At 68.8% G+C, this 56,475-nt stretch carries 59 protein-coding genes (2 of these 59 cut by a window edge); 32 read left to right on the forward strand and 27 right to left on the reverse strand.

The annotated features are described in order from the left end of the window. Positions 1–231, reverse strand: partial view of an NAD(P)/FAD-dependent oxidoreductase gene (locus tag HQ325_RS07845; RefSeq protein ID WP_222627849.1) — the 5' portion only. The gene continues 1,371 nt to the left of window position 1, outside the view; 231 of the gene's 1,602 nt are visible here — the first part of the coding sequence; its start codon is at positions 229–231; the stop codon falls past the left edge of the window. After that, complete coding sequence (locus HQ325_RS07850; RefSeq protein ID WP_222627851.1) at positions 228–668, reverse strand: SRPBCC domain-containing protein; 441 nt, start codon at positions 666–668, stop codon at positions 228–230. The genes HQ325_RS07845 and HQ325_RS07850 overlap by 4 nt, the downstream gene beginning before the upstream one ends. Before the next feature lie 156 nt (positions 669–824). Here HQ325_RS07850 and HQ325_RS07855 point away from each other — a divergent pair, with 156 nt between their 5' ends. Further along, a complete protein-coding gene (locus HQ325_RS07855; protein WP_204866693.1) occupies positions 825–1,592 on the forward strand; it encodes an isoprenyl transferase in 768 nt (255 codons plus the stop codon). 30 nt (positions 1,593–1,622) lie between these two features. Here the strand turns inward: HQ325_RS07855 and coaA are convergent, their stop codons facing one another. Next, positions 1,623–2,555 (reverse strand): type I pantothenate kinase, encoded by a 933-nt coding sequence (gene coaA / locus HQ325_RS07860; protein ID WP_222627853.1) that lies wholly within the window; start codon positions 2,553–2,555, stop codon positions 1,623–1,625. A 78-nt stretch (positions 2,556–2,633) separates the two neighbouring features. On the opposite strand from coaA, the gene HQ325_RS07865 reads away from it, so the two are divergent. The 3 genes from HQ325_RS07865 to HQ325_RS07875 are packed head-to-tail and all read left to right on the forward strand — an operon-like array spanning position 2,634 to position 5,965. Further along, entirely contained in the window at positions 2,634–3,827 is a 1,194-nt protein-coding gene (locus HQ325_RS07865; protein ID WP_222627855.1) for a DUF885 domain-containing protein, read from the forward strand. A 23-nt stretch (positions 3,828–3,850) separates the two neighbouring features. Continuing rightward, entirely contained in the window at positions 3,851–5,155 is a 1,305-nt protein-coding gene (glyA, locus tag HQ325_RS07870; RefSeq protein WP_222627857.1) for a serine hydroxymethyltransferase, read from the forward strand. A gap of 6 nt (positions 5,156–5,161) precedes the next feature. Continuing rightward, positions 5,162–5,965, forward strand: a complete 804-nt coding sequence (locus HQ325_RS07875) for a carbon-nitrogen hydrolase family protein (protein ID WP_222627859.1) — start codon at positions 5,162–5,164, stop codon at positions 5,963–5,965. On the opposite strand, the gene HQ325_RS07880 is transcribed toward HQ325_RS07875, so the two are convergent. Beyond that, positions 5,952–6,776, reverse strand: coding sequence for an alpha/beta hydrolase (locus HQ325_RS07880; RefSeq protein WP_261777749.1), 825 nt, complete (start codon positions 6,774–6,776; stop codon positions 5,952–5,954). The genes HQ325_RS07875 and HQ325_RS07880 overlap by 14 nt on opposite strands. A 304-nt stretch (positions 6,777–7,080) precedes the next feature. Between HQ325_RS07880 and HQ325_RS07885 the strand changes: the two genes are divergently transcribed. Together HQ325_RS07885 and HQ325_RS07890 are read left to right on the forward strand one after the other, a co-directional pair. After that, entirely contained in the window at positions 7,081–8,397 is a 1,317-nt protein-coding gene (locus HQ325_RS07885) for a PhoH family protein (protein ID WP_222627861.1), read from the forward strand. Between the two features lie 146 nt (positions 8,398–8,543). Continuing rightward, on the forward strand, positions 8,544–9,410 hold the full coding sequence (locus HQ325_RS07890) for an acyl-ACP desaturase (protein WP_222627863.1): 867 nt from the start codon (positions 8,544–8,546) through the stop codon (positions 9,408–9,410). On the opposite strand, the gene HQ325_RS07895 is transcribed toward HQ325_RS07890, so the two are convergent. The 3 genes from HQ325_RS07895 to glpX form a co-directional block, all read right to left on the reverse strand. Further along, a complete protein-coding gene (locus HQ325_RS07895; protein ID WP_222627866.1) occupies positions 9,411–9,821 on the reverse strand; it encodes a hypothetical protein in 411 nt (136 codons plus the stop codon). 71 nt (positions 9,822–9,892) lie between these two features. Continuing rightward, positions 9,893–11,293, reverse strand: coding sequence for a class II fumarate hydratase (locus HQ325_RS07900; RefSeq protein ID WP_222627868.1), 1,401 nt, complete (start codon positions 11,291–11,293; stop codon positions 9,893–9,895). A 44-nt stretch (positions 11,294–11,337) separates the two neighbouring features. Continuing rightward, the gene (gene glpX, locus HQ325_RS07905) at positions 11,338–12,378 is read right to left on the reverse strand and encodes a class II fructose-bisphosphatase (protein WP_027503924.1); all 1,041 of its coding nucleotides are present in this window, start codon (positions 12,376–12,378) and stop codon (positions 11,338–11,340) included. Positions 12,379–12,571: 193 nt separating this feature from the next. Here glpX and HQ325_RS07910 point away from each other — a divergent pair, with 193 nt between their 5' ends. After that, positions 12,572–13,144: a DUF4245 domain-containing protein gene (locus HQ325_RS07910; RefSeq protein WP_222627870.1), complete on the forward strand. Its 573-nt coding sequence runs from the start codon at positions 12,572–12,574 to the stop codon at positions 13,142–13,144. A 9-nt stretch (positions 13,145–13,153) separates the two neighbouring features. On the opposite strand, the gene HQ325_RS07915 is transcribed toward HQ325_RS07910, so the two are convergent. Genes HQ325_RS07915 through HQ325_RS07925 form a run of 3 tightly spaced genes read right to left on the reverse strand, consistent with a single transcriptional unit; the run spans position 13,154 to position 15,281 of the window. After that, the gene (locus HQ325_RS07915; RefSeq protein WP_027503922.1) at positions 13,154–13,363 is read right to left on the reverse strand and encodes an exodeoxyribonuclease VII small subunit; all 210 of its coding nucleotides are present in this window, start codon (positions 13,361–13,363) and stop codon (positions 13,154–13,156) included. Positions 13,364–13,402: 39 nt separating this feature from the next. Next, positions 13,403–14,644, reverse strand: a complete 1,242-nt coding sequence (xseA, locus tag HQ325_RS07920) for an exodeoxyribonuclease VII large subunit (RefSeq protein ID WP_222627872.1) — start codon at positions 14,642–14,644, stop codon at positions 13,403–13,405. A gap of 13 nt (positions 14,645–14,657) precedes the next feature. Then, the gene (locus tag HQ325_RS07925) at positions 14,658–15,281 is read right to left on the reverse strand and encodes a lipid droplet-associated protein (RefSeq protein WP_222627874.1); all 624 of its coding nucleotides are present in this window, start codon (positions 15,279–15,281) and stop codon (positions 14,658–14,660) included. 87 nt (positions 15,282–15,368) lie between these two features. On the opposite strand from HQ325_RS07925, the gene HQ325_RS07930 reads away from it, so the two are divergent. Beyond that, the gene (locus HQ325_RS07930) at positions 15,369–16,415 is read left to right on the forward strand and encodes a 4-hydroxy-3-methylbut-2-enyl diphosphate reductase (RefSeq protein WP_222627876.1); all 1,047 of its coding nucleotides are present in this window, start codon (positions 15,369–15,371) and stop codon (positions 16,413–16,415) included. A gap of 19 nt (positions 16,416–16,434) precedes the next feature. Here the strand turns inward: HQ325_RS07930 and HQ325_RS07935 are convergent, their stop codons facing one another. Together HQ325_RS07935 and HQ325_RS07940 are read right to left on the reverse strand one after the other, a co-directional pair. After that, positions 16,435–17,298 (reverse strand): DUF6542 domain-containing protein, encoded by an 864-nt coding sequence (locus HQ325_RS07935; protein ID WP_222627878.1) that lies wholly within the window; start codon positions 17,296–17,298, stop codon positions 16,435–16,437. Between the two features lie 20 nt (positions 17,299–17,318). Beyond that, entirely contained in the window at positions 17,319–18,497 is a 1,179-nt protein-coding gene (locus HQ325_RS07940; RefSeq protein WP_222627880.1) for a DNA recombination protein RmuC, read from the reverse strand. A gap of 79 nt (positions 18,498–18,576) precedes the next feature. Between HQ325_RS07940 and HQ325_RS07945 the strand changes: the two genes are divergently transcribed. Together HQ325_RS07945 and HQ325_RS07950 are read left to right on the forward strand one after the other, a co-directional pair. Further along, entirely contained in the window at positions 18,577–19,761 is a 1,185-nt protein-coding gene (locus HQ325_RS07945; RefSeq protein ID WP_222627883.1) for an exonuclease SbcCD subunit D, read from the forward strand. After that, on the forward strand, positions 19,758–22,739 hold the full coding sequence (locus HQ325_RS07950) for an AAA family ATPase (RefSeq protein WP_222627884.1): 2,982 nt from the start codon (positions 19,758–19,760) through the stop codon (positions 22,737–22,739). Before HQ325_RS07945 ends, HQ325_RS07950 begins: the two co-directional genes overlap by 4 nt. A gap of 4 nt (positions 22,740–22,743) precedes the next feature. Here the strand turns inward: HQ325_RS07950 and HQ325_RS07955 are convergent, their stop codons facing one another. The 4 genes from HQ325_RS07955 to HQ325_RS07970 form a co-directional block, all read right to left on the reverse strand. Then, on the reverse strand, positions 22,744–24,039 hold the full coding sequence (locus tag HQ325_RS07955; RefSeq protein ID WP_308014300.1) for an AI-2E family transporter: 1,296 nt from the start codon (positions 24,037–24,039) through the stop codon (positions 22,744–22,746). Between the two features lie 98 nt (positions 24,040–24,137). Further along, on the reverse strand, positions 24,138–25,034 hold the full coding sequence (locus tag HQ325_RS07960) for an AlkA N-terminal domain-containing protein (RefSeq protein ID WP_308014301.1): 897 nt from the start codon (positions 25,032–25,034) through the stop codon (positions 24,138–24,140). A 12-nt stretch (positions 25,035–25,046) separates the two neighbouring features. After that, on the reverse strand, positions 25,047–25,226 hold the full coding sequence (locus HQ325_RS07965) for a YbdD/YjiX family protein (protein WP_042573677.1): 180 nt from the start codon (positions 25,224–25,226) through the stop codon (positions 25,047–25,049). Between the two features lie 13 nt (positions 25,227–25,239). Further along, complete coding sequence (locus HQ325_RS07970; protein ID WP_222627888.1) at positions 25,240–27,513, reverse strand: carbon starvation CstA family protein; 2,274 nt, start codon at positions 27,511–27,513, stop codon at positions 25,240–25,242. A 199-nt stretch (positions 27,514–27,712) separates the two neighbouring features. Here HQ325_RS07970 and HQ325_RS07975 point away from each other — a divergent pair, with 199 nt between their 5' ends. From HQ325_RS07975 to HQ325_RS07985, 3 genes are all read left to right on the forward strand, one after another. Further along, positions 27,713–28,144 (forward strand): CD225/dispanin family protein, encoded by a 432-nt coding sequence (locus HQ325_RS07975; RefSeq protein WP_308014302.1) that lies wholly within the window; start codon positions 27,713–27,715, stop codon positions 28,142–28,144. Positions 28,145–28,181: 37 nt separating this feature from the next. Next, the gene (gene ychF, locus HQ325_RS07980; RefSeq protein ID WP_222627892.1) at positions 28,182–29,261 is read left to right on the forward strand and encodes a redox-regulated ATPase YchF; all 1,080 of its coding nucleotides are present in this window, start codon (positions 28,182–28,184) and stop codon (positions 29,259–29,261) included. Between the two features lie 198 nt (positions 29,262–29,459). Then, positions 29,460–30,377: a hypothetical protein gene (locus HQ325_RS07985; RefSeq protein ID WP_222627894.1), complete on the forward strand. Its 918-nt coding sequence runs from the start codon at positions 29,460–29,462 to the stop codon at positions 30,375–30,377. 301 nt (positions 30,378–30,678) lie between these two features. On the opposite strand, the gene HQ325_RS07990 is transcribed toward HQ325_RS07985, so the two are convergent. Then, entirely contained in the window at positions 30,679–31,698 is a 1,020-nt protein-coding gene (locus HQ325_RS07990; protein ID WP_222627896.1) for an LLM class flavin-dependent oxidoreductase, read from the reverse strand. A 71-nt stretch (positions 31,699–31,769) separates the two neighbouring features. Between HQ325_RS07990 and HQ325_RS07995 the strand changes: the two genes are divergently transcribed. After that, positions 31,770–32,204 (forward strand): VOC family protein, encoded by a 435-nt coding sequence (locus HQ325_RS07995; RefSeq protein ID WP_222627898.1) that lies wholly within the window; start codon positions 31,770–31,772, stop codon positions 32,202–32,204. Positions 32,205–32,211: 7 nt separating this feature from the next. Here HQ325_RS07995 and HQ325_RS08000 read toward each other — a convergent pair whose 3' ends face one another. After that, on the reverse strand, positions 32,212–33,714 hold the full coding sequence (locus HQ325_RS08000; protein ID WP_222627900.1) for a DUF222 domain-containing protein: 1,503 nt from the start codon (positions 33,712–33,714) through the stop codon (positions 32,212–32,214). Between the two features lie 60 nt (positions 33,715–33,774). On the opposite strand from HQ325_RS08000, the gene HQ325_RS08005 reads away from it, so the two are divergent. Continuing rightward, a complete protein-coding gene (locus HQ325_RS08005) occupies positions 33,775–34,128 on the forward strand; it encodes a VOC family protein (RefSeq protein WP_222627902.1) in 354 nt (117 codons plus the stop codon). 182 nt (positions 34,129–34,310) lie between these two features. Here HQ325_RS08005 and HQ325_RS08010 read toward each other — a convergent pair whose 3' ends face one another. Then, positions 34,311–35,276 carry an SDR family NAD(P)-dependent oxidoreductase gene (locus tag HQ325_RS08010; protein ID WP_308014303.1) on the reverse strand — a complete coding sequence of 322 codons (966 nt, stop codon included), beginning with the start codon at positions 35,274–35,276 and terminating at the stop codon, positions 34,311–34,313. A gap of 8 nt (positions 35,277–35,284) precedes the next feature. Continuing rightward, positions 35,285–35,479 (reverse strand): antitoxin, encoded by a 195-nt coding sequence (locus tag HQ325_RS08015; RefSeq protein ID WP_037183861.1) that lies wholly within the window; start codon positions 35,477–35,479, stop codon positions 35,285–35,287. Between the two features lie 73 nt (positions 35,480–35,552). On the opposite strand from HQ325_RS08015, the gene HQ325_RS08020 reads away from it, so the two are divergent. Then, on the forward strand, positions 35,553–37,463 hold the full coding sequence (locus HQ325_RS08020) for an alpha-amylase family protein (protein WP_222627906.1): 1,911 nt from the start codon (positions 35,553–35,555) through the stop codon (positions 37,461–37,463). Here HQ325_RS08020 and HQ325_RS08025 read toward each other — a convergent pair. After that, on the reverse strand, positions 37,460–38,626 hold the full coding sequence (locus HQ325_RS08025; protein WP_222627908.1) for a lipase family protein: 1,167 nt from the start codon (positions 38,624–38,626) through the stop codon (positions 37,460–37,462). The two genes, HQ325_RS08020 and HQ325_RS08025, sit on opposite strands and share 4 nt — an antisense overlap. A 108-nt stretch (positions 38,627–38,734) precedes the next feature. Here HQ325_RS08025 and HQ325_RS08030 point away from each other — a divergent pair, with 108 nt between their 5' ends. The 8 genes from HQ325_RS08030 (at position 38,735) to HQ325_RS08065 (ending at position 44,791) form a co-directional block, all read left to right on the forward strand. Next, positions 38,735–39,973 carry an acyl-CoA dehydrogenase family protein gene (locus HQ325_RS08030; RefSeq protein WP_308014304.1) on the forward strand — a complete coding sequence of 413 codons (1,239 nt, stop codon included), beginning with the start codon at positions 38,735–38,737 and terminating at the stop codon, positions 39,971–39,973. 10 nt (positions 39,974–39,983) lie between these two features. Next, complete coding sequence (locus HQ325_RS08035) at positions 39,984–40,274, forward strand: hypothetical protein (protein WP_222627910.1); 291 nt, start codon at positions 39,984–39,986, stop codon at positions 40,272–40,274. Beyond that, on the forward strand, positions 40,271–40,885 hold the full coding sequence (locus HQ325_RS08040) for a class I SAM-dependent methyltransferase (RefSeq protein WP_308014305.1): 615 nt from the start codon (positions 40,271–40,273) through the stop codon (positions 40,883–40,885). Before HQ325_RS08035 ends, HQ325_RS08040 begins: the two co-directional genes overlap by 4 nt. A 9-nt stretch (positions 40,886–40,894) precedes the next feature. Then, complete coding sequence (locus tag HQ325_RS08045; RefSeq protein WP_222627911.1) at positions 40,895–41,260, forward strand: VOC family protein; 366 nt, start codon at positions 40,895–40,897, stop codon at positions 41,258–41,260. Between the two features lie 36 nt (positions 41,261–41,296). Next, entirely contained in the window at positions 41,297–41,776 is a 480-nt protein-coding gene (locus HQ325_RS08050) for an SRPBCC family protein (RefSeq protein ID WP_222627913.1), read from the forward strand. Position 41,777: 1 nt separating this feature from the next. Beyond that, the gene (locus HQ325_RS08055) at positions 41,778–43,112 is read left to right on the forward strand and encodes a hypothetical protein (RefSeq protein WP_222627915.1); all 1,335 of its coding nucleotides are present in this window, start codon (positions 41,778–41,780) and stop codon (positions 43,110–43,112) included. A gap of 18 nt (positions 43,113–43,130) precedes the next feature. Beyond that, a complete protein-coding gene (locus tag HQ325_RS08060; protein WP_222627917.1) occupies positions 43,131–43,904 on the forward strand; it encodes a site-2 protease family protein in 774 nt (257 codons plus the stop codon). Between the two features lie 140 nt (positions 43,905–44,044). Further along, positions 44,045–44,791 carry a DUF1906 domain-containing protein gene (locus tag HQ325_RS08065; protein ID WP_222627919.1) on the forward strand — a complete coding sequence of 249 codons (747 nt, stop codon included), beginning with the start codon at positions 44,045–44,047 and terminating at the stop codon, positions 44,789–44,791. A gap of 162 nt (positions 44,792–44,953) precedes the next feature. Here HQ325_RS08065 and HQ325_RS08070 read toward each other — a convergent pair whose 3' ends face one another. Further along, positions 44,954–45,721: a hypothetical protein gene (locus HQ325_RS08070; protein ID WP_222627921.1), complete on the reverse strand. Its 768-nt coding sequence runs from the start codon at positions 45,719–45,721 to the stop codon at positions 44,954–44,956. A gap of 351 nt (positions 45,722–46,072) precedes the next feature. Between HQ325_RS08070 and HQ325_RS08075 the strand changes: the two genes are divergently transcribed. Beyond that, the gene (locus tag HQ325_RS08075) at positions 46,073–47,302 is read left to right on the forward strand and encodes a mannosyltransferase (RefSeq protein WP_222627923.1); all 1,230 of its coding nucleotides are present in this window, start codon (positions 46,073–46,075) and stop codon (positions 47,300–47,302) included. Here the strand turns inward: HQ325_RS08075 and HQ325_RS08080 are convergent. Further along, complete coding sequence (locus HQ325_RS08080) at positions 47,250–47,534, reverse strand: 4a-hydroxytetrahydrobiopterin dehydratase (RefSeq protein ID WP_222627925.1); 285 nt, start codon at positions 47,532–47,534, stop codon at positions 47,250–47,252. The genes HQ325_RS08075 and HQ325_RS08080 overlap by 53 nt on opposite strands. 6 nt (positions 47,535–47,540) lie before the next feature. On the opposite strand from HQ325_RS08080, the gene HQ325_RS08085 reads away from it, so the two are divergent. Beyond that, the gene (locus HQ325_RS08085) at positions 47,541–47,936 is read left to right on the forward strand and encodes a (deoxy)nucleoside triphosphate pyrophosphohydrolase (protein ID WP_222627927.1); all 396 of its coding nucleotides are present in this window, start codon (positions 47,541–47,543) and stop codon (positions 47,934–47,936) included. Here the strand turns inward: HQ325_RS08085 and HQ325_RS08090 are convergent, their stop codons facing one another. Then, on the reverse strand, positions 47,937–48,107 hold the full coding sequence (locus HQ325_RS08090; RefSeq protein ID WP_204866762.1) for a hypothetical protein: 171 nt from the start codon (positions 48,105–48,107) through the stop codon (positions 47,937–47,939). 178 nt (positions 48,108–48,285) lie between these two features. Here HQ325_RS08090 and typA point away from each other — a divergent pair, with 178 nt between their 5' ends. The 5 genes from typA (at position 48,286) to HQ325_RS08115 (ending at position 53,564) form a co-directional block, all read left to right on the forward strand. Next, complete coding sequence (gene typA, locus HQ325_RS08095) at positions 48,286–50,217, forward strand: translational GTPase TypA (protein ID WP_222627929.1); 1,932 nt, start codon at positions 48,286–48,288, stop codon at positions 50,215–50,217. Positions 50,218–50,219: 2 nt separating this feature from the next. Next, complete coding sequence (locus tag HQ325_RS08100) at positions 50,220–51,974, forward strand: ABC transporter family substrate-binding protein (RefSeq protein ID WP_222627932.1); 1,755 nt, start codon at positions 50,220–50,222, stop codon at positions 51,972–51,974. After that, positions 51,971–52,852, forward strand: a complete 882-nt coding sequence (gene mshB, locus HQ325_RS08105) for an N-acetyl-1-D-myo-inositol-2-amino-2-deoxy-alpha-D-glucopyranoside deacetylase (protein WP_308014307.1) — start codon at positions 51,971–51,973, stop codon at positions 52,850–52,852. Before HQ325_RS08100 ends, mshB begins: the two co-directional genes overlap by 4 nt. A gap of 129 nt (positions 52,853–52,981) precedes the next feature. After that, on the forward strand, positions 52,982–53,134 hold the full coding sequence (locus HQ325_RS08110; protein ID WP_222627933.1) for a hypothetical protein: 153 nt from the start codon (positions 52,982–52,984) through the stop codon (positions 53,132–53,134). Positions 53,135–53,162: 28 nt separating this feature from the next. Continuing rightward, the gene (locus tag HQ325_RS08115; RefSeq protein ID WP_222627935.1) at positions 53,163–53,564 is read left to right on the forward strand and encodes a hypothetical protein; all 402 of its coding nucleotides are present in this window, start codon (positions 53,163–53,165) and stop codon (positions 53,562–53,564) included. Here HQ325_RS08115 and HQ325_RS08120 read toward each other — a convergent pair. From HQ325_RS08120 to HQ325_RS08130, 3 genes are read right to left on the reverse strand one after another with little or no spacing between them, the layout of a single operon-like run. Further along, complete coding sequence (locus HQ325_RS08120) at positions 53,537–54,295, reverse strand: uracil-DNA glycosylase (protein ID WP_308014308.1); 759 nt, start codon at positions 54,293–54,295, stop codon at positions 53,537–53,539. The genes HQ325_RS08115 and HQ325_RS08120 overlap by 28 nt on opposite strands. Next, complete coding sequence (locus tag HQ325_RS08125) at positions 54,292–55,806, reverse strand: PH domain-containing protein (protein ID WP_308014309.1); 1,515 nt, start codon at positions 55,804–55,806, stop codon at positions 54,292–54,294. Before HQ325_RS08125 ends, HQ325_RS08120 begins: the two co-directional genes overlap by 4 nt. Beyond that, entirely contained in the window at positions 55,803–56,342 is a 540-nt protein-coding gene (locus tag HQ325_RS08130) for a PH domain-containing protein (protein WP_222627937.1), read from the reverse strand. The genes HQ325_RS08125 and HQ325_RS08130 overlap by 4 nt, the downstream gene beginning before the upstream one ends. Before the next feature lie 60 nt (positions 56,343–56,402). Between HQ325_RS08130 and HQ325_RS08135 the strand changes: the two genes are divergently transcribed. Next, on the forward strand, positions 56,403–56,475 hold the 5' portion of the coding sequence (locus tag HQ325_RS08135) for a bifunctional FO biosynthesis protein CofGH (RefSeq protein ID WP_222629092.1). It continues 2,495 nt past the right edge of the window; 73 of the gene's 2,568 nt are visible here — the first part of the coding sequence; it begins with the start codon at positions 56,403–56,405; its stop codon lies beyond the right edge, outside the window.

Raw genomic sequence — 56,475 nt, forward strand, 5'->3', positions numbered from 1 at the left:
GTCGAGCTCGAGCGCCGTGAACGCCGGGGACGACGCACCGAGGGGATAGAAGGCACTGAACAGGTCGCTCACGTATCCCGGGGTGAGCTCGGCGCTGCGGACCGCGCCGCCGGGGACCGGGGCGGACTCCAGGACGACGACGTCCCACCCCGCGTCGGCGAGCACGGACGCAGCGACAAGCCCGTTGTGACCCGCGCCGATCACGACGGCATCCACCGTCGTGGTGGTCATCGGGGAACCGCGGAACGCTCGGCGAGCAGCGCGAGTCGCCGCGTCGCCTCGGTGTTGCGCGGATACACGAGCGCGTGCTGGACCGACTCGGGAACGAGCGAGAACGGGAGAGTCCGGGCGTGTTCGATCATCTCGATCCGGCAACCCGACCCCTGCGGCGTCAGGCGCAGGACGATCGTCGCCTTGCCTGCCGGCATCCCGCGCGCTTCGAGTGTCACCTCACGTCCCTCCGTCATGCTCAGTACCCGCGTCTCGTCGTTCAGCACGGCGGGCCACAGGCCGACCGAATGGTGGATCCGCGAGCCGGGCGCGGGGAACTCGGGGTCGACGGCGCGGATGCGCGAGGCGCCCACCACCCACGTCGCGTAGCTCCACCCGTCGGAGAGCGCGTTCCACACGGCATCGACGCTCGCCGTGGTGTCCCGGACAACAGTCATGACTGCTCCTGTTCTCTCGTGTGCGGTCGGAGCCGGGTACCCCGTACGCCACGGAACCATCATGGAGCGCGGTGACGAGTCGGTCACGCCGATCGCGTCGTACTGCGGGCGTAGGGTGATCACCTGCTGAACAATTCTGTCGAAGTGGGGAGCTGGGTGAAGGCTCGCGGTCTGCTGTACACGCTCTACGAGAGGCGTTTGCTGCGTCAGCTCGAGGGCGCTCAGCACCCTCGGCACGTCGCCGTGATGTGCGACGGCAACCGTCGCTGGGCTCGGGAGAACGGCTTCACCGACGTCAGCCACGGGCACCGGATGGGCGCGCTCAAGATTGCGGAGCTGCTCACGTGGTGTGACATGGCCGGCGTCGAGATGGCCACCATCTACCTGTTGTCCACCGAGAACCTGCGCCGGTCACCGGACGAGCTCGACTCGCTGCTCGAGATCATCACCGACGTCGTCGAGGAGATCAGCGGACCGGGAAAGAACTGGTCCGTGAAGATCGTCGGCACGATGGATCTGCTTCCCGCCGAATCCGCCCGCCGCCTGAAGGAGGCCGCCGCCGGCACGGCCGGCCGCTCGGGAACGCACGTCAACGTCGCGGTCGGGTACGGCGGCCGTCAGGAGATCGCCGACGCCGTGCAGTCGCTCATCGCGGAACGGCTGTCCGACGGTGCAGACGGGGAGGAGTTGCTCCGCTCGGTCACCGTCGAGGGCATCGACTCGCACCTCTACACGTCGGGCCAGCCGGATCCGGATCTGGTGATCCGCACGTCGGGGGAGCAGCGGTTGTCCGGGTTCCTGCTGTGGCAGAGCGCGTACTCGGAGATCTGGTTCACCGAGGCCTACTGGCCCGAGTTCCGCCGCGTCGACTTCCTGCGCGCGCTGCGCGACTTCGCCGCGCGGCACCGGAGATTCGGTACCTGAGCCGGAGCCGGGCAGGCCGGAGGCCGGTCGTCACAATTTGCGCAGGCGCAGCCGGTTGATGGTGTGGTCGGCGTCCTTGCGCAGCACCAGGGTGGCGCGGGGGCGCGTCGGCAGGATGTTCTCCACCAGGTTGGGTCGGTTGATCGACTGCCAGATGTCCGCGGCCGCGATCCTGGCGTGCTCGTCGGACAGTCCCGAGTAGTGGTGGAAGTGCGAGGCCGGGTCGGCGAACGACGTGGAGCGCAGGGCGAGAAAGCGGTCGACGTACCACTTCTCGATGTCCTCGATGCGGGCGTCGACGTAGATGGAGAAGTCGAAGAGGTCCGAGACCATGAGGCGCGGACCGGTCTGCAGGACGTTGAGTCCCTCGATGACGAGGATGTCCGGCTGTCGCACCTCGGTGTACTTGCCCGGCACGATGTCGTACGAGACGTGCGAGTACACGGGTGCGCGTGCGGATTCGGCGCCGGATTTCACCTCGGTGACGAAGCGCAGAAGCTTGCGCCGGTCGTAGCTCTCGGGAAAACCCTTGCGGTGCATGATTCCTCGACGCACCAGCTCGGCCGACGAGTAGAGGAACCCGTCCGTCGTCACCAGGTCCACGCGCGGGTGGTGCTCCCATCGCGCCAGCAGTGCCTGCAGCACGCGCGCGGTGGTGGACTTGCCGACGGCGACGCTGCCGGCGATGCCGATGACGAACGGGACCTGGCGGTCCGGCGTCTTCTCCCCGAGGAACGTGGCCGTCGCCGCGAACAGGCGTTGGCGGGCGGCCACCTGGAGATGGATGAGTCGAGCGAGGGGGAGGTAGACCTCCGCGACCTCGTCGAGGTCGATCTGTTCGCCCAGACCGCGCAGGCCGGTGAGCTCGTCCTCGGTCAGGACCAGGGGTGTCGCGTTCCGGAGAGTGCGCCACTGTCGACGGTCGAATTCGACGTACGGACTCGACTCGTTCACTCGGGACACGCTGCCTCCATGACTGAATTGTGCTGGGTGGCTCCGGCGAACCGACAGCCGGGTGGTGCGTGACTAGAGTCGAGCGTCATGCACGTCGACACTCTCGTCCACGACTACCTCGTGCTGGGGTTGTCCTTCGATCGCCTCGAGGAGGGGTTCGTCGACGCCTACACCGGCGACCCCGCTCTGCGACGCCAGGTCGAGAACGCGCCCCCGCCCGAACCCCGCGCGCTGGCGCGGCGGGCGGCGGAACTGCGGACCGAACTGCCCTCGTCGGGGCTCTCCGAGGACCGCGCCGCGTTCCTCGACGTCCACCTGCGCGCGCTCGAGACGTCGGCACGGAAGTTGGCCGGTGACGAGATCGGATTCGTCGACGAGGTGCACGACTACTTCGACGTCGCGATCGCACCGGGCGACACCGACGACTACCGCGAGGCACATCGCCTGATGGACGAGGTGCTGGGCGGGGCGGGGCCACTGGGGGAGCGGGTGCGCGCTCACCGCGTGGCCGACGAGATCCCGCCCGAGCGGCTCGCCGAGTGCGTCGAGGCGTTCTCCAGTGCGTTGCGCGACAAGGTGCGCGGCCGGTACCCGCTGCCCGACACCGAGAAGGTCACCTACGAGGTGGTGGGCGACAAGCCGTGGTCCGGGTTCAACTACTACCTGGGCGACTACCGGTCCACCGTCGCGATCAACTCGGACCTCAAGCAACACATGGCGCATCTGCCCCATCTCATCGCGCACGAGTCGTACCCGGGCCACCACACCGAGCACTGCCGCAAGGAGGCCGGGCTCGTGCTCGGTGCGGGGCAGGCGGAGCAGACGCTCTTCGTCGTCAACACACCGCAGTGCCTGATGGCCGAGGGCCTCGCGGACCTGGCGCTCGAGTCGATCGTCGGGACCGGCTGGGGGGTGTGGGCGCAGGAGATCTACGCCGACCTCGGGCTGCGGTTCGACGGGGAACGCGCCGAGGCGCTGCAGACGGCGTCGGCGAAGCTGCTGGGGGTGCGTCAGGACGCGGCACTGCTGCTGCACGACGAGCACCGCAGTCAGGACGACGTGGCCGCCTTCCTGGGTCGGTGGTCGCTCGCGACACCGGAACGCGCCCGTCAGATGCTGCGGTTCCTGTCCTCGCCGCTCTGGCGTGCGTACACCAGCACCTACGTCGAGGGGTACCGCCTGCTGCGGTCGTGGCTGCACCGGGCCGACTCGGCAGACGGCCGAGCCGACCGCTTCGAACGGCTGCTCGACGAACCACTCATCCCGTCTCAACTGCGCTGATCTCGGGCATTAGACTCGGCGACATGACTGCTGCGCCCGTCTCCGCCACCAACATCGACACCGCCTCCCTCGCCGAGGTGGACCCCGAGGTCGCCGCGGCGATGGCCGGCGAGCTGGGACGCCAGCGCGACACCCTGGAGATGATCGCGTCGGAGAACTTCGTTCCCCGCGCGGTGCTGCAGGCGCAGGGCAGCGTCCTCACCAACAAGTACGCCGAGGGTTACCCCGGTCGTCGGTACTACGGCGGGTGCGAGCACGTCGACGTCGTCGAGGATCTTGCCCGGACCAGGGCGAAGGAGCTGTTCAGGGCCGAGTTCGCCAACGTGCAGCCGCATGCGGGCGCCCAGGCCAACGCCGCCGTCCTGATGGCTCTGATCAACCCGGGCGACAAGATCATGGGTCTGGACCTGGCGCACGGTGGCCACCTGACGCACGGCATGAAGCTGAACTTCTCGGGCAAGCTCTACGAGGTCGAGTCCTACGGTGTGAGCAAGGAAGATCACCGCATCGACATGGACGAGGTCCGCAAGCAGGCACTGAATGCGCGTCCGCAGGTGCTCATCGCCGGATGGTCGGCCTACCCGCGGCACCAGGACTTCGCCGCGTTCCGCTCCATCGCCGACGAGGTCGGTGCGCTGCTCTGGGTCGACATGGCGCACTTCGCCGGGCTGGTCGCCGCCGGTGTGCATCCGTCGCCGGTGCCGTACGCCGACGTCGTGTCCTCCACGGTCCACAAGACCCTCGGCGGGCCCCGCTCCGGCATCATCCTCGCGAAGAAGGAGTGGGCGAAGAAGCTCAACTCCGCGGTGTTCCCCGGCCAGCAGGGTGGGCCGCTCATGCACGCCATCGCGGCCAAGGCCGTCGCCTTCAAGATCGCCGGCACTCCCGAGTTCCGCGAGCGTCAGGAGCGCACCCTGCTCGGGGCGTCGCTGCTCGCCGAGCGACTGACCGGTTCCGACGTCGCCGACAAGGGTGTCTCGGTGCTGACGGGCGGAACCGACGTCCACCTCGCATTGGTGGACCTGCGCAACTCGCAGCTCGACGGCCAGCAGGCCGAGGACCTTCTGCACGAGGTCGGCATCACCGTGAACCGCAACGCGGTGCCGTTCGATCCGCGCCCGCCGATGGTCACCTCCGGCCTGCGCATCGGTACCGCGGCGCTCGCGACCCGCGGGTTCGGCGAGGCCGAGTTCACCGAGGTCGCCGACATCATCGCGACGGCACTCGCCACCGGTGAGGCCACCGACGACCTCCGTGGTCGTGTCAGCACGCTGGCCCACGACTTCCCGCTGTACGAGGGACTCGAGGGCTGGGGACTGCTGGGCTGATCCGACATGCGGCTCACCGTGGCGGGTCTGCAGACGGCGGGGTCACCCGGGGACGTCGACGCCAACCTCGGCGAGCTCGACGATGCCGCGGGGGAGGCCCTGGCGCGAGGGGCCGAGCTCCTCGTCACCCCGGAGATGTTCCTGACGGGGTACGACATCGGTGAGCGCCTCCGTGAGCTGACGTCTCGGGACCTTCTCGGCGAGGTGTGCGCACTGGCCCGCCGCCGTGGCATCGCGCTGCTCGTGGGTCTGCCGGAGACCGATGCCGGAGCGGTGTACAACACCGTCGCGCTCATCGATGCGGACGGCAGTGTGGTTGCGCAGCACCGCAAGTCGCACCTCTACGGTGAACTCGACCGGAAGTGGTTCACACCCGGACCGGACTCGGTGACAGTTGTCGACTTCCGGGGCGTGCGGCTCGGTCTGATGATCTGTTACGACGTCGAGTTCCCCGAGAACGTCCGAGCCGCGGCCCTCGCGGGCGCGCACGCTTTGCTCGTTCCCACCGCGCAGATGGTGCCGTTCACGTTCGTGGCCGACGTCGTCATCCGCACGCGCGCGTGGGAGAACCAGCTCTACGTCGCGTACGTCGACCACGTCGGAACCGAGCGCGCCACCACCTACGTCGGCCGTAGCAGCATCGTCGGCCCCGATGCCGAGGTGATCGACCGGCTCGACGAGGAGACCGGCCTGATTCTCGGCACGGTGGACACCGAGGTCGTGGCGGCGGCCCATCGAGACAACCCGTATCTGGTGGACCGCCGCCCCGGCCTCTACTCGTCGATCGTCCGCGACCTCAGTCGCGAGTGAGCGGCAGGCCGGCGCGGCCCAGGAAGTCGAGGATGTCCGACTCGACCTCGCTGCGGTTGGTCTCGTTCAGGATCTCGTGCCGCGCACCGGGGTAGACCTTCTCCTCGAACGACGGGCCGCGCAGTGAGCGCATTGCCTCGGTCGTCGGCTCCAGCGGCACCAGCTGATCGTCGCCGCCGTGCAGCCACAACGTCGGCTGGTCGCCGAGAGTGCCGGAGGACGACACCGTCTCCACCGCGGCCGTGAAGGTCTCGAGGGTGACGCGCGCGAAGGGGCCGTGGTAGACCAGCGGGTCCGCCTGGTACGCGGCGCCGACCTCGGGGTCGCGGGACAGCACGGACGGGTCTATCGGGATCTCGGGGATCTCGTCCATCGACAGCAGCATCGAGAAGGCCGGGTTCTGCCCGACCAGCGGACCGGACAGCACGAGTGCCGCCAGCTCGCCGGGGTGGGTCTGCGCGTAGCGCGTGGCGATGAGACCGCCCATCGAGTGGCCCAGCAGCATCACCGGTAGATCGGGGTGCTCGCCGCGGGCGATGTCCGCGATCGAGTGCAGATCGGCGACGATGCCGTCCACGTCCGAGATCTCGGCGGGCGTCCCGTCGGACTGGCCGTGCCCGTGATGGTCGGGGGCGTACACCGCCGCACCGGCCGACGTCAGGGTCGACGCCAGGTGGCCGTAGCGACCCGAGTGTTCGCCGTATCCGTGCGCGAGCAGCGCGACGAAACCCGGCGTGGTGGACGGCCAGGAACGGTAGGCGACGGTGCCGTGGGTTCCCCTGAGCTGCTGCATTTCCTGCGCGTTCTGCATCGGCCGAAGTTAACACCGTGGCCTTCGGCCCCGTGCGCCTTTTGCGTACTCCTGGATGCGCGAAAGGCGCACGGGCGTGTAACGCAGAGTTCACCCACACGTCCCCCCGTGTCGCCGAGCCTGCGCCCCCGATCCGGTCTAGCGTCAGCAGTGCGGGTGGCGGGGAAGCCGTCCGTACGGGAGGTCCTCACACATGACTGAGTCATTCGGTCGGGAGGGGCCGGCCCCGGTCCCTACGGTGTCGGGATCGACCGGTCCAGCGATCGACGGATGCGCGGTGACCGCGCGTCCTTAGGAGCCCCACGTGACTGCAGCTCGCTCCGGTTCTTCCGTCCGCACCTACGTGCTGGACACCTCGGTTCTGCTCTCGGATCCCTGGGCCGTGACTCGGTTCGCCGAGCACGCGATCGTCCTTCCGCTCGTCGTCATCAGCGAGCTCGAGGGCAAGCGGCATCATCACGAACTGGGGTGGTTCGCGCGCGAGTCGTTGCGGATGCTCGACGACCTGAGGATCCGGTACGGGCGTCTCGATCAGCCCGTGCCCATCGGCACCGAGAACGGCACCCTGCAGGTCGAGCTCAATCACACCGACCCCGCCGTGCTCCCCGTCGGCTTCCGGACCGACTCCAACGACTCGCGGATCCTCGCGTGCGCGCTGAACCTCGCCGCCGAGGGCAAGGACGTGGTACTGGTCAGCAAGGACATCCCGCTGCGCGTCAAGGCCGGTGCGGTGGGTCTGCCGGCCGACGAGTACCACGCTCACGACGTCGTTCCGTCGGGATGGACGGGCATGGCCGAGATCGAGGCCTCGCGTGCGACCATCGACGGCCTGTTCGCCGAGGGATTCGCCGACATCGACGAAGCACGGGAGTTGCCGTGCCACACCGGGATTCGACTGCTCGGCGGCACGTCCAGCGCGCTGGGTCGGGTGACGGCGAACAAGCAGGTGCAGCTGGTGCGCGGCGAGCGGGAGGCGTTCGGCCTGCACGGCCGGTCCGCCGAGCAGCGCGTCGCCCTGGATCTGCTGCTCGACGAGAGCATCGGCATCGTCTCGCTCGGCGGGAAGGCCGGCACCGGCAAGTCCGCGCTCGCGCTCACGGCGGGCCTCGACGCGGTGCTGGAACGACGGACTCATCGCAAGGTAGTCGTGTTCCGGCCGCTCTATGCGGTCGGCGGCCAGGAGCTCGGCTACCTCCCCGGCAGCGAGAGCGACAAGATGGGTCCGTGGGCGCAGGCGGTGTTCGACACGCTCGACGGTCTCGCGAGTCCGGAGGTCATCGAGGAGGTCACCGCACGCGGCATGCTCGAGGTGCTGCCGCTCACGCACATCCGCGGACGGTCGCTGCACGACTCGTTCGTCATCGTCGACGAGGCGCAGTCGCTGGAACGCAACGTCCTGCTGACGGTGCTCTCGCGGCTCGGCACGGGATCACGCGTGGTGCTCACGCACGACGTGGCGCAGCGCGACAACCTGCGCGTCGGACGCCACGACGGTGTCGCCGCCGTGATCGAGAAGTTGAAGGGGCACCCCCTCTTCGCCCACATCACGCTGACCCGCTCGGAGCGCTCGCCCATCGCGGCACTGGTCACCGAGATGCTGGAGGAGTTCGGGCCGGCCTGAGTCTCCGTTCGCGCCGGGCGGCACGGACCGCCCGGCGCGATGTGACGCCGAACTATCACTGATCGTTTTGTCAGGGAGATCACCGGAATCCGCGTCGCACGGTCCGAAGGTTCGGAGAGGACTCCCGCGGCCGTTATGCTGCTGTGATGCCGAAGAGTGACCAGGACCTGTTGAGCGAGCTCGAAGCCGACGCCGCGCACCTGCTGCAGAAGCACATCGACGCTGCTCGGGACTGGCAACCGCACGATTACGTTCCGTGGGACTCGGGTCGCAACTTCGCGTTCCTCGGCGGCGAGGACTGGTCTCCGGAGCAGGTGACGCTCGGTGACGCCGAGGTCGTCGGTGCCACCGTCAGCGTGCTGGTCGCCGACAACCTGCCCGAGTACCACCGCGACCTCGCGTTCGCTCTCCGGAGCAGCGACGTCTGGTGGAAGCTGATCGGCCGGTGGACCGCGGAGGAGAACCGCCACGCCATCGTGCTGCGCAACTACCTCATGACCACTCGCGCGGTCGATCCGGTGGACCTCGAGCGCGTGCGCATCGAGCACATGACCACCGGCTACTCCGCACCGTCACTGCATGTGCTGCACATTCTCGCGAAGTTCGCGCTCGACGAGCGCGCCGCGGCCGTGCGCCACCGCCGCGCCTCCGCGTCGTCGCAGGACGCTCTCCTGTCGAGCATCCTCGACCGCATCGCCGAGGACGACGAGCTGCAGACCACGCTCTTCACCGACCTGGTGTCCGCCGCGATCCGCATCGACGCCGACGGCGCCGTCCGCGCCATCGCCGACACCGTCGCGGTTTTCGCGGTCCCCACCGTGGATCTCCCCGGCCGCGGCGGCAGCGCCGAACTTCTCGCCGGCATCGGGCTGTACGACCGCACCATCGAGACCGAAGAGGTGATCAAGCCCCTGCTCGAGGCGTGGAACGTGTTCACCCTCGACGGCCTCGGCGAGGACGGCCTCGCGGCCCGCGCGGAGCTCGAGAGCGCACTCGCCGCTGCCGCGTCCTGATCAGCGGGTGATCGCGAACCCGCCCACCACGACGGGCTGACCGGCACCCACGAAGTACACGGTGCCGTTCCAACGGTTCGGGTTCACGGCGTCGCGCGTCATCTCGTCGTGGAAGACAGCTCCGAAGGCGGGGGACAGGCGCGAGTAGTCCACGTGGACCACATCCGCCCCGGTCGCGATGCTCGGCGCGCGGTAGACGTCACCCGGAATCGCGTTCACGCCGAGAAGTCGATTCACCGTCGTGCCGCCGGTGATGGTCTTCCCGTCCCACAGCGGGACGGGAGCGCCTTCGGGCGTGGTGCCGACGTAGACGCCGTCCGGAACTGGACCGGCCGACGCGAGTGCCGGGGCGGCCAGCGCCGCGCCGATAGCGGCGGTGCAGCCCAGGAGTGTCACTGCAGTTCTCTTCATGACAGGTCACACTCCTCCTGATCGCCCCGCACCACAGCGTTTCGCCGTGATGCGGGACGCGGAGTGCTGGGTCAGTCCTGGACCTTGGCCATCGCCAGGACGTCGAGGCGCTCGTCGAGTTCTTCTTCCGACAACTTCTCGGGGACGAGTCCACGCTCGAGGACGACCTCGCGAATGGTCTTCTTGTCCTTCAAGGCCTGCTTGGCGACGGCCGCAGCTTCCTCGTAGCCGATCGCACTGTTGAGAGGTGTCACGATGGACGGCGACGACTCGGCGAGCTGCTTGAGGTGCTCCTCGTTGGCGACGAGGCCGTCGACACACTTGTCGGCGAACAGCCGGGAGACGTTGGCGAGCAACGTGAACGACTCGAGCAGGTTGCGCGCCATCATCGGGATGTAGACGTTGAGCTCGAAGGCTCCGGCTGCGCCGCCCCATGCGATCGCCGCGTCGTTGCCGACGATCTGCGCCGCCACCTGCGTGGCCGCCTCGGGGAGAACCGGGTTGACCTTGCCGGGCATGATCGAGCTGCCGGGCTGCAGGTCGGGGAGCCGGATCTCGCCGAGACCGGTGAGCGGGCCCGACCCCATCCAGCGGATGTCGTTGGCGATCTTGGTCAACGAGACGGCGATGGTGCGCAGCGCGCCCGACGCCTCGACCAGACCGTCACGAGCCGCCTGGGCCTCGAACGAGTTCTTCGCCGCGGTGAGGGCGTCGACACCGGTCGACTTCACCAGCTCGGCCACGACCTTCGGGCCGAAGCCGTCGGGTGCGTTGAGACCCGTGCCGACGGCGGTGCCGCCGATGGGGAGTTCGCCGAGGCGGGGGAGCGTGGACTGCACGCGCTCGATGCCGGCCTCGATCTGACGTGCGTAGCCGCCGAACTCCTGGCCGAGCGTGACGGGCACCGCGTCCATGAGGTGGGTGCGGCCCGACTTCACGACGGTCTTCCACTCGGTCGCCTTGGCCGCCAGAGCGGTGTGCAGGTACTCGAGGGCCGGGATCAGGCTGGTGACCGCGGCCTCGGTCGCGGCGACGTGCGTCGCGGTGGGGAACGTGTCGTTGGACGACTGCGACATGTTGACGTGGTCGTTGGGGTGCACCTCGACGCCCGCGTTCTTAGCGATGCTCGCGATGACCTCGTTCGCGTTCATGTTGGAGCTGGTGCCCGAGCCGGTCTGGAACACGTCGATGGGGAACTGATCGTCGTGCTTGCCGTCCGCGATCTCGCCGGCCGCCGCGATGATGGCATCGGCCTTGTCCGCATCGAGCAGACCCAGGTCCTTGTTGACCTGTGCACATGCGGCCTTGAGCAGCCCCATCGCGCGGATCTGGGTGCGCTCGAGGGGGCGGCCCGAGATGGGGAAGTTCTCGACGGCGCGCTGTGTCTGCGCACGCCACAGCGCGTCGACGGGTACGCGAACCTCTCCCATGGTGTCGTGCTCGATGCGGAACTGCTGATCGTTGTCTGTCATGTACCTCGTGCCTCGGTAGATGGGTCGGGAAGTCGGAGTGCGCGTCAGAAGGACGGGACGGCGCCGGAGGTGTCCCCGTCGAAGTCCACGGACGAATACTCCCGCAGTTTGTTCAGCTGGTGGTACGCGTCGATCATCCGCACGGTGCCCGACTTGGAGCGCATGACGATGGACTGCGTGTGGGCACCGCCGCCGGAGTAGCGCACTCCGCGCAGCAGATCGCCGTCGGTGACACCGGTGGCGGTGAAGAAGACGTTCTCCCCGGCGACCAGGTCGTTGGTGTTCAGGATGCGATCGAGATCGTGGCCCGCGTCGACGGCCTTCTGGCGCTCGTCGTCGTCCGTCGGGGCGAGCCGGCCCTGCAGTGCTCCCCCCATGCAGCGCATGGCCGCCGCGGCGATGATGCCCTCGGGCGTGCCGCCGGTGCCGATCAGGATGTCGGTGCCCGAATCGGGGCGGGCGGCCGCGATGGCGCCGGCGACGTCACCGTCCGAGATCAGCCGGATGCGGGCACCGGTGTCGCGGATCTGCTGCATCAGTTCGGTGTGGCGGGGACGGTCGAGCACACACACGGTGACGTCCGAGGACGACCCCTTCTTGATCTTCGCGATCCGGGCGATGTTCTCGGCGACCGGAGCGGTGATGTCGATGGCATCGGCGTAGTCGGGGCCGACGGCGATCTTCTCCATGTAGAACACGGCCGACGGATCGAACATCGCACCGCGCTCGGCCACCGCGAGCACGGAGATCGCGTTGGGCATGCCCTTGGCCATCAGCGTCGTGCCGTCGACGGGATCGACCGCGAAGTCGACCTCGGGACCGTTGCCGTTGCCCACCTGCTCGCCGTTGTAGAGCATGGGCGCCTCGTCCTTCTCGCCCTCTCCGATGACCACGACGCCGCGCATCGACACCGAGCTCACCAACTGGCGCATGGCGTCCACGGCAGCGCCGTCGCCACCCTCCTTGTCGCCGCGGCCGACCCAACGCCCGGACGCGAGCGCCCCGGCCTCGGTGACGCGGACGAGTTCGAGCGCGAGGTTTCGATCCGGCGCCATCTGCGTGGGAACGTCGGTGTTGGCCGTCATGGGGCTGTGCCTCCTTGCACATGGCGCGGTTCGCAGCCCGACTGACGGGCGTCGTCCGCACGGAATGAACATCGACTCGGGCGAAAAAGACTCGGCGTGATTGTCGCACTAGTCGCACGGCCTCGGCCTGCCGGGGGAAGCGCGGAGCTGCGCGGATGGCGAGCCCCCGCGCGCTCGGTGCGATACTGGAGAGGTGGCCGACAAGAAACCCAGGTACCTGCAGAACAACAAGGACATGGCCTGGTCCCTGATCCCGCTTCTTCTCGCGTGCCTGGTGATCGCGGCCATCGCCGGTCAGTGTTCGTTGCGTGTGGGCGGCCCCGAGGCGGGTGAGGTTCCTCGCATCGATCTGGGGGCGTCCCTGCAGGCGGACGCGAACGCGCTGCCCTTCCCGGTGCGTGGCCCCGACGTCCCCGACCAGTGGATCCCGAACTCGGCGAATCGTGGCCCGGTGTCCGGCTCGGAGTTCCAGTCCAGCACCGTCGGCTTCGTCACCGAGAACGGCAACTTCTTGTCGCTCACCCAGAGCGATGCCTCCGAGGACGAGCTGGTCCGCTCGAAGACCGAGGGGTCACGAGTGTCCGCGGGCGGCGCGGAGGACATCGCCGGTCTCAACTGGGTGGTCTACGGCAACGACGACACGGAACCGCACTGGGTGGCCGATCTCGGCGACACCCGCGCGATGCTCACCGGATCCGGGTCGCAGGAGGAGTTCGTCGCGTTGGCGTCCGCCACGGCCACGGCTCCGGTACTCGACAAGCGCTGACGCGACTGCTCACTCCTCGTCGCGGGCCAGCGCCTTCTCGATCCGCGTGCGCGCGCCGGCCAGGTGCTGCTCGCAGTGCGTCGCCAGTGCTTCGCCGCGTTCCCACAGCGCCAGTGAGGCATCGAGATCCAGTCCGCCCTGCTCGAGCAGCTTGACCACGTCGACCAACTCGTCCCGCGCGTCCTCGTAGCCCAGCTCGGCGATCGGTGTCTCGTTCATGAGTCCCCATGCTGCCTCGAGAGTCCGACAGCGGACGAGTCAGGTGGCGGAACTGCGACCCATCGTGACGGCCGTGACCACGCCGTCCGCGACGCGGACCCGAAGCTGTGTCCCCGGTGCGGCATCGTCGACCGACCGGAGCACCTCGGGGTCGGATCCGGGGACCATGCGCTGCACCACCGAGTAGCCCCTGGCCAGGGTCGCCGCCGGTCCGAGCGTGGTCAGACGGGCTCGCATGTGCTCGACCGTGGTCGCCTCTCGCGACACCGCCCGCTCCACGTCGCGGCGGACGACGCGGCGCATCTCGGCGATCTCCTCCTCGCGGCGGGCGACGGCGGAGAGCGGATCGGCCAGCACGGGCCGGTGCCGCAGGGCGTCGAGTGCGCGCGCTTCGCGCTGCACCCAACTGCGCAGCGCCGCGGCGCTGCGGCTCCGCAGCTCGGTGACCAGTTCCCGTTCGGCGACGGCGTCGGGAACCACGATCTTGGCGGCATCGGTGGGGGTGGCGGCACGAAGATCCGCCACGTGATCGCTGAGCGGACTGTCCGGTTCGTGTCCGATGGCGCTCACGATCGGCGTCGTCGCACGGGAGATCGCGCGGCAGAGCGCCTCGTCGGAGAACGGCAGCAGGTCCTCGACACTGCCGCCGCCACGGGCGAGTATCACCACGTCGACCGTGGGATCCTCGTCCAGCTCGGCCAGCGCCCGCAGGATGCCTGGTACCGCCGACGGGCCCTGCACGGGGGTGTTGCGTACCTCGAAGCGCACCGCGGGCCACCGTCGTTCCGCGACGCTGAGCACGTCGCGTTCGGCAGCACTGGCGCGTGCGGTGACGAGCCCGACGACGCGAGGCAGGAAGGGAAGCGGCCGCTTGAGCCGCGGATCGAACAGTCCCTCGGCCGCGAGAAGACCCCGCAGGCGCTCGATGCGGGCGAGCAGTTCGCCGACTCCCACAGCTCGAATCTCCGTGGCGCGCAACGACAGTGTGCCGCGCCCCGTGAAGAAGCTGAGCTTGCCGTAGAGGATGACACGAGCGCCCTCGGTCAACGGCACGGGGGAGTTCTGGATGAGCATCGGCGAGCACGTCACCGACAGCGACATGTCGGCGGACGGGTCGCGGAGCGTCAGGAACGCCGTGCGCGTTCCCGCGCGCACCGAGATCTGCGTGATCTGGCCCTCGACCCACACGCTGCCGAGGCGATCGATCCACCCGGCGACCTTCGTCGCGACCGTGCGGACGGGGAGCGGGTTCTCGGCGGTGCTGGTGGCGGCCGTGGTCATCGTGGTCCGAGAATCACTTCGCTCGTGCGGTGGTGATGCGGTTCTCGAGCATGGTCCGGTACGGCGCGCGGTCCGAGGCCGACGTCTCGTACTCGAGAAGCGACGTGAGGTCCTCGACCGACAGCGACCGCAGCCGCGCACGCAGCTGGGCCAGCGTCAAGGCGTCGTAGTCGAGGTACTCCACGATCTCGGGAATCACGGTCTTCGCGGTCGCGAGCGCCGGTGCCGGGGTGGGCTCGGTCGTCTCGATCTCCGACGGGGGAGTCGAGTACAAGGCGAACCGCCCCGCGGGCGCACCGGGCTCCGGCACGTCGATCTCGCCGGCCGGGTCACCGAACTGCTCCGGCTCGGTGGACAGCGGCACCTGTGTGTACCGCGCGGGTGCGACGTCCGCGTCGTCGTCGAAGGTGGCCCACTCTGCGGTCTCGACCGGGCGGGACCCGATCAGGGAGAACACCTGGTCGCCCTTGATGGCCAGTTCGGTGACGGTCTGCTGCAGACGCATCGCGGTCTGGAGGACCTCGCTGACGGCGGTCATCGGCAGGGAGATGGCGGTGGTGGGGAGACGCCGGGCCTCCTCGACGACGGTCACGGCGATTCCGAGCGCGACGCGGGCGGCGAAGGGTGGACGGATCATGTCCCACAGAGTGCCCCACGTCGCGCGTTTTTCCCAGTCGACGTGCGCGGGAAGCGACGCGCACCCGACTACCCGTATCCTCGTGGTATGTCTTCGGCTCTTCCGGTGTCCTCCTCTTCCACCACCTCCTCCGCCATCCCGCTCGAGCTGGGTATCGCCCGGCCGGCGGTGACCGGTGAGGTCTACGACGGCCCGCTGCGCGTTCTGCTCGCCGAGCCGCGCGGGTACTGCGCCGGTGTGGACCGAGCGGTGGAGACGGTCGAGAAGGCGCTCGAGAAGCACGGCGCCCCGATCTACGTGCGCAAGGAGATCGTGCACAACCGCCACGTGGTGGAGACGCTGTCCGATCAGGGTGTCGTCTTCGTGGACGAGACCGACGAGGTGCCGGACGGCGCACTGCTCGTGTTCTCCGCTCATGGTGTCTCACCGGCGGTCCACGAGTCGGCGGCCGCCAAGAACCTGCGCACCATCGACGCCACGTGCCCGCTGGTGACGAAGGTGCACCAGGAGGCCAAGCGGTTCGCGCGCGACGACTTCGACATCCTGCTCATCGGCCACGAGGGTCACGAGGAGGTCGAGGGCACCGCGGGCGAGGCCCCGGACCACGTTCAGGTCGTGGACGGACCTGATTCCGTCGACGCCGTCACCGTGCGGGACGAGAACCGCGTCATCTGGTTGTCGCAGACGACGCTCAGCGTCGACGAGACCATGACGACTGTCGCGCGACTGCGGGAGAAGTTCCCCAACCTGCAGGATCCGCCCAGCGACGACATCTGCTACGCCACCCAGAACCGTCAGGTCGCCGTCAAGGCGATGGCGCCCGAATGCGATCTCGTGATCGTGGTCGGGTCGACGAACTCGTCGAACTCCGTCCGTCTCGTCGAGGTCGCGCTCGCCGCGGGCGCGCGCGCGAGCTACCTGGTCGACTACGCGAAGGACATCGATCTCGCCTGGCTCGAGGGCGTCCGCACGGTGGGCATCACGTCCGGCGCGTCCGTGCCGGAGGTGCTGGTGCGTGGAGTGCTGGACCTGCTCGAGACACATGGCTTCGGCGATGTGAAGTCGGTGACCACGGCCAACGAGACGCTGGTCTTCGCACTTCCTCGCGAGCTGCGGACCACCAGCCGGGTGTGACCCGTCCGCGGCCGGGAGATCAGTCCCGGTCGCGGTAGCGCACCCGCGGTGCGGGATACGGCGACAGGTTCTCCGAACCGGTGCGACGGGGTTCGTACGGCTTGGGTTTGTACCGATTGGGCTCGTACGGTGCCGCCTCGTACCGAGGACGAGCCTCCCTCGGGCGGCCGTTGTCGGAGGCCGTGACCTGGCCCTCGTAGGCGCGCGGGGCGGGCCGAGCAGCGCGTGACTCCTCGCGCGGCTGCGGTGCGGCGGGCCGCGCACGCCGGGTGCGCTCGTGTCGGGCGTCGGGTGCGTCCGTCCGCGGTTCCTGGCGGGTTCTGCGACGTTCTTCCGCTCGTCCCGCCGTCTCGCGAGTGGCGGGACGTTCGGAGCGTGACCGTCGTGGTGCCGCGTCGCGCGCGGCCGCGGCCGGTCGCGCTGCGCGCGCGGGCTTCCGGACCGGAGTGGGGCGACGATCGAGCGCGAGCCGGGCGCCACCGACACCGAGGACCAACAGCGTGGTCAGCGCCATGAGCGGGAAGCGATCGACGAGCGGCACGGCGACGGTCAGGACGATGTCCTTGATCGAGGTACCCGCTCCGTCGGTGAGGATCTGGTACGCGATGGGGACGCCGAGAAACATGATCAAGGGCGGCTGGACCATGGCGGTGAAGAGCCCGCGATGGCGGACCGCCACGACGGCGATGAGTGCACCGAGCACGTACAGGACGGCGAACGTCGAACCCAGCTCGTCGCCGCGCATCGCATCGACGAGGAAGCCCAGTACGGCTGCGCCCACTGCCACCGCGACGGCGCCCCATGCGGGGATACCGGGTACCGACGGCACAGCGGAGCGCTGATCGAGAGGCACTCCCGAGCGTGCGCGTTGGGGGGAAGACACACAGCGAGGTTAGCGTTGATTCAACGACTTGCGTCGTCGGCATGCCCGCGACACGTCGAGGACGTGCCCTCCATCGCAGTCGCGGTCATGGTTCGGGGCCGTTGATCCACGCTCGTGACCTGCGGCGGCTCGCCGTCGAAGAGGGACATCTCGTGCAGCTTGCGCGCTGTGACGAAGACCCGGGTGTCCAACGATCCGGCCGCCGCGTTGAACGAGTCCACGGCTTTTCCCAGCTGCGATCCGAGGCGGTCCACGTGCGCGCCGACCGTGCCGAGGCGCTCGTACAGCTCGCGTCCCAGTACGCGTACTCGGGCGGCGTCCTCGGCCAGTGCGTCCTGCTTCCACGTGTAGGCGACGGTCCGCAGCAGGGCGATGAGAGTGGTCGGGGTGGCAAGCACCACGTTGCGGGAGAAGGCGTGTTCGAGCAGGCCGCGGTCACGCGTCAACGCGGCGTCGAGGAACGGATCGCCCGGAACGAACAGGACGACGAATTCCGGCGACGGGTCGAACGCGTTCCAGTACTTCTTGTCGGCGAGCTGGTCGACGTGTGTGCGCAGGTGCTTGGCGTGGCGTTCGAGATGCCGATCGATGGTCTCGGGATCCTGCTCGGCGCTGGCGTCGAGGAAGGCGACCAGCGGAACCTTGGCGTCGACGACGATGCGCTTGCCACCGGCGAGCATGACCACCAGATCGGGGCGTACGCCGGGTGCGGCGACCTGGGTGTCGAAGTCGCAGTGACGCGTCATGCCGGCCAGCTCCACGACCCGCTCGAGCTGGATCTCGCCCCACCGTCCACGAATCTGCGGTGCCCGCAGCGCGGTGACGAGCTGGTCTGTCTGCGACGCCAGCTGCCGCGAGGCGCGGTGCATCCCGGCGACCTGTTCGGTCAGTCCTGCGTACGCGTGCACACGATCGCGCTCGACGAGCCGTACGTGTTCCTCGAGCGCGTCGACCGCCTCCCGGAGGGGGTCGACCAGATGGGACACCTGTTGCCCGATGGCGCCGGAATGGCGACGTGCGGAGTCCTCGTTGAGCAGCGACAACGACCGTCGCAGCGTCTCCTCGTTGTCCGCGGAGACAGCGATCCGCTCACCCGCACGGGCGAGTTCGACGTCGCCGCGTGCGGCACGCAACCACCAGCCCAGCGCCAGTCCGACGAGAAGGGTGACGAGGGTGGTCACGGCTGTGAGGGCGGTCATGACGCTCACTATGAACCGGGGTACCGACACACCCTCGGCCCGAACGTCTTTGTCGTAGGTCTCCGTTAGCGTCGGCGACATGAGAATCCTGCACACCTCGGACTGGCACATCGGGCGCACCTTCCACGGTGTCGACCTGGTGGCCGATCAGCGTCGTGCTCTGGAGGCTCTCGCCACCGTCGTCCGGGAGCAGAGTGTGGACGTCGTCGTCATCCCCGGGGACATCTACGACCGCGCGGTGCCCAACGCAGATGCGGTCCGGCTGTGCAACAGGGCATTCGAGGCGATCCGTGACGCGGGCGCCGTCATCGTCGCCACCTCGGGTAATCACGACTCGCCCGCTCGGCTGGGTGCAGGGTCGGCGTTCTCCGCTGCCGGCGGTCTGCATCTGTTCACCACCGTCGACGCTGTCGACCGACCGGTCGTGCTGGCGGACGAGCACGGCGACGTGGCGTTCTACGGCATCCCGTACCTCGAGCCGGACGCCACCCGCGCCGAGCTCGGGGTACCCGCCGCTCGGTCGCACGCCGCGGTGTTGCAGGCGGCGATGAGCCGCATCGCTGCCGATCTGGCGACGAGGGACTCGTCGGTCCGCTCGGTGGTCCTCGCACACGCCTTCGTGATCGGCGGTGAGGGTACGGGTTCCGAGCGTTCGATCTCCGTCGGTGGTGTCGAGACCGTGCCGGCCTCGATCTTCGGCGACGTCGACTACGTCGCACTGGGGCACCTGCACTCTCCGCAGACCATCGACGACCACATCCGGTACTCGGGCTCGCCGCTGCCGTACTCGTTCGGCGAGCGTTCGCATCGCAAGGCTGCGTGGCTCGTCGACATCGACGGCTCGGGTGGCCGCGTCGTCACGCGCGTCGATCTGCCGGTGGTGCGGGGCCTGTCCGTCCTGGAGGGAACGCTCGAGGAGCTCTGCACGGAGGGCCGGTTCGATTCCGCGACAGCGCATTACGTTTCCGCTGTGCTCACCGATGCGGTGCGGCCCGTCGACGCGATGCGCCGCCTGCAGGAGCGTTTCCCCCACGCGGTGCATCTCGAGTGGAAGCGCCCGGCCGGTGTCGATTCCGGGAGCTACCGCGAGAAGGTGCAGGGTAGGTCGGACCGCGAGGTGCTCACCAGCTTTCTCGCGGACGTACGCAGCGCGCCGTCGGCGTCCGAAGGCGACCTGCTCGATCGTGCGGTCGAGAACGTCACGGGTCAACGGGATTCGACGTCCGCATCGCCCGTCGAGCACGAGTGGGTGCGCTCGGCGTGAGACTGCATGCGTTGTCGGTCACCGCGTTCGGGCCGTTCGGCGGCACGGTCGACGTCGACTTCGACGATCTCGGGGCCGACGGTCTGTTCCTTCTGCACGGGCCGACCGGCGCGGGCAAGACGTCCGTCCTCGACGCCATCGCCTTCGCTCTCTACGGCGTTCTCCCCGGCTCGCGGCGCGAGAGTCGACGCCTGATGTCGGATCACGCTGCGCCGGAAGCCGTTCCGCGCGTCGAGCTCGACGCGACTCTGGGTGGTCGGCGCCTCACCATCGCTCGGCAGCCGGAGTTCCTGCGGCCCAAGCGGCGCGGGGTGGGAACCACGAAGCAGAACGCCAAGGCGACGCTGACGTGGCACGACGGTCGGGGCGAGAACCTCACGCGCATCGACGAGATCGCGCTCGAGGTCGAGCGGCTGCTGGGCATGCGGGTGGACCAGTTCTTCCAGGTCGTCCTGTTGCCGCAGGGAGACTTCGCGCGGTTCCTGCGGGCGCGCAACGACGAACGGGGTGCGCTGCTCGAGCAGTTGTTCGACACCGATCGGTTCCGCGACATCGAGACGTGGTTCCAGGATCAGCGTCGCGCCAGTGCGGAGCGGCTCGCCGGGCGGTCGGAGTCCGTCGACAGACTGGCCGCGCAAGTCGCCACCGCCGCCGGTGTGGACCTCTTCTCGGGCACCGACGTCGTGGAGTGGGGAACCGACCTTCTGGGCGGTGCCCGCGAGAAGGCCGGTGCGCGCACGGAGCGTCTGCGAACGGCACGAGCCGAGCACACGGCGTCTCGTGAGACCGCTCGGATCGCGCACCGCCGACGGGAGGCACGCGACCGTGGGGCCGCGGCCGCAACGCGGCTCGCGGTGCTGGCGGACGGCGACGTCGAGCGCGCCGAGCAGATCGCCGAACTGGACCGTGCGCGTCGCGCGCTGCCGGTACGCGATCGTGCCCTCACGCTCGACCAGCACCGTCAGCGCGCGGCCGTCGCGGCCGTCGCGATGCGGCGCCGGGAGCGGGCGGCTGCCGAGACCGAGGCCGCCGCGCTCGTCGGCACGTTGTCGTGGCCGCCCGGTGCTGCCGATGCGGAGCTGCTCGACGCCGCGGTGCACCGGTGGAGCGGCGAGTGTGCGGTGCTCGACGGTGTCGCGGGCGACGAGTCCGATCGCAGGACGGCGGTGGCCGAGCGGGAAGGTGCCGTCGCACGGGTGCGCGCTCTGGAGACGGACCTGCGGGCGGTCCGAGTACGTCTGGACGCGGTGCCCGTGGAGCGCGCGGCGCTGGACGCCGACCATCGGTCGGCTGTCGCCGCCCGTGCGGGTCTCCCCGGCCTGGAGGTGCGGCATCACGGCGCCGAGGACGCTGCCCGAGCACATGTCGAGTGGGCCCGCGAGTCCGAGCGCCTCGCTGTGGCCGTCACGACGGCCGAGCGTGCCCGGACCCGCTACGACGATCTACGCACCGACTGGCTGGACCTGCGGGAACGCCGTCTGGAGGGGATGTCCGCGGAACTCGCAGCGGGACTCGAGGACGGCGCACCCTGCGGAGTGTGCGGCGCGACGGAACACCCGGCCCCCGCATCACCGACTGTGCGGCGGGTGTCGAAGGACGACGAAAACCGCGCGGGACAACGGGTCGGCGCGGCCGAGGTGGAGCGCACCACGGCGGACGCCGAGGTGCAGCGCTGTCGGCAGCGTGTGGACGAGCTCGCGGCCCGGTGCGCGGATCGCACCGCAGCCCAGCTCGCCGCCGACCTGGACGAGGCCACGACGGCACTGGCGGAGGCACGGCGTGCCGCGGGTCGTCTCGCGGCCATCGACACCGCGCTGGCGGCGCTGGACGAGGAGGCCGCCGGTCTGCGGGTGCGGGCCGACGCGATCACCGCCGAACTGGGCGTTCTTCGAGGGCGGATCGAGGCGCTGGAGACCCGGGTCGCAGAGGCCACCGCGCGCATCACGGCTGCCGTGGGGACGACGTCCACCGTGGCGGAACGGCGTGCCGCGCTCGATGCGGCCATTGCAGCCGCGGTGGCATGGCGCGATGCTCGCCGCGACGCCGACTCGGCCGACCAGGCGGTGCTGCGGCTCGAGACCGACCTGGTGGAGTGTGCGCGGGAGCACGGGTTCCCCGAGGTCACCGACGCTCTCGCCGCCATCCGCGACAGGGCCCGGTGCACGGTGCTGGAGAACGCCGTTCTCGACGCCGAGAAGCAGCGGTCCGCAGCTGCGGCCGTCCTCGCGGAGCCGGACGTGGCGGCCGCGATGGCGGGGGAGACCGTCGACACCGCTGCCGTCGACGCGGAGGAGGCTCGCCTGCGAGTGATGCTGGACGAGGCGATCGTCGCGGCGGGAGACGCCGACAGTCGGCTGCGCACGCTCGAGGACCTCGTCGCTCAACTGTGGGCCGCCGCGGACCATCTGGGGCCTGCCCACCTCGAGCACGCGGAACTCGAGCAGCTGGCGGAGGTGGTGGCGGGCAAGGGCGCCAACGCGCGTCGGATGTCGCTGCGGTCCTACGTGCTGGCCGCGAGGCTCGAGGACGTCGCCACCGCGGCCTCCGTGCGCTTCCGGTTGATGTCGCAGGGGCGGTTCGAGTTCGTGCACTCCGACGACGTGGGCCCCCGAGGCACGCGCGGCGGGCTGGGTCTCGACGTACGCGACGACTACACCGGAGTGGTGAGGTCGGCGGGCACGCTGTCCGGCGGCGAGGCCTTCTGCGCGTCGCTCGCGCTCGCGTTGGGTCTCGCCGACGTCGTCGCGGCCGAGGCGGGCGGCATCACCCTGGACACGATGTTCATCGACGAGGGGTTCGGAAGCCTCGACTCGGGATCGCTGGACGCCGTGATGGGAGTCCTCGACGAACTTCGGTCCGGTGGGCGCACGGTGGGCATCGTCAGTCACGTCGACGAGATCCGTGACCGGGTGCCCTCTCGCCTCGAGGTGATCCGCGAACGTCACGGATCCACGCTGCGAGTGCACGCCGGGGTGTGACCGCTCAGTCGTCCTTCTTCTCGTCGTCCTCGTGCGTGTCGACGTCGATCGGAGTCGGTGCCACGTCGTCGGACTGGTCCGAGGGCGCCGGCGCGTACCGGGTCTTCTCGTCGTGGACGACGACGGGTGCGTCGTCACCGGGTGTGCCGAGATCGTCGTGGATGCGTTCGGCGATGTCGTTCGCCCCGGGGTCCTCGTCGGACCGTAGTTCGATCTGCTCGTTGATGTAGCGCAGGAGCACCGCGGTGGCCGCGGCGACCGGCACCGCGAGAAAAGCGCCGATGATGCCGAAGATGGAACCACCGGCGGTGACGGCCAGCAGCACGATCGCGGCGTGCAGGTTCATCGACTTGCTCTGCAGGATCGGTTGCAGGACATTGCCTTCGATCTGCTGCACGGCCAGGATGATCGCCAGGACGATGACCGCGGTGGTGAAACCGTTGGCCACCAGCGCGACGAGGACGGCGAGGGCACCGGCGACGAAGGCACCGACGATGGGGATGAAGCCACCGAGGAAGGTGAGCGTCATCAGCACCGGGGTGAGCGGTACGCCGAGGATCAACAGCCCGATGCCGATGAAGATCGCGTCGATCGCGCTGACGATGGCCTGGGTACGGATGAAGCCACCGAGGGTGTCCCACACTCGCCGGAGAACCTCGGCGAGATGGCCACCGGCCTTGCGCCCGGCCAGACCGTGCAGCCAGGGGAGGAACCGCGGGCCGTCCTTGATGAAGAAGAAGCTCAGGACGAGGACCAGACCGAGGGTCACCAGGATCGAGCCGGCGGTGGCGACGCCGGCGAAGACGCCCGAGGCGATCGCCGTGCCGCTGTCCTGCAGCTGGGTGACGATGGCTTCGACGGCGTTGTCGATCTGTTCGTCGTCGAGATTGATGGGCGGGCCCTCGAGCCACTCCTGGACCTGCGAGACACCGAGGGTGGCGCTGTCGGCGAGATCGGGTGCCTGGCTGATGACGGAGGGGACGATGAACGCCACCACGCCGGCCAGCACCGCGAGGAAACCCAGGAGTGTGGTCAGCGCGGCGAGCGCGGGCGGGAACCCGATGCGGCGGAGCAACCTGGTGGGCGGCCAGAGGACCGTCGCGACCACCAGTGCCAGCAGAACCGGGAGCATGATCACCCACAGCTGGCCGACCAGCCAGCCGGCGATCCACAATGCGGCCGAGACGACGAGCAGCACCGCGGACCACTTGGCCAGCCAGAGTCCGCCGGCGCCGAACAGTTCGCTGCGATCACGGCCCGACGGGGAGCCTGCGGAAGTGGTGGGCGCGTTCTCGCTCACGTGTGTCCTCTCGTCTGACGTTGATGCGGCGAACGCAGAGTCGAACGCGCTGTGACTGTACCCGGGAAGCCGTCCTTGCATGCAGGGCGACGGAGGGACTAGCCGATGGTGAGCCCGCGCGCGAGAAGAGCCGTGCGCCACAGGTGCATGGAGGCGTAGGACCGCCAGGGCGCCCAGTGGGCGGTGTCGGACAGATCGATGTCGAGCAGAGCCGCGCCCTGCCTGACCACCAGATCGGTGTCGAGCAGCACGTCGGGATCACCCAGCAGCCGCATCGACACGTAGCGGGCGGTCCACGGGCCGACACCGCGCAGTGCCAGCAGAGCCCGTTCCTGGGTGGCCGCGTCGCCGTCGTGGCGCACGTCCACGGCGCCCGATGCGAGAGCGGCGGCAGTCGACGCGATGGCGGCGACCCGCCGCGCCGGGCCGGTGAGGATCTCGGCGCCGCGTGCGGCGACGGCCTCCGGCGTGGGGAACAGGCGAGTGATGCCGTGTTCGGCCTCGCCCTCGTCGTCGCCCACCGGATCGCCGAGGGCCGCGACGAGCCGGGCGGTGTGCGTGGCTGCGGCACCGAGTGAGATCTGCTGGCCGATCATCGTGCGCAGCAGCACCTCCGCGGGATCGAAGGCGCCCGGCACACGGATACCCGGCGCATCCTCGACGGACGGGCGCAGCGCGGGATCCGCTGCGAGCACCGCGTCGACCGCCGTCGCGTCGACATCGAGGGCCAGCACCCGTCGTACCTTGTCGAGCGCGGTCGGGATGTCGCGTGAGTCCGACGCTCGGGTGTGCACCTCCACGGCGGTGCCCTCGAAGCGGCAGGACACCACCGCGAGCCCGTGGTCGAGTCGTAACGATCGCCGGTAGACGCCGTCGACGAAGGTCTCCATACCCGGCACCGCGTGGCCCGCCAGGAACCACCGCATCCACGCCACGTCGTAGGGCGCGGGGAGGGGCAGTCGGGTCGTCTCGGCGGACCAACGCGGTGATGTCACCCCGTCATGGTGTCAGCAGCAGCGTGCGCCCGGATTCGCGTCCGCCTCGGCATGACGGGCCTTCCAGTACTCGCGCTCGGTGGGCACCGGCTGTCCGGGATGAACCCGGTTCTGATGCTCGACGAAACGCTCGTAATCGTGATCGCCCATGACGGAGGTGATCCACCATGTCGCGGCGCGGACGGACTTCAGTACGGCATTCACGTCAGTGGCCCACCCCGGGTCGACGCACCGTGCCGTCCGCGATGAGAACGTCCCACTCCGCCTGCACCGACTTCTCCGCCTCGGTGGGGAGGAAACCGCTGGGAGCGAACAGCTTCGACGGTACGTCCTCCTCCTCGCTGCTCGGGAGCCCACCGGCTCGGATCGCCTTGAAGCACACGGTGAATCCGGCGAGCGCGACGATGAGGACCAGCACCGCGAAGACGATGGACAGCGTGCCCTGGATGAAGGTGTTGCGGATGACGGCGTCGATGGCCTCCGGAGTGGCGGCGGACCGGAACTCGGTGAGGCCCTGCGACTTCGCTTCCTTGAAGTCGCTGTGCTGTGCCCAGTAGCCGATGGCCGGGACGTCGGAGAAGATCTTCTGGTACGACGCCGTCATGGTGACCACCAGGTCGAAGGCCAGTGGCAGCGCGGGGATCCAGGCCCACTTCAACAGACCCTTCTTCACCACGACGGTCAGGACGACCGTGAGCGCGATGGCGGCCAGCAACTGGTTCGCGATGCCGAACAGCGGGAAGAGCGTGTTGATGCCGCCCAGCGGATCGGTGACGCCCATGAGCAGGATGGCGCCCCAGGCCGCGACGACGACGACCGAGCAGATCCAGGCACCGACGCGCCACGACGGATCGCGGAACTTCTTCGCGCCGCCACCGAGGTTGCCGAGCGAGTCCGACAGCATGAAGCGGGCGACACGCGTGCCGGCGTCGACGGTGGTGAGGATGAACAGCGCCTCGAACATGATCGCGAAGTGGTACCAGAAAGACTTCAGGCTCTCGCCGCCGAAGACCTGGTGCAGCACCTCCGACATGCCGAACGCGAGTGTGGGGGCGCCGCCGGTGCGCGAGATGATCGACTCCTCGCCGACGTCCGTCGCGGCCTGCGACAGCTCGGCCGCGCTGACGTCCCCGCCTGAGAGTCCGAGCCCGTTGACGTACGCCGCGGCGGTCTCGGGGGTTCCCCCGGTGAGCGCGGTGGGTGCGTTGAGCGCGAAGTAGATGTGCTGATCGAGGATGCAGGCGGTGACCAGAGCCATGATGGCGACGAAGGACTCGGTGAGCATGCCGCCGTAGCCGATCATGCGCATCTGCTTCTCCTTCTCGAGAAGCTTCGGCGTGGTGCCCGAGGAGATCAGCGCGTGGAAACCGGAGAGCGCGCCGCAGGCGATGGTGATGAAGAGGAACGGGAAGAGCGAGCCGGAGAACGCGGGGCCGTTGCCCTCGCTGGCGAACGACGTCATGTCCGGCATCTGCAGGACGGGACGAGCGATGAGGATGCCGACGGCGAGCAGCACGATGGTGCCGATCTTCATGAACGTCGACAGGTAGTCACGCGGGGCGAGCAGAAGCCACACGGGGAGGATCGACGCGGCGAGACCGTAGGCGATGAGCAACCACGCGACGGTGACCTTCGACAGCGTGAACCAGTCGGCGCCCCATTCCGTCTCGGCGACCCAGCCGCCCGAGATGATGGCGAGCAGCAGCAGCACGACGCCGATGAGCGAGACCTCGGACACCTTGCCCGGGCGCAGGTAGCGCAGGTAGACCCCCATGAACAGGGCGATGGGGATGGTCAGCGCGATGGAGAAGACGCCCCACGGGCTCTCGGCCAGCGCGTTGACGACGACGAGCGCGAGCACCGCGATGATGATGATCATGATGACGAAGACGCCGATGAGGGCGGCGATACCGCCGACCACGCCCAGCTCCTCGCGGGCCATCTGACCGAGGCTGCGGCCGCGTCGGCGCGTGGAGATCCACAGCACCAGGAAGTCCTGGACCGCGCCGGCGAAGACGACGCCGATGATGATCCACATCGTGCCGGGCAGATATCCCATCTGCGCGGCGAGGACGGGACCGACGAGGGGACCGGCGCCCGCGATGGCGGCGAAGTGGTGGCCGAACAGCACCCGACGGTCCGTCGGCATGTAATCCTTGCCGTTCTCCAGGATCTCGGCCGGCGTCGCTCGATCGTCGCGCGGGTGCACGATGCGGTTCTCGATCAGGCGTGCGTAGAAGCGGAACGCGAAGATGTAGGTGCAGACCGCCGCGACGACGAACCACACCGCGTTGACCTGCTCGCCGCGAATCACGGCGATCACAGTCCAGGCGACGGCGCCGAGCAGGCCGATGATGACGAAGACGATGCGTTTGGGCACCGTCATCGGTGAGCGGTCGACGACGCCCACGGGGGGAAGGTCGTCGTCGGTCTTGAGGAACTCGACGTGCGAGTTCCCCCTGTCGGACACGGCAGTCATCTGCGGGCTCCTGGCATGCGGTGGAGGGGCGGCGATCATCGTGTGATCGCAGTCACTGTAAGCAGACCGACCGACATTTCGTGCGGTTGTGAGCCTGGCGTGTGCGGATCGTTGCGCCGAGCGGTCCGGGACCGGCGCCGAACGTCACGACATGACAACGAGTCCCCACTCGCGCGCCCCGACTGCCTACGATGCTCGTGTGTCAGATCACCCCGAGTACCCGCAGCAGCCGTACACCGGTTCGTCGTACGAGCCCGACCTGACGAAGGGGCCGACGGACACCGGAGCGTTCCCGACCACCGGAGCCTTCCCGCAGCAGCAGCCTCCGAGCTATCCCCAGCAGCAGTACGGCCCGCCGCCGCTGCCGCCGATCAACGCCGGCTGGGCCGCCGCCGCGCTGATCTTCTTCTGGCCGTTGGCGTTCTCGGCGTTCAACCACTCGAGCTCGGTGTTCCCGCGGTGGTCGCTGGGCGACTATCAGGGTGCGCACTACGCGTCGGAACGCACGAAGCAGCTGGGCAAGTACTCGCTCTACATCTTCGTGGGGCTCTTCGCGCTGTTCATCCTCTTCTACGTGCTGCTCATCGCCTTCGCGATCTCGGCGGGATCGGGCACCGACTACACGTACTGACAGGGCGGTCGGGGGCGGCACGTAGACTCTCCTCCCTGTGAGCCTCACCCTCGGAATCGTCGGACTGCCCAACGTCGGCAAGTCCACCCTCTTCAACGCGCTGACCAACAACGACGTGCTGGCGGCGAACTATCCGTTCGCCACCATCGAGCCGAACGAGGGCGTCGTCCCGTTGCCGGATCCGCGGCTGAACGAGCTGGCCAAGATCTTCGGTTCCGAGAAGATCCTTCCGGCGCCTGTCACGTTCGTCGACATCGCCGGCATCGTGAAGGGCGCGTCCGAGGGCGCCGGCCTGGGCAACAAGTTCCTCGCGAACATTCGTGAGGCCGACGCCATCTGCCAGGTCGTGCGCGTGTTCGCCGACGACGACGTGGTGCACGTCGACGGCAAGGTCGATCCCGCCGCCGACATCGAGGTCATCGAGACCGAGCTGATCATCGCCGACATGCAGACCCTCGAGAAGGCGATCCCGCGTCTCGAGAAGGAAGTTCGTACGCAGAAAGATCGCGCCCCGATGGTCGCCGCGGCCAAGGAAGCGCAGACCATTCTCGACAGCGGCAAGACCCTGTACTCGGTGAAGAACACGTTCGACGCGTCGTCGCTGCGTGAGCTGAACCTGCTGACGACGAAGCCGTTCCTCTACGTCTTCAACGCCGACGAGTCGATCCTCACCGACGACGCGAAGGTCGCCGAGCTGAAGGCTGCTGTCGCACCCGCCGACGCCGTGTTCCTCGACGCCAAGATCGAGTCCGAGCTCGTCGAACTCGACGACGAATCCGCGATGGAGTTGCTCGAGAGCATCGGCCAGACCGAGCCCGGTCTGCACGCCCTGGCCCGCGCCGGCTTCCACACCCTCGGACTGCAGACCTACCTCACGGCAGGCCCGAAGGAGTCCCGCGCGTGGACGATCCACCAGGGCGACACCGCACCGCAGGCCGCCGGCGTCATCCACACCGACTTCGAGAAGGGCTTCATCAAGGCCGAGGTCGTGTCCTACGACGACCTCGTCGCCGCCGGATCCATGGCTGCCGCCAAGTCGGCCGGCAAGGTCCGCATCGAGGGCAAGGAATACGTCATGGCCGACGGGGATGTGGTGGAGTTCCGCTTCAACGTATAGGCCCACTGGTGGGGTCCGTGTACCAACTGTTGGTACGCAGCAAACTGGAGGGTGGCTTGAAGAAAGCTGTGGTGCTCGTCGATGCGGCGCATTCCTGGCGAATCCGTTATGCACCTGATAAGTGCGATCGCAGACTTGTCGGATGCTACGCGCGCTAGTCTTTCCGTTCTCAGAGTCATAACAAGCGGGAGTTGATACGTGTCCGTTCGCAAGTGGGTGTACGGGGGGTGCGCGTTTGCAACGATCGCCATGTTCGGCAGCTGCATCAACCACGCGCCTGACGAAGTGGGTGCAGAGGGCGTCACCTCAACAGAGGGCGTCACCTCAACATACAGCCCTCAACCCACCCAAACCCGGACCAAATATCAGGACATATGGGTTGGGAGGGTCCTTTCGTACCCGGAAATCTTCAGCAGCCCACGTCTTGAGATCGAGCTTGAGGACGGCACAACACGCGTTATCGAAGCAGCTCACACACGCCGCCTCTACTGTCGAGGGACTGGTGAGCTCGAGGCCATTGGTGACCGGCTTCGTGAATTGACTCCGATCGGTTCGACGATCACTTTTGTTCGCGGTGCGTCAACTGGTTGGTTCGGGTCCGACGACGACGCCGGCTTCATTCACCTACCGGAGAACGGTCGTGCAGCAACGGTAGAGCCGTTCGGTGACTCGGTCAACGAAATGCTGTTGCGAGAAGGTCGGGTCGATATCGCGGACCCGACCGTCAACCTATCCGTCATGACTGGAAAGGCATTGTCCGCAGCACAATACGAGCGGGCACCAAATGAATCCCCCAATCGAGAGTATTGGTCAGCCCTAGTAGGTGCCTACACAGATGCGTGGGATGGACGGCTCAATATTCAGGCCGATTGCAGGCACGCAGATGATCTCGCCGTCGTCGAACGCGATCAGCGCGACGCTATTGATCGAATCCGGAAAGGTCCGGATGGCTTGTACGGAACCGAAGACGACGACCACAACTTCTATGAGTTTGACATCGACGGCAACCTCAGCATCAAGGTCCCAGAATACTCAAGTGACAGTGGGGGTAGCGGAAGCTCAGGGGGCGGTTGGGGCTCCGGTGGAGGGGGCTTTTGTCGTAGTCGCTGGTGCTGAAAGTCGATGGAACGGCGTCCACGATCCCATTCACGGCCGGTTCTCGCTCACCTTGTCAAAGAGCAAGGTCCGCGTAACGGTTAGGCCTGGCATTGATGGGTCGTTCGTATAGCTTTGACGTCGAGTGTTTGGGGAACCGTGAACGGCTAGCTTAGCTTTGTTGCGGTTTTCCCACCTGAATGTGTTGGGCCAGTTCCTGGCCGCCCACTAATGGGACGTACTTAATTCAAGTCATGGGTCAATGCTATTGAGTAGCTACAGACGCCCAGCAACGAGTTCCGCTTCAACGTGTGACCGCGGTTCAGCGCCAGCCCAGCTCCGGCGCCACATGCGTCAGAACCGACTCGATCAGGTGCGCGCAGTACTCGACGCCCAGCTGGTTGGGCACGGTCAGGAGCAGCGTGTCGGCTGCGGCGACGGCTTCGTCCTTCGCCAGCTCCGCGATGAGCTTGTCGGGTGTCCCCGCATAGGTCTTGCCGAAGCGAGCGATGCCGCCGTCGATGTAGCCGACCTGATCGCCGCTGCCGCCCTCGCGACCGAAGTACGCACGATCCACGTCGTTGACGATCGGGAAGATGCTGCGACTCACGGACACTCGCGGTTCGAACGAGTGACCGACGTCCGACCACGTCTTGCGGAAGCGCTCGATCTGCTCGGCCTGCAGTTCGTGGAACGGCACGCCGGTGTCCTCGCTGAGCAGGGTCGAGCTCATGAGGTTCATGCCCTGCTGCCCCGTCCACTCGGCGGTCGCACGAGTACCTGCACCCCACCAGATGCGCTCGCGCAACCCGTCGGAGTGCGGTTCGAGGCGCAACAGGCCGGGCGGGTTGGGGAACATGGGGGAGGGGTTCGGCTCCGCGAAGCCCTTGCCCTCCAACAGGTCCAGGAAGATGCGCGTGTGCTCACGGGCCATGTCTCCGCTGTCGGTGCCCTCGGCCGGGGCGTAGCCGAAGTAGCGGAAGCCGTCGATGACCTGCTCGGGCGATCCCCGGCTCACACCGAGCTGCAGCCGCCCGCCGGAGATCAGGTCGGCGGACCCGGCGTCCTCAGCCATGTAGAACGGGTTCTCGTAGCGCATGTCGATGACGCCGGTGCCGATCTCGATACGACTGGTCTTGGCACCGACGGCCGCGAGCAGAGGGAACGGCGACGCGAGCTGGTTCGCGAAGTGGTGAACGCGGAAGTACGCGCCGTCTACACCGAGTTCCTCGGCGGCGACCGCCAGGTCGATCGACTGCAGCAGCACGTCCGACGCGGAGCGCGTCTGCGAGTGCGGCGACGGTGACCAGTGCCCGAACGACAGGAACCCGATGTTCTTCATGCACCGGAGAACGCTGAGGGCGCCCGAATATTTCCCTTCCGACGGCTGCCACTGTCGCCTGGCGTGGATCCATGGCTCAAGTGAGACAGGTGCAGGTCACCTTCGATTGCGAGGACCCCGAGCGAGTCGCCCGATTCTGGTGCGAGGTTCTCGGATACGTGGTGCCGCCGACGCCCCCGGGCTTCGCCGACTGGGCGGAGTTCGACCGTTCGCTCCCCGCCGAGAAACAGGGGTCGGCCTTCGCATGCGTGGACCCGAACGGGGTGGGCCCACGGCTGTACTTCCAACGCGTATCCGAGGCGAAGACCGTCAAGAACCGCGTCCACCTCGACGTCCGTGTGGGCGTCGGCATGGTCGGTGACGAGCGCTTCGGGGCTCTGGAAGCGGAATGCGCACGCCTCGTCGACCTCGGAGCCACGCGAGTGCGACTCCTGCCCGCGGGCGACGGAGAAGAGTCCTGCATGGTGACACAGGACGTCGAGGGAAACGAGTTCTGCCTGGACTGACGTCCCGTCAGAACGGCGGTGGGTCGTCGTTGTCGGCGAACTCTCGTCTGCGTCGGTTTCGGGAGCGTTCGGACCGCCGCCGGGCATGCTTGTCCGCCAGGCGAGTTCTTCGCCTGGTCGGTGATGTGCGCGGGGGATCCGGTGGGTCCTGCGCCGGCTGTTCGAAGGTGATGTCGGCGAGTCCGGGGTGCAGGTCGTACCCGTTGTGCGCCGGGCCCGGAATCACGCGTCCCTCGGGTGTGGCGATGGTGGAGACGACTCGTCCGGTGTCCTCGTCGAGGTACTGGTCGTCGACGAAGTCGCCGAACGTCTTCAGATTGTGGTGGAAGCGGCACTTGGCGCCGAGGTTGACGTCGGTCGTCTGTCCACCGGCCGCGGGATCGTCGTGGTCGTACTCGGTGACGTGGTCGAGGTCGCCGGTCCAGACGGCGTTGCTGCAGCCGGGCCAGGTGCAGTACTGATCACGGATGCGCACGAACGTGTCGAGGGCACTGGACGGGCGGTAAGGATCCGCGGGTTGCGAGGCCGGGTTGGTGGCGGCGACCGGCCTCAGAACCGCGTCGGGGCGCGCGGCGAGGTCGGCGACGTGGTCGGCGGAGATGACGCCGTGGCCCGCGAGGAAACCCGGGTTGCCCTGCTGTGCGGAGGCGGTGTCCCCGTTCACGGTGGCCGCGTCGGCGACGACGTGCACGATGACGGTGGTCAGGAGACCGTCCTCGCCGGACCAGCCGGGGGCGTCGCAGTCGTCACGGTCACACTGGCATTCGAAGGGGGTGCGCGTGGCGAGGGCGAAGAGAGCGTCGCTGCGTCGGGCGCCGGCGCTACGCGGGTCTTTCGGGCAGACGCGTCCGGCGAGGTCGTCGACAGCAGCGGCGACGAGGACCGCGTTCTCGGCGGGCATGGTGGCGCACTGATACGCCATGCCGTCGGGTGCGGGGTCGATCCAGAAGCCGCGGTCGTCCTTCGCGCGAGTACGACGCTCGCGGACGGCGTCGGGGTCGTGGCGATAGACGATGCGGTCGACCATGTCGCGCATCCGGCCAGCGGACCAGGAGCCGCGTCGCCGTAGTGCCGCCGCGATCTCGGCATCGACCAGGTGGGCATGGTCGGTGCCGTCGACGAGGTCGGTGCGGGCGATGATGGTGTGGATGTATTTCGGGGTCACGAGGCCGTCGCGGAGGCAGGCGGCAACGGCGGGCAGACGATCTCGCAGGGCCACGGCACGGGCGAGAATGCCCTCGCCTGCGCCCTGGGTGATCGACAGGACTGCGGCGATGCGGGCGGCGCAGTGGGTGGTGGCGTCGAAGCGGCGGCGGTCGGCGGTGTCCAGCGGCGCGACCAGTCGGGTGTGCAGTTCCGCCGCTGCCCTGTAGCGGGTCCATTCGAGGTACGCGGCGCCGGCGGTGGCGTGGGTCAGTGCGCCGAGGACGCCGTCGACCGTGACGTCGGCGAGGTGTCCGGGTAGGCCCATGGCCTCCGGATCGCGCGTCGCCCACCCCTGTTCGAACATGTGTGCGATGGTAGCAGCGGGCACCGACACGAACAGGCCGAGAGGGGCAGAATGCGCACCATGCGAGTCGAGCGCATCACCACCAACCTGCCGGTCGAGGACATCGCCGAGGCGAAGTCGTTCTACACCGATTTCCTGGGACTCGCGGTCGAGGAGTTCGATCTCGGTTGGGTCGCCCGCTTCACGTCACCGGAGACCGGTGCGCACGTACAACTGGTCACGCGAGATGCGACGAGTCCGGTGGAGTCGGCGATGTCGGTTCACGTCGACGACGTCGATGCGGCGTACGAGGAGGCCGTCCGTCGCGGTCACGACATCGTGCATCCGCTCACCACGGAGGAGTGGGGAGTCCGACGATTCCTCGTGCGCGCTCCTGACGGAAACGTCGTGAATGTCGTGATGCACCGGCTGTGACAGTGACTCGTCACCGACATCCGCCGTCCCGTGTGCACGCCTGCAACGACGAGTCTTGACTGAGAGGGACAGATGTTCCCTGCAGTGAGGACTACCGCCATGCTTTCGCTCTGGATCTGGAATCAACCGTGGGTCTGGTCCTCGATCTTCTCGAACCTGACCGACCTTCTCTGACGTAGAGGTCAGCCGACGTCGATACCCGTGGCGTCCACGACCGCGTTCCACAGTGCGTCCCGTGCCTCCGGCGAGTCCCGCCGCCAGGACGGGTAGTGCGTGGGGCGCGGTCGTCTGTCGTGCCAGAACATCCCCGTGGACGCGAGGGCCTGATCGGCGGCCGCGAGCCACACGATGGTGTCGGCTCCGTCGTCGGCCGTGCGGAGGATGGGCTTCATGACCGAGCCGAACATCGGAATGGAGTCCGTGACGCCGGGTGTGGCCGCCCACCCCGGGTGCATGCTGTGCACGACGGGATCGTCGGGCCCGGTGAGGCGCTCCGCCAGTTGCTCGGTGATCACCACCTGCATGCGTTTGGTGCGGGCGTAGGCAGTGAGGCCCGAGTAGTCGCCGTGAGCGAACTCGACGTCGGTGGTCTGCAGCGGCACCGGATACATGCCGCCGCTGGAGACGAACACCACGCGGGACCCCGCGTCGAACAGCTCGCGTAGCCCGATCGTGAGCGCCACGGGCCCGAGCACGTGGGTCGCGAAGGCCATCTCGTGCTTCTGTGTCGTCTCGGTGCGCTCGGGCGGCATGACGCCGGCGCAGTGCACCACCGCGTGGATCGACGTCAGCTGAGCGGTCAGTGTGGTGACCAGCCCAGCCACCGCATCGAGGTCGCTCATGTCGCACTCGTGCGCGACGAGCTCCGCGCCGGGCACGGTGTGGCGGATCTCGGTCGCGGAGGCATCGAGCCGACGCGCCGAGCGCCCGACCAGGTGGACCCGCGCACCGAGGACGGCCAGTTGCCGGGCGGCAGCCGCTCCGAGACCCGAGCTGCCGCCGGTGACGATCACGTCGATGGGGGCGGGGAACGGGGCCGGATCGGCCGCCCAGAATCGGCGACGGACGGCCGACCCGATACGGGAGTAGCCGGGCACGACCGTCCGGTCGAGCGCCTCGTCCAGCACTCCTGTCAGAAAGTTCCCCACCGCGACCACTAGGCGGGAGGACCGTCGGTGCGGTCGCTGTTCTTCTCGCCGATCGCGTCCTTGGCCTTGTCCAGCGCGCCGTCGATCTGGGAGTCGTGGCCGGCGAACTTCTTCTTCGCCGCGTCGCCCGCCTTGTCCAGGGCCTGTTCGACCTTTTCCTCGTTCTGGTCGAGCTTGCGCTTGATCTCGCCGAAGTTCACCATCGGTCGTCCTCTCGTTGATCGTGTGAGCTGCAGTTCGAGGCTACCCACTGGCGGGCGTGGAAGAATCCCGACCATGCCGCGCACCGCCGTACCCGCCGCGATCCACGACATCATCGGTGCGGCACTCGCCCCGCTCCCGCCGCACCGGCGGGACACCTTCACTCTCCGTGTCGAGCGCTGGTGGCCCGATCTCCACGAGGCCGTCACCGCCCTGTACGCGGAGCCCGATGCGGTGGCGCGCACCCTCGTCGAGCGCGCGGCACACGCGTTCGCGGACCGGCCCGACGAGCTGCACCGGCTCGACGAGCGGCGTCTGCTGGAACCCGACTGGTTCCAGCAGCCCACCATGTTCGGGTACGCCTGTTACGTCGACCGTTTCGGTGACACTCTGTCCGGTCTGGCGGATCGGCTGGACCACCTGACGGATCTCGGTGTCACCTACCTGCACCTGATGCCGCTGCTCACGCCGCGTCCGGGCGACAACGACGGCGGCTACGCGGTCATGGACTACCGCACTGTGCGGGAGGACCTGGGGACGGTCGACGATCTCCGGGCGCTCGCCACCACTCTGCGCGAGCGCGGGATCAGTCCCGTGATCGACCTGGTACTCAATCACGTTGCCCGCGAACACGAGTGGGCGGAACGCGCGCGTCAGGGCGACGCAGACCATCGCGACTATTTTCACATCCATCCCGACAGGTCGACGCCCGACGCCTACGAGCGCACGCTGCCCGAGGTGTTCCCCGACTTCGCACCGGGGAACTTCACGTGGGATGACGGCGTCGACGGCTGGGTCTGGACGACCTTCAACGAGTGGCAGTGGGATCTGAACTGGGCCAATCCCGCGGTGCTGGTCGAGTTCGTCGACATCGTCGCCGCTCTCGCGAACCTGGGCATCGAGGTGGTCCGTCTCGACGCCATCGCCTTCCTGTGGAAGCGGCTGGGAACCAACTGTCAGAATCAGCCCGAGGTGCACGCGATCACGCAGATCTTGCGGGCGACGGCGCGCATGGCCTCGCCTGCGCTGTTGTTCAAAGCCGAGGCGATCGTCGGACCACGAGATCTGTTGCCCTACCTGGGAACCGGATCCCACACGGGTCGGGTCTCCGACATCGCTTACCACAACAGCCTCATGGTCCAGGTGTGGTCGATGCTGGCCTCGGGCAGTACCGAGCTGGCGCGCCACGCCCTGTCGACACTGCCACCGACTCCGCCGGGCGGGACGTGGGTGACGTACGTTCGGTGCCACGACGACATCGGATGGGCGATCGACGACGGTGACGCGGCCTCGATGGGTCTGTCCGGCGCCGGCCACCGACACTTCCTCGCCGACTGGTACTCCGGGGAGTTCCCGCAGTCGTGGGCTGAAGGTCTGGTGTTCCAACACAATCCGGACACCGGCGACCGTCGGATCAGCGGGACCGCGGCGGCGCTCTCGGGCCTCGGTGCGGAGCGACGGGATCCGGACGGCGCGTTCGCCCGGCTGTTCCTCGCCCACGCCCTCGTCGCGGTCTGGGGCGGGATCCCCGTGGTGTGGAGCGGGGACGAGATCGGCTCGCCGGGTGACCCCGACTGGGCGGCGGAACCCGGCCACGAGGACGACAACCGGTGGGTGCACCGACCGCGCGTGACCGACGCCGACAGGGCACGACGCCACGAGCAGGGCTCCGACGCGCAGCGGGTGTTCGACGGCATCGCGCACATCGCCCGCGTGCGGTCGGATCTGCCCATGCTGCATGCCGAGGCGCCGGTCGACGTGCTGGGCGATCTGGACGACGGAGTGCTCGGTGTCCGCCGTCGGCACCCGAGCGGCACACTCGTCGCCCTGTTCAACGTGAGCGACACGCACCGCCCGGTGGCGGCGTCCGTCCTCGGGCGCTCGGGACTCGTCGCTCCGCGGGAGGTGCTGACGGGCGTCGGCTCGGTCGACGACGAGACCGTGTGGCTCGCGCCGTACGCCGCTTGGTGGGTGGTGGACGGTTAGCCGTCCCGGAACCTCGCGTCGATCCACCGCATCGCGAACGGCAGACCGGACAGTGCGCCCACGAAGTGGTCGCCGAACACGGGCCGGTACTCCACGTCGGCGCCGCGTCCGCGCCACGCGTCGACCAGGTTCAGGACGCCCTGCTCGGGAATCCATCGATCGGCGAACCGGGGCACCGCAGCACCGTGATAGAACGCCACGGGAACGACGGGCGCATCCGCACCCGGAGTGTTCGCCTCGATGACGGCGCGCGCGGTGGCGGACTCGAACACGCCCGGGTCCACGGACAGTCGTTCCAGACGCAACCGCGCCACCCCGGACAGGGCCAGCGGGACGACGGACAGATCCTTGATCATCGACGCGAGAACGATTCCGGTGGGGCTGAACTGCTCCACGAGGGCGGGGTGTTCGCGCGCCATGCCGATGATCGCCGCCCCGAAGAGGCCGGCTCCGAGGGTGCCGTTCATGGTTCCGCGCAGCAGGCCCACGTCGACGGGTGATCCTCCGGCCACGGCGCCGCGCAGGACGAGCTCGGGCGCGTAGGAAGGGTGCAGTTGCGCGGCCCAGGCCGTCGCGATGGCGCCGCCGCTGTATCCGTAGAGCGCGGTCGGGCTCGTTGCGTAGGACGAGTCGAGCGCGACGAGACCGCGGATGCTGTCGAGCACGGCGTGCCCTGCCATGGTCCCCTCGGCGTAGGCCATGCGCGGCCCCTGATGATCCGGGATCAGCACCGCGAACCCGCGCTGCAGCCAGAGCGGAACCACCGTGGGGAAGTCCTGACCGACGCCGTGGACGATGCGGTACGACGGTGTCGACCGGGTGCCGAGCGAGTCGATCGCGACGTTGTGCACGACCACGGGCCGGGGACCCGAGCCACGCCACGGCTTCCTCGGTTCCATCAGGGTGGCGGTCACGGACACCGGACGGCCGAGAGCGTCGGTGGAGCCGACCATGAACTGGCGCAGGCGGGTTCGCGGTCGCGGGAACCATCCGGTCGCATCGCGGTGGCGGACGAGGACGCCCGGTGACAGGTCCTGGCCCGGCGCGTCGAAGAAGGAGTCGCCGGCGATCGGGGTCGGCAGAATGGCGGCGTGTGGATCCGCCGCCATCTCCGGTGTGATCCGCCCCGCGATCAGTCGATTCATGCTGCGCGACAGCGCCATGGTTCCCCCCGTTCGGGTCACCGTACTGCCTCGGGCAGCGGGCGTGGCAAGAATCTCCTCGAGTCCAACGGTGTCGGCCGACGGCGCCGACGAGCAGTCTCGTCTCCCGTGACGACGACATACGACCGAGTGACCGACGGCCCGGCGACCGACGAGGCCCTCCGCGCCCGCTTCCAGCCCGTCTTCGACCGCATCGCCGAGGGCGCGGTGGCCCGCGAGAAGGACAGACGGCTCGCCCACGACGAGATCGCGCTGCTGCGCGAGGCCGGCTTCGGCGCACTGCGCGTGCCGGTCGAGCACGGTGGCTCCGGCGCCTCGGTGACGCAGTTGTTCTCGCTGCTGGTCGATCTCGCGGCCGCCGAGTCGAATCTGCCGCAGGCGCTGCGCGTGCACTGGAGCTTCGTCGAGGACCAGGTGGCGGCAGAACCGGGACCCGATCGCGACGCGTGGCTGCGGGCGATCGCCGGCGGCACTCTCGTCGGCAACGCGATCACCGAGCCGGGTGTCGGGGCGGTGGACCACTACCGCACGACGGTCACGCGCGGCCCGGACGGTCTGCGTCTGAACGGCGAGAAGTTCTACAGCACGGGCAGTCTCTACTCCGACCACATCCTGGTCGCTGCCGACCTCGACGGCGAGCGGGTGTCCGTGCTCGTCGACTCGGACGCTCCCGGCGTCGTGCAGCGTGACGACTGGGACGGCTTCGGGCAGCGGCTCACCGTCAGCGGCACCACCACGTTCACCGACGTCGCCGTCGACGAGTCGCGCCTGCTCGGACCGGGGTACGGCGCACCCGGACGCACGTACGCGACGTCGTACCTGCAGCTGGTCCAGCTCGCGGTCCTGGCCGGCATCGCGCGCCGCGCCGCCGACGACGTCACCGCGTGGGTCCGCGCCCGCACCCGCAGCTACACCCACGCCGCCGCCGACCTGCCGCGACACGATCCGGTGGTGCAGCAGCTCATCGGGCGGCTCGAAGCTGCCGCCTGGTCCTCCCGCGCCCTGGTCCTGTCGGCGGCCTCGGACGTCGAGCGCGCCGTCGAGGTGAGCGACGACGCATCGATCGACCGGGCCGAGCTGAGCACGTCGCACGCCCAGGCGGTGATCGTCGAGCTCGTGCTGGACGCGACGACGCAGTTGTTCGAGGTCGGCGGAGCATCGATCGTGTCGGAGACCCTCGCCCTCGACCGGCACTGGCGCAACGCGCGCACGATCTCCGTGCACAACCCGGTGCTCTACAAATTGCGCTCGGTGGGTGCTCACGTGCTCAACGGCGAGGACCTGCCCTACGCCTGGTCGGCGGGGAACAAGAAGAGCATCGCGGCGCCCGCTACCGGCAGGGGATAGCGTCACGGGCATGACACACGCCGGTGGCACCGACCCGAAGCCCTACTCCACGGGGGAGCGGGTGTTCGGTCCGCCCAACGGCACGTTCGACGCTGACTGGGCGGCGACGGCCCTGCGCTCGAACCGGCATGAACTCGATCACGCGACGTCGGTACGTCTGGTGGAGAAGGCCTGGGACCTGCTGCGCTCGCAGGGGCTGCGCGGCGGCGAACTCGCCGATGCCCTGGATCTCGAGCCCGGGCTGGCGTCCGCGGTGTCCGATGTGGCGACCGAGACCGCGCGCTTCTACCTCGACCGGTGACCGCTACGCGGTGGTCCGCCGAACGCAGCGCCGACGACTCCCGCGCCTACGTCGCCCGGTTCCGCGACCTCGAGGCGTCGGGCGCGGACATGCACGGGGAGGCCCGCTTCGTCGACGCCGTGCTGCCCCGAGCCGCGCGTGTCCTCGACGCAGGATGCGGAACCGGACGACTGGGCGCGGAACTCGCGCGGCGCGGACACACGGTCACCGCCGTGGACCTCGACCCGGTCCTGGTCGAGGAGGCGCGTCGGCAGGACGGCATCACGGTGGTGCACGACGACCTGGCGACCATGGATCTGGAGCCGCAGTCGTTCGACGCGATCGTGGCTGCCGGCAACGTCATGGTGTTTCTCGCTCCGGGCACCGAGTCGACGGTGCTCCGGCGCTGGCACGACGCGGTGGTGCCGGGCGGGGTGGTGATCCTGGGGTTCGCGACCGACCGGGCGTACACCGCCGATCGGGCCGACGCCGACCTTCGGGAGGCAGGCTTCACGGCCGTGCAGCGCTTCTCCACCTGGTCGGTGGCACCGTGGCGCGAGGGTGCGGAATGGGTTGTCCTGACCGGGTACCGACAAGCGGGAAGTCTCTCGGGCATCGGCACGCCTGGCTAGAATTCGGACATGACACGACCCACGATCGACCTGGACTACACGGTTCTCGACTGTCCCGATCCGGTGGCGCTCGGGCGTTTCTACACCGCTCTGCTGGGGTGGACGGTGGTGCAGGACGATCCCGACTGGACCGTGATCGAGGGCACCGGCGGCTCGCGTCTGGCCTTCCAGAAGGCGCCCGACTTCGTCCCGCTGTACTGGCCGCGGGAGGGCATCCGCATCCACCTCGATCTCGTGGTCGACGACATGGAGGCGGCGCAGGCCTTCGCCGTGGAGCAGGGTGCCCGCGTGCTGGACGACGACAGCGAACACCCGGGGTTCCGCGTGTTGCAGGATCCCGTCGGTCACCTCTTCTGCCTGTGCAGGCGCGACTGACAGCTGTCAGGTCGCCGTGCGCCCTACCATCACCCCATGACCACCGACAGGGCCCACGAGTTCGTGATCGAACGTTCCGTCCTCGTCGACGCTCCGGCGTCGACCGTGCACGGTTTCCTCGACGATCTGCACCGGTGGACGTCCTGGTCGCCGTGGGAGGGCAGCGACCCCGATCTGTCCCGCACCTACAGCGGCTCGGAGTCGGGGGTCGGGGCGTCCTACGCCTGGTCCGGTAATCGCAAGGCCGGCGCCGGCTCGATGACCATCGTGGAATCGACGGACGATCGTGTCGTGCTCGATCTGCGGTTCACGAAGCCGTTCAAGGCCACCAACGTGACCACGTTCCTGCTGTCGTCGACGGGAAGCGGCACCGAGGTGACGTGGCGGATGACGGGACAGCAGAACGTATTGGCGCGTCTCGTGGGCAGGATCGTGCCGATGGAGAAGTTCATCGGCAAGGACTTCGAGAAGGGACTCGGCTCCTTGAAGGTGCAGGCGGAGCAGCAGGACCGATGACGTGACCGGTCGGCTCACCGCCACCGACGCCCGCATGTACTGGCTCTCACGGCGTCTGCCGAGCGACCAGTTCCTGCTCTACGCGTTCGACGGTGCGCTCGACGACCCGGACGCCGCCGCCACCGCTCTCGTGCGCCGGGCACGCGCGGTGGACGGGTTGTCGGTCCGTCTACGCGAGACGCGGTGGACGGCCGACTATCCCTACTGGGTGCCCACGGACGTGACCCGCGACCGGGTCTGCGTCCACGCCGTCGGCACGTGGGGGGAGTGTCTCGACCATGTGGCCGGCGTCTTCGCGGATCAGGTCGACCCACTCCGCGAGCCGTGGCGACTCCACCTGTATCCGCGCGTCGACGAGGTGCCCGGCACGACGGGCTCGGCGACAGTGCTCGTCCTGCAGATCGCGCATGCCCTCGGGGACGGTGGGCGGGTGTCGGCCCTGGCTCGCGCGTTGCTGTCGGACGGCCCGTCGCCGGCGGTGCGCACGGTGGTGCTTCCGGCGCCCCTCGCGGTCGCGCGTGGTGCACTCGAGCTGCCCGCGCGGCTGATCGGCATGGTGCGTCGGGCACGTGAGGCGGTGGTGGCCCATCATCGGCGCACGGCCGACACGACGGCCGGCGTCATCCCCGGCCCGCCGTCTCCCCGAGCGCCGACGCTGCTGTCCCGCCCGGCAGGCGGGACCACCCGCATCCGGTGCGTGGTGTGCCCGGCGTCGGATCTCCGCACCGACACCGTCAGTGTCACCGTGGCCGCGCTCGTCGTGGTGTCGGACGCGATGAGTCGGCATCTCGCGTCCCTGGGTGAGCCAGTTCCGGACGACCTCGGTGCCGAGGTCATGATGGCGATACCGCAGTCGAGTCGAACCACCGCTGCGGCCAACGCCTTTCACAATGCGGGGGTGGACCTGCACCCGTCCGTGCAGGATCTCCGCGCTCGGGCACGGGCGATCGACGACTCCCTGCGAGATCGACGTCGACGGCTGGAGCATCCCGCGTTCGGCGTCGGCGATCGCGCGACGGAGGCTGTTCCCGCGGTGATCATCCGACGCGACGTCGACATCGCCGACCTGTCGGCGGCGCCGACGACGGTGGCGGGTCACACGGTGGTCTCCAGTGTGAACCGAGGCGTCGCCGACCTCACGTTGACCGGTCGGCCCGTCGTGCTGAGCGCCGGGTTCCCGGCCCTCTCGCCCGCGGTCGGCATCACGCACGGGGTGCACGGCATCGGCGACGTGGTGACCCTCTCGATCGTGACGAGCGACGACGTCATGGACGCCGACGCGTACACCGACCGCCTGCGGGAGGCCGTCGATCGAGTGCGGGAAGCGCTCAGGTGACCCGCATACGCTGCTGACATGGCACTGTCCACGTCGGTACGACCCAGCCCCGTCTTCCTCGCGGTCGTCGCCGTCGCCGTCATCGGCGGTGTTCTGGCCTGGAACTCGACCAGGCCGGGCGACGTCCTGTCGTACGCCGGTGTCTTCGTCCTCGTCATCGGTGGATGGGTGGTGTCCCTGTGTCTCCACGAGTTCGCCCACGCGGTGACGGCCTGGCGCTTCGGTGATCACGACACCGCTGCGCGCGGCTACCTCACGCTGAACCCCCTGAAGTACACGGTGCCCGGTCTGTCGATCGTGCTGCCGCTGATCTTCGTCGCGCTGGGCGGGATCGGTCTGCCGGGCGGCGCCGTGTGGCTGAACACCAGTGGTATGACGAGGCGGCAGCGCACGACGGTGTCCCTGGCCGGCCCGTTCGCCAATCTCGTTCTCGCGGTGTTCCTTCTGACGATCATCGCGGTGTGGGCGCCGGGAAGCGAGCACGCGGCCTTCTGGTTCGGCGCGAGCTTCCTGGCCTTCCTCCAGGTGGTCGCGGTCGTCCTCAACCTGATCCCGATGCCCGGTCTGGACGGCTTCGGCGCGATCGAGCCCTACCTGTCACCCGGTGCGCGGCGATCGTTCGCGCAGATCGGTCCCTACGGAGTTCTCATCGTGGTGGCTCTGCTGTTCGTGCCGCAGGTCAATCGCGTCTTCTTCGACGCGGTGTACGCCGTGTACGAGATCTCCGGCATCCCCGCAGGGTGGGCGCAGAGCGGCGGCGTGCTGACGCGGTTCTGGACGCAGTGGTACTGATCGGTGGGGACGAGGGGACTCACGGGACTAGCGAGGTCCATGAGGTCTGTGGTGCAATAGCGCCGGAAATCGTGAGAAGTTACCAGCCCGGACCGCCATGTCGAGGAAGGCGCGCCGGGCGAATCGAGAGGTAGACCCCAGTGCACGTGTCGCGTCGTCAATTGTTCCGCTATGCCGCCGCCGGTTCCGTCGCGGTCGGGGTCACGGGTGTCGCCGCTCGTGGCGTCGCCTCTGCCGCACCCGCAGCACCCGCAGCACCCGCAGCGTTGGGCACGATCGTCGACTACGCCGGGGGAGTGCCGTCGGCCTCCGCCATCGCGGCCGCCGGGCATCTGGGCGCCATCCGCTACGTCTCGGACCCTCGACCCGGTGCCGCCTGGATGACGGGCAAGCCGATGACCGCGGCCGAGGCGGACGAGCTCACCGCGGCCGGTCTGCAGGTGGTGTCGTGCTACCAGTTCGGTAAGGAGGCGACGGCCGACTGGCGCGGCGGATTCGCCGCCGGTGTGAAGCATGCGACTCGCGGCCTCGAATTGCACACGGCCGCAGGCGGACCGGCGGATCGCCCGATCTACGCCGCCATCGACGACAAACCGACCGCGATCGAGTTCGCCTCGATGATCGCGCCGTACCTGCTCGGGTGGCAGTCGGTGGTCGGGGCCGAGAACACGGGTGTCTACGCCAACTCGCCGACGATCGACCTCGCGGCGGCAGCGGGACTCGGTACCTGGTACTGGCAGCACAACTGGGGCACGCCGAAGGGCTACGTGAACCCCGCCGCCCACCTGCATCAGATCGAGATCGACAAGCGAACGATCGACGGGGTGGGTGTGGACGTCAACACAGTGCTGCGTGCGGACTACGGACAGTGGAGTCTCACGGCGTAACGGATCGGCACGCTCTCACGACACACTGGTAACACAGGTCACACCACAACAAGGGAAAGGCCCACCATGGAACTCATCGACTACTTGTACGCGATCGCCGGAGCGATCTACACCCAGATCTCGACCGCGTTCGGTTCCTGACCGCCGGTCTCGTCGTGATCGTCAGACGACGAAGGCGCCGATGGTCGGCAGGAAACTGCACGTGATGCCGGCCTCGGTGCTGATCGACCCGGAGACGGCGGCCAGCACGCGGCCGGTCCCGGTGTCCGCGAGTGCCGAGAGCGTGGCCGGACCGTCGGGATTGATTCCCGCAGCACCGGTGAGCACGGTCGCACCGGTGCGGCCGGTGTCGACATTGACCCAGTTCGCGGTCAACGGCGCTGCCTGCACGTCGGCGAGCGGCGCGGTGCCGAGCGCCGTGAAGACGAAGCCGGCCTGACCGGCACCGGGTCCGGGAGGCGGCAGCTGAGCAGGGCCGGGCACCGCGAGCGCGCTCGCGACGGAGTCGGCCGTGGCGGAGATGCAGCCCTTGCCGACGGTGGGGTAGAAGAACTGGGAGATGACCGGGCCGTTCTCGGGGATCTCCGGGCCGCCACCGCCGCTGCCGTCCAGGAACGTGATGATGCTGCTCAGAATGCGCTTCGCCTGGTCCGACAGCGGGGCCGTGGCGAGCAGTGCCTTCGCGCGCACCAGGAGATCGCTCTGCGGCGACGCGGCATCGCGCTCCGCGGCGTCGAGCAGGGTCGGTGCCAGTGCGGCCAGTGCCTCGTAGCCCGGCACCACCGGTGCCTCGGCGGGCAGCGGCAGGACGGGTGCGGGTGCTGCGCCTGCCGCAGCGGGTGCGACGAAGGCACACGCAGCCGCGACGGCCACTCCGCCCAGAACACGCCGCGCTGCGACGCGCGTTCCCGTTGTCCCGATGTCCCGCATGATGTCCCCGTTTCTTCTCCGGCCGCCTCGACTCGATCCGAGGACGACCCACGATGCACTACCTGTCCGGTGCCGCCGTGCGAGGCGGTCGGGCGCGGGGTCACTCTATGTACACGGAGTGACGGTTGTACAGCAGCTCGCCGGTCGATCGACCCGTGTCGCTCGCCGCGATTCGAACCGTAGTCTGTTAATGAAGTGTCTGGTGTTGTCAGAGTGAACAGTGATGCGATCGTTACTGCTGTGAGCCGTGTCGCATGACAACGTGGCGGCTCCTTGGTGCGGACGAGTCACGTCGGAGCGTGCCGATAGGCTGCCCCGTGGCTTCGACCCCCGTCGATCGGAAGAGCACCCGTGAGTGAAGTACAGCGATCGGCCGGACGTGCGGTGCTGGCAGCAGCACCGGCCCTGTTCGTGCTCTCGCTGATCCTGCGCGTGGTGTGGACCGTCGCGACCCCCAACGGCAGCAACTGGGTCGATCTCCACGTGTACGTCGACGGATCGGCCCGCCTTTTCAGCGGCGATCTGTACGACTTCACGTACTCGGAGGAGACCCCCGACTTCCCCCTGCCCTTCACCTACCCACCGTTCGCCGCGCTGGTGTTCTACCCGCTGCACTTCCTGCCGTTCCCGGTGGTGGGAGCGGGGTGGATGATCGCCACGATCGCCGCGCTGTACGCGGTGGTGCGACTCGCCCAGGGAATGGTCGGAACCGGCCCGTGGTCCGGCCGCCGCGCGGCGGTGCTCTGGACGACGGTGGGCCTGTGGACCGAGTCGATGCGCACCACACTGGACTACGGCCAGGTCAACGTGTTCCTGGTCCTGCTGGCGATGCTCGCGGCCCGCAGTGCCCGCTGGTGGCTGTCGGGGGCACTGGTCGGTGTCGCGGCAGGCGTCAAGCTCACCCCCGCCATCACGGGCCTCTACTTCCTGGCGCAGCGTCGGTGGGCGGCCGCCGCCTTCTCGGCCGTCGCGTTCGCAGCGACGGTCGTCGTCAGCTTCCTGCTCGTCGGACCCGCGGCGACCACATACTTCACCACCCTGCTGGGCGACGCGGACCGGATCGGTCCCGTCGGCTCGGTGTGGAACCAGTCGCTGCGCGGAGCGCTGTCGCGCGTGGCAGGGCAGGACGTCGGTCAGGGGCCGGTGTGGCTGGTCGCGGCGGCCGTGGTGCTCGCGGCGGCGTTCCTGGCCTGGCGGACCCTGGCGCGCGACGATCGCCTGGGGACGCTCGTCATCGTGTCGTTCGTCGGCCTGATGATCTCGCCGATCTCCTGGTCCCACCACTGGGTGTGGGTGGTGCCCATGCTGATCTGGCTGATGCACGGTCCGTTGTCGGGTGCGCCGGGCGCACGCGTGCTCGCGGGGTACTGGCTCGTGGTCACGCTGATCGGCGTGCCGTGGATCCTCAGCTTCGAACAACCGTCGATCTGGGACATCTCGCGTCCGTGGCCGCTCGCTCTGGCGGGATCGGTCTACGCCGTCGGCACCCTGGCTCTCTTCGTCTGGATCGCGGTGGTCGGCCGCCGTGTCACCTCGCAAGGCGGTCGATCGCGGCTGCCAGCAGCACGTCCTTCCCGGTGAGTCCGCCGGCGGAGTGGGTCGACAGCCGGTAGGTCACCGAACGCCAACGGATGTCGATGTCCGGGTGATGGTCCGCCGACTCGGCCTCCTCCGCGACTCGCCGGACGAGGTCGATCGCGTCCGGGAAGTTCGCGGACTCGATGGTGCGGACCAGTGCGTCCCCGTCGCGCTGCCAGTCGGCGAGGCGGGTGAGTGCGTCGTCGATCTCCGTGTCGTTCAACAAGTCGGCCATACTGCGATGGTGCCAGTTCCCGAGCCCGTGCTGGTGGTCGCGGGCGCCCTCGTCGAGAACGGACACCTGCTTCTCGCACGGCGCGCTTCCCCGCCGGAACTGGCGGGGCTGTGGGAGCTGCCCGGCGGCAAGGTGGACCCCGGCGAGACTCCCGAGAACGCGCTGGTCCGAGAACTGCGCGAGGAACTGGGCATCGAGGTCACCGTCGGTGATCCCGTCGGCGTCGATGTCGCACTGTCGGCGACGCTGACACTGCGCGCCTACGCGGTCACGCGGTTCTCGGGGACGGCGACGGCGCTCGAGCACGAGGCCCTGCGCTGGGTGGACGCGGCAGATCTGCACAGAGTCGATCTGGTGCCGGCGGACACCGCGTGGTTGCCGGATCTCGCGGCGCTGCTGTAGTCAGGCCGCGCGGGCCTTCTTCAGGCCCTTCTTCAGATCCTTGCCCGTGACACCTGCCTGTTCCAGTTTCTTCATCCGCATGATCACCACCGGACACGTCAGACAGCGAGTCTTGCTGCGGCAGCACTTCTTCTTGGCCTTGCCGCGAGCGACCTTCGATGCCGAGGACATCGGGTGAGGGTACCCTGAGGTGGAGCCCGTGCCGACCGTCCCGGCCTGCGTGACCGCCGTCACCCGAGTAGACCGAGTAAACTGATCCGGTCGCGCTTCTCGTCGGCGACGCAGCGCGCTCTCTGGGAGAGGAAGCCGCTCGCTCTTCACCCCGCATTCGACCCAGGAGATTTCACGCGTGACCAGCCCCACCGCCAGTCAGACCGTACCCACCACCTTCCGCAACGTCGCCATCGTCGCGCACGTCGACCACGGCAAGACCACGCTCGTCGACGCGATGCTGCGCCAGTCCGGTGCCTTCGAGGAACGCGCCGAGGCCATCGACCGCGTGATGGACTCGGGTGACCTGGAGAAGGAGAAGGGCATCACGATCCTGGCCAAGAACACGGCCGTGCACAAGCGCAATGCCGACGGCAGCACCACCGTCATCAACGTGATCGACACCCCCGGCCACGCCGACTTCGGTGGCGAGGTCGAGCGCGGCCTGTCCATGGTCGACGGTGTCGTGCTGCTCGTCGACGCCTCCGAGGGACCGCTGCCGCAGACGCGCTTCGTGCTCCGCAAGGCGCTCGCCGCGTCGCTTCCCGTCATTCTCGTGGTCAACAAGACCGACCGTCCCGACGCGCGTATCGAGGAAGTCGTCTCCGAGAGCCACGACCTGCTCCTCGACCTCGCGTCGGATCTGGACGACGAAGCATCCGAAGCTGCCGAGCTCGCACTCGACCTGCCGGTCCTGTACGCCTCGGGCCGCGAGGGCAAGGCGTCGACGAAGCAGCCGGAGAACGGCCACGCACCGGACGCCGAGAACCTCGACGAGCTCTTCGAGATCCTGCTCAGCTACATCCCGGCGCCCAAGGGCAACGTCGACGCTCCGTTGCAGGCGCACGTCACCAACCTCGACGCGTCGGCCTTCCTCGGTCGTCTCGCCCTGGTCCGTATCCACAACGGTGAGCTGAACAAGGGCCAGACCGTGAGCTGGATGCGCGAGGTCGACGGAGAACCCGTCGTGCAGAAGACGAAGATCACCGAGCTGCTGAACACCATCGGTGTCGAGCGCGTCCCCGGCCAGAAGGGTGTCGCGGGCGACATCGTCGCCGTCGCGGGCTTCCCGGACATCATGATCGGCGACACCCTCGCCGACCTGGAGAATCCGGTCGCCCTGCCGCGCATCACCGTCGACCAGCCGGCCATCTCGGTCACCATCGGCACCAACACCAGTCCGCTCGTCGGACGCGTCAGCGGCCACAAGCTGACCTCCCGCATGGTCAAGGCGCGCCTGGATCAGGAGCTCATCGGCAACGTCTCGCTCAAGGTCCTCGACATCGGTCGTCCCGATGCGTGGGAGGTCCAGGGTCGTGGCGAGCTCGCGCTCGCCATCCTGGTCGAGCAGATGCGCCGTGAGGGCTTCGAGCTCACCGTCGGCAAGCCACAGGTGGTCACCCGCCAGGTCGACGGCAAGCTGCACGAGCCCTTCGAGGAGCTCACCATCGACACTCCCGAGGAGTACCTCGGTGGCGTCACGCAGCTGCTCGCCGCCCGCAAGGGGAAGATGGTCCAGATGACGAACCACGGCGCAGGCTGGGTTCGCATGGAGTTCATCGTCCCCTCGCGCGGTCTCATCGGTTTCCGCACGGACTTCCTCACGGACACGCGCGGCACCGGCATCGCCAACGCCGTCTTCCACGGGTACGCACCGTGGGCCGGCGAGATCCGTGCGCGCCACACCGGCTCGCTCGTCTCGGACCGTCAGGGCAGCGTCACCCCGTTCGCCATGATCCAGCTGGCCGACCGCGGCACGTTCTTCGTCGAGCCGGGTGCCGACACCTACGAGGGCATGGTGGTGGGCATCAACCCCCGCCAGGAGGATCTCGACATCAACGTCACCCGCGAGAAGAAGCTGACCAACATGCGTCAGTCCTCCGCCGACGTCATGGAGACCCTCGCCAAGCCGAAGAAGCTCGATCTCGAGATGGCAATGGAGTTCTGCGCCGGCGACGAGTGCGTCGAGGTCACACCCGAGGTCGTCCGCGTGCGCAAGGTGCACCTGGACTCGAACGAGCGTGCGCGTGAGCGTTCGCGTAGCAAGTCGCGTGACAAGGCTGCTCTGTAATCATGTCGGTGGCACGGGTGGGTGCGGCGCTGGCCGCTGCCCTGCTCGCGCTGTCGGCGTGCACGGCTGACCCGCCGCCGCCGATCCAGAGCACCGAGACGGCGACGACGACTCCTCCGGCCGCGCCCGCAGCCACCGGAAATCCGGTCGTCGTCGCGATCGACGACGTCGGCACGGGATTCAACCCGCACCTTCTCGCCGACCAGTCGCCCGCCAACACTGCGGTGTCGACGCTGGTGTTGCCCAGCCCTTTCCGTCCCGCGGCGGTGGGTTCGGGGGTCGAGTGGCTTCCCGACGCGTCCCTGCTCCTCTCCGCCGAGGTCACCTCGCAGGCACCGTTCACCATCACCTACCGACTCCGCAACGAGTCGCAGTGGTCGGACGGTGCCCCCATTGCGGCCGAGGACTTCCGCTACCTCTGGCAACAGATGATCGATGCTCCCGGCGTGGTGGATCCCGCAGGCTACGAGGCGATCGACGACATCGCGTCGTCGGACGGCGGCAAGACCGTCACCGTCACGATGACGACGCCGTACCCCGCGTGGCGTGAGCTGTTCGCGAACCTGCTGCCCTCACACCTGCTCAAGGACTCCCTCGGCGGCTTCGAACGGGGCCTGCGCGACAACGTGTCCGTCTCCGGCGGACACTTCCGGATCGAGTCGATCGATCGTGGTCGCGACGAGATCCTGCTCGAGCGCAACGACCGTTACTGGGGGTCGCCCTCGACACCCGATCAGATACTGCTCCGGCGCGGGGGCAGCGACGCCCAGCTGGCCGACTCGATGCGCTCGGGCGACGCACAGATCGCCGAGGTGCGCGGAGGCTCGGCGACACTCGCGCAGCTGGGCGCCATCCCCAATGTCCGCACGGACACCCGATTCCGGTCGCGGACCCTGGAGCTGACGCTGAACGGCCGGGTGCCGGAGCTCGCGGACGCCGAGGTGCGCCGCGGCGTCATGGGTCTGCTGGACGTGGACCTGCTGTCCACCGTCGCGTCGGGCACCGGCACCGCGGCGGACACCGTTCGTGCGCAGGTTCTCTCGCCGTCCCAGCCCGGCTATGTCCCCACGGCTCCGCAGGCTCTCCCGCGGGACGAGGCGCTGCAGCTGCTCGCCGACGCGGGCTTCGTTCCGGTGCCGTTACCGCCCGCTCTCGCCCCCACCTCGGGTCAACCCACCGCGACCACGACACCGGTGCCGGGCACCACGCGGGCGCTGACCGTCGTGATCGGCGCTCCCGAGAACGACGCCGTCGCCGTCGCCGTCGCCAACACGGCGGCCGACCAACTCCGGGACGCGGGTGTCGACGCGAGCGTCGCTCCCACCGACCCGGAGGAGTTGTACGGCACCGCGCTCCTCGAGGGCACCGTCGACGCCGTCGTCGGATGGAGCCACGTGGGTACCGACGTCGCGACGGCCTGGTCGTCCCGCTACGGATGTGCCGCACCCGATCTCGCGTCGTCCACGACGACGGCGCCCGATGCCGACGCCGACCCGGTGGCGGCGAGCAACCTCTCCGGAGTCTGCGATCCGTCGCTCGAGCCGGTGATGGACCAGAGCCTGAGAGGCGACGTGAACCCGACCGAGGCCGTCATCGCGGCACAGCCGCAGCTGTGGAACCTGCACACCGTGCTTCCCATCGCGCAGGACAGTTCTGTCGTCGCCGTCGGGCCCGGCGTGAGCGGCGCGACGCTCACGGGGCCCATCGAGCTCGGTGTGTTCGGGGACGCGAACGACTGGATGCGGGTGACGCCGTGACGGAGCGGCCCCGGATGCTGGTCGTCCATGCGCACCCCGACGACGAGACCATCACCACCGGCGGCACCATCGCCCGCGCCGTGCGGGCGGGCGTGGACGTGACTGTCCTGACCTGCTCGCTCGGCGAGGAGGGTGAGGTGATCGGTGACACGTGGGCCGGACTGGTCGCGGACCACGCGGATCAGTTGGGCGGGTACCGCATCCACGAGCTGACCGTGGCTCTCGAGGCGCTCGGATGCCGGCCGCCGCGATTTCTCGGCGGTGCCGGGCGTTGGCGCGACTCGGGAATGGCCGGAACTCCCGCAGCACGCCATCCGCGTGCCTTCGTCAACGCCGACCAGGACGAGGCCGTCGGCGCGATGGTCGAGGTCATCCGGGACGTGCGCCCGCAGGTCCTCGTGGCCTACGACCCCGAGGGCGGCTACGGCCACCCGGATCACATGCAGGTGCATCGGCTCGCCGGACTGGCCGTCGAGGCGGCCGACGACGGCGCCCGGTTCGCCGAGACGGGGCCGGCCTGGTCGGTGGACAAGATGTACTGGACGGTCACCGGTTCGGATCAGCTGACCGCAGGCCTCGGTGACCTCGGCGCCATTCCGCCGCAGTGGCGGATGCCGGTCGAGGGCGAGCTGCCGAGCGTGCCCGACGACACCGTCACCACGTCCGTCGACGTTCGTCCGGTGCTCGATCTCAAGCGACGCGCGTTGCGGGCGCACCGAACTCAGGTCACCGTCTCGGAGTCCGGTCGGGTCTACGCACTGTCGAACGACATCGCACAGCCTGTCCTCGAGGACGAGCAGTACGTCCTCGTCCGAGGCGACCTCGGGCCGGTCGACTCGTCGGGGCGCGAGACCGACCTCTTCGCGGGGATCGTGTGACGAGTCCCAATGTCGTCGCGGGGACGACGTGCGGGTCGGAAGCGGGCTCGGTGCCGGGTTATGCTGTGAGCGGCATCACCGGACGGGGTCGGACGTACCCGGTGAGTTCGACTCGAAGGAGCTCCCCCCATGAATTTCGATCTTCAGTACGCCATCGTGGCGTTCGTGGATTCCCTGCGACCCACAGCCGATCTGCAGCGCGAGATCTACCTGAACTCCGTGGGCAACTTCGCGACGTTCGTGAGCAACTACCTCACGTCGATCGGGTTCCCTCCTCGCTGACTTCGGGGACGCTGACAGGACCCGCGCGATGACGGGCCACGCCGGGGAGGGCGTGGTGTCGGGCATCAAGGCGTCGATCGTGGGCGCACTGGTGCTCGACGGGTTCCTGGTCGCCGTCCTGGCAGTGCTGTACCTCCCGCTGTATCTCGGACGTACTCCGTTCCCGATCAGTGGGGTCCTCGCCGGCATCGTCGTGGTGATCCTCGTCAGGGTCGCGTTCTCCGTGACGCACAACGTCTCCCGCGCCGCTCTCCCGGTCGCGGGATTCTTCGTGGGTCTGGTGCTGGCCATGCTGGGGGGACCGGGTGGAGACGTCCTCGTCGTGGCCGACTGGCGCACCCTGGTCCTCGTGGCAGGCGGGCTGCTTCCTGCTGTGGTGCAACTGTTCGCGCTGCGGATGGGTCAGTTCGCCGAACTCGGACGCCCCTGACCCCGGTCGATCCCGGCGGCATCGGCAGCCGCGGTGAGCACCTGCTCCACCATGGCCGGCGTGAGTCGTCCCGTGAAGGTGTTCTGCTGGCTCACGTGGAAGCACCCGAACAGATGGAGGTCCGGCAACTCCTTCTCGGGGGAGGTCAGCACGACGTGCGCACCGTGGCCGAACTTCGGGCGCGGCCGGGGGATGGTCCATCCCGCGCCGTCGAGGACTGGAAGCAGTGCCTGCCAGCCGAATCCGCCCAGGACCATCACGGCCCGAACGGTCGGTGCCAGGATGTGCAGTTCCGTCTCCAACCAGTGGCGGCACCGGTCCCGTTCCTCCGGTGTCGGCTTGTTGGCCGGGGGAGCGCAGTGCACCGGTGAGGTGATGCGGGTGCCGATCAGCTCGAGGCCGTCGGCGATGTGGGTCGCGGTGGGCTGCGTCGCGAGGCCGACGGCGTGCATGGCCGCGTAGAGAACGTCGCCGCTGCGGTCGCCGGTGAACATCCGCCCGGTGCGGTTCGCGCCGTGCGCAGCCGGCGCGAGGCCGACGATCAGCAGCCGTGCGTCGACGGGGCCGAAACCCGGAACCGGTCGGCCCCAGTAGGTCTCGTCGCGGAACGCGGCACGTTTCTCGCGCGCCACGAGCTCACGCCACTCCACCAGACGCGGACACGCGCGGCACTCCGACACCGCCACATCGAGTTCGGGGATGGTCCGGGGAGAGTCGGCGGCGGGTGTCACGGGCGCTCCACCCAGACGTCGCCGGCACCGGGCTGTGCGCACTCGACGATCGACCACGCGTGGTCGGCGGGTACGTCGAGGACCGTGTAGCGGCCCGTGCCGGCAGCGGTGGCGGCCACGATGGTCGCGACACCGGCGCGTCGCTGGAAGAAGGTCTGCCGGACACCCCACGCGACCACGCCGTCGGTGTCGAGGACGACGCGCCGCCGGTCGAGGCTGCCGTGCTCGGTGACGAGTACTCCCGGTTGAGCACGGTGGCCCAGGGCGGCGTACCGGTCGAGCGCCAGGGCGACGGCCGCCACCACGAGGAGCGCGACGCCGATCCACGCGGCGATCGGAACGTCCCGGCCGGTCGACCGGACCACGAGGAGTGCGACAACGACCAGCAGAACCGGTACGACGGCGCGGGTGAGCCTGCGCCGCAGGGCCGCCGGTCCGTGCTTCTGCAGTGTCGTCGTGGCCGACGCACTCTCCGGCATACCCGCCAGCACGTCGTCCATCGTGCGGTGGGCGGCCGGAAGGGGAGCGGGCGGCAGGAGCAGCGACGACTCCTTCTCCGAGGCGGACACCCCGGTCATGACGGCGTCGAGGCGTGCTCCGCGCGCCCACCGCAGGACCAGCGGTCGACGCAGCGTCGCGCCGCGGAGGCGGTCGCGGTCCAGCGTCGTGTGCCGCGTCGACAGCAGTCCGTGGCCGACGCGGAGCCTGGTGCCGTCGTCGGTCACGGTGAGGTTGCCGTAGACGAGCAGGTAGCGCACCACGGAGACGATGCTCGACACGACGAGCAACAGGGCCGCGGCGATGACCACCGCGACCACGATGCCGAGGCGCAGGACGGCCTGATAAGTGTCGTCCAGAGCGGGCGAGGAGGCGATGTCACCGGCGAACCCGGACTGGAACACGAGCCCGAATCCGGCACCGACGACGACGATGCCCGTGGCCGTGAACGGGGCGAATCGGACCCAGCCGGTGCGGAAGTGGGCGATCTCACGTTCGGGTTCCACGACGGGTTCGGTCACCACCGCCGGGCCCCCTCCCACGGTCTGCCCGGTGCCCGCCAGCAACTCCTCACGCAGGGCGGTGACCAGGTCGGAGGCAAGGGCGTTCAGCTCGAACGCGTCCGCCTTGTCCGACTTCTGCTGACCGGTGCCCACGGTGAGGATCGACAGCCCCAGGAGTCGGTGCAGCGGGCCGGCCCGGACGTCCACACTGCGGACGCGTCCACGCGGGATGGACAGCACCTTCTTCTGGAACAGCCCGCGGCGCAGCTGGACGTCGTCGGAACCGATGCGGTACCCGGTGGTGAACCACCGCAGGATCGCCGCGCCCACGAGCAGGATCACGACGACCAGGCCCCAGACGTGTGTGCCGCTCTGTGATCCGAGGACGAGGGACAGCAGCAGCACCGGTAGCAGGCGGACCAGCTCGGTGACCGGGTGGATCAGGAGCATGCGCTTGTCGAGTCGCAGCCACGGCAACTCGTCGACGCGCACCCCTGCGTCCTGCGTCACGTGGCGTCACCTCGCGAGCGTGCGGCCGCCGCGGTGATGGCGGCGACGGTGCGATCCGCGGTCGCGAGATCGAGCCCGGCGATCTCCAGAGCTCCGGCGGACGACGCGGTCGTCACCGTCACCGTCGCCAGCCCGAGTGCCCGGTCGAGCGGTCCGCGCTCGGTGTCGACGGTCTGCACTCGTGACAGGGGAGCGATGCGCCGTTCCTGAGTCACCCAGCCGGTGCGCGTGTGGACGGCGGTGTCGCTCAGTTCCCAGCGGTGCACCCGGTACCGCCACTGCGGCGCGATGGTCACGTGCGCTGCCGCGAGGACCACCACGGCGACGGCAGCGGCCACCACGGGCGTCCAGGACGGGCTCTCGACGTTCACCGCGAGCACCACGGCCCACACGATCACGGCGACGGCCACCGGGAGCCACAGCAGGGCGGCGGCCACGGCCCACAGAATCTTCGCCCGCGGATCGGGGCGATGCGCGGGATCGGTGAGGACCACACCGGAACTGTTCGCCGTCCCGGTGTTCTCTTTCTCGGACACGTCGCATCACCCCTGCTGTGGCACGCCTCCGGCCGGAGGGCGCATGATCGAACGGTGACGATGTTGCCCGATCCGAGTACTCCCGCGCGCGCCGACACCCGAGTGACGCCTCCCGACAGCCCGGCACCGACCG

The sequence above is a fragment of the Rhodococcus sp. BP-349 genome (assembly GCF_019835845.1).
Classification (GTDB): Bacteria; Actinomycetota; Actinomycetes; order Mycobacteriales; family Mycobacteriaceae; genus Rhodococcoides.

Coding starts and splice junctions, on each gene's coding strand:
- HQ325_RS08000 (WP_222627900.1), bottom strand. CDS start 33,714: ATGTTCGAACAGGGGTGGGCGACGCGCGATCCGGAGGCCATGGGCCTA.
- HQ325_RS07895 (WP_222627866.1), bottom strand. CDS start 9,821: ATGAAGAGAACTGCAGTGACACTCCTGGGCTGCACCGCCGCTATCGGC.
- HQ325_RS08035 (WP_222627910.1), top strand. CDS start 39,984: ATGACACACGCCGGTGGCACCGACCCGAAGCCCTACTCCACGGGGGAG.
- HQ325_RS08100 (WP_222627932.1), top strand. CDS start 50,220: ATGTCGGTGGCACGGGTGGGTGCGGCGCTGGCCGCTGCCCTGCTCGCG.
- HQ325_RS08025 (WP_222627908.1), bottom strand. CDS start 38,626: ATGGCGCTGTCGCGCAGCATGAATCGACTGATCGCGGGGCGGATCACA.
- HQ325_RS07900 (WP_222627868.1), bottom strand. CDS start 11,293: ATGACAGACAACGATCAGCAGTTCCGCATCGAGCACGACACCATGGGA.
- HQ325_RS07890 (WP_222627863.1), top strand. CDS start 8,544: ATGCCGAAGAGTGACCAGGACCTGTTGAGCGAGCTCGAAGCCGACGCC.
- HQ325_RS08080 (WP_222627925.1), bottom strand. CDS start 47,534: ATGGCCGACTTGTTGAACGACACGGAGATCGACGACGCACTCACCCGC.
- HQ325_RS07880 (WP_261777749.1), bottom strand. CDS start 6,776: ATGCAGAACGCGCAGGAAATGCAGCAGCTCAGGGGAACCCACGGCACC.
- HQ325_RS07915 (WP_027503922.1), bottom strand. CDS start 13,363: ATGAACGAGACACCGATCGCCGAGCTGGGCTACGAGGACGCGCGGGAC.
- xseA (WP_222627872.1), bottom strand. CDS start 14,644: ATGACCACGGCCGCCACCAGCACCGCCGAGAACCCGCTCCCCGTCCGC.
- HQ325_RS08015 (WP_037183861.1), bottom strand. CDS start 35,479: ATGGTGAACTTCGGCGAGATCAAGCGCAAGCTCGACCAGAACGAGGAA.
- glpX (WP_027503924.1), bottom strand. CDS start 12,378: ATGACGGCCAACACCGACGTTCCCACGCAGATGGCGCCGGATCGAAAC.
- HQ325_RS08060 (WP_222627917.1), top strand. CDS start 43,131: ATGGCACTGTCCACGTCGGTACGACCCAGCCCCGTCTTCCTCGCGGTC.
- HQ325_RS08045 (WP_222627911.1), top strand. CDS start 40,895: ATGACACGACCCACGATCGACCTGGACTACACGGTTCTCGACTGTCCC.
- HQ325_RS08050 (WP_222627913.1), top strand. CDS start 41,297: ATGACCACCGACAGGGCCCACGAGTTCGTGATCGAACGTTCCGTCCTC.
- HQ325_RS07850 (WP_222627851.1), bottom strand. CDS start 668: ATGACTGTTGTCCGGGACACCACGGCGAGCGTCGATGCCGTGTGGAAC.
- HQ325_RS08090 (WP_204866762.1), bottom strand. CDS start 48,107: ATGTCCTCGGCATCGAAGGTCGCTCGCGGCAAGGCCAAGAAGAAGTGC.
- HQ325_RS07865 (WP_222627855.1), top strand. CDS start 2,634: ATGCACGTCGACACTCTCGTCCACGACTACCTCGTGCTGGGGTTGTCC.
- HQ325_RS08070 (WP_222627921.1), bottom strand. CDS start 45,721: ATGCGGGACATCGGGACAACGGGAACGCGCGTCGCAGCGCGGCGTGTT.
- HQ325_RS07970 (WP_222627888.1), bottom strand. CDS start 27,513: ATGACTGCCGTGTCCGACAGGGGGAACTCGCACGTCGAGTTCCTCAAG.
- HQ325_RS08020 (WP_222627906.1), top strand. CDS start 35,553: ATGCCGCGCACCGCCGTACCCGCCGCGATCCACGACATCATCGGTGCG.
- HQ325_RS07875 (WP_222627859.1), top strand. CDS start 5,162: ATGCGGCTCACCGTGGCGGGTCTGCAGACGGCGGGGTCACCCGGGGAC.
- HQ325_RS08110 (WP_222627933.1), top strand. CDS start 52,982: ATGAATTTCGATCTTCAGTACGCCATCGTGGCGTTCGTGGATTCCCTG.
- HQ325_RS07930 (WP_222627876.1), top strand. CDS start 15,369: ATGTCTTCGGCTCTTCCGGTGTCCTCCTCTTCCACCACCTCCTCCGCC.
- HQ325_RS07925 (WP_222627874.1), bottom strand. CDS start 15,281: ATGATCCGTCCACCCTTCGCCGCCCGCGTCGCGCTCGGAATCGCCGTG.
- HQ325_RS07990 (WP_222627896.1), bottom strand. CDS start 31,698: ATGAAGAACATCGGGTTCCTGTCGTTCGGGCACTGGTCACCGTCGCCG.
- HQ325_RS08115 (WP_222627935.1), top strand. CDS start 53,163: ATGACGGGCCACGCCGGGGAGGGCGTGGTGTCGGGCATCAAGGCGTCG.
- HQ325_RS08085 (WP_222627927.1), top strand. CDS start 47,541: ATGGTGCCAGTTCCCGAGCCCGTGCTGGTGGTCGCGGGCGCCCTCGTC.
- HQ325_RS07940 (WP_222627880.1), bottom strand. CDS start 18,497: ATGACCGCCCTCACAGCCGTGACCACCCTCGTCACCCTTCTCGTCGGA.
- HQ325_RS08005 (WP_222627902.1), top strand. CDS start 33,775: ATGCGAGTCGAGCGCATCACCACCAACCTGCCGGTCGAGGACATCGCC.
- glyA (WP_222627857.1), top strand. CDS start 3,851: ATGACTGCTGCGCCCGTCTCCGCCACCAACATCGACACCGCCTCCCTC.
- HQ325_RS07995 (WP_222627898.1), top strand. CDS start 31,770: ATGGCTCAAGTGAGACAGGTGCAGGTCACCTTCGATTGCGAGGACCCC.
- HQ325_RS07945 (WP_222627883.1), top strand. CDS start 18,577: ATGAGAATCCTGCACACCTCGGACTGGCACATCGGGCGCACCTTCCAC.